This window comes from Butyricicoccus sp. AM05-1, assembly GCF_003474415.1.
Classification (GTDB): domain Bacteria; phylum Bacillota; class Clostridia; order Oscillospirales; family Butyricicoccaceae; genus Agathobaculum; species Agathobaculum butyriciproducens.
Map to the genome: position 1 here is coordinate 57,672 of NZ_QUDG01000006.1, position 57,671 is coordinate 115,342.

49 protein-coding genes, 2 tRNA genes and 4 riboswitches (2 of these 55 cut by a window edge) are annotated in these 57,671 nt (G+C 55.1%); of the genes, 27 read left to right on the forward strand and 24 right to left on the reverse strand.

From position 1 onward, the window contains the following. From DW088_RS09790 to DW088_RS09810, 5 genes are all read left to right on the forward strand, one after another. Nucleotides 1-999, forward strand: partial view of an ABC transporter ATP-binding protein gene (locus tag DW088_RS09790; protein WP_118360569.1) — the 3' portion only. It extends 123 nt beyond the left edge of the window; 999 of the gene's 1,122 nt are visible here — the last part of the coding sequence; its start codon lies off the left edge, out of view; it ends in the stop codon at nt 997-999. Between the two features lie 208 nt (nt 1,000-1,207). Then, a complete protein-coding gene (locus DW088_RS16305) occupies nt 1,208-1,930 on the forward strand; it encodes a lysozyme family protein (RefSeq protein ID WP_243029874.1) in 723 nt (240 codons plus the stop codon). Nucleotides 1,931-2,214: 284 nt separating this feature from the next. After that, a complete protein-coding gene (locus DW088_RS09800) occupies nt 2,215-3,240 on the forward strand; it encodes a methionine ABC transporter ATP-binding protein (protein WP_118360570.1) in 1,026 nt (341 codons plus the stop codon). Continuing rightward, on the forward strand, nt 3,227-3,880 hold the full coding sequence (locus tag DW088_RS09805; RefSeq protein WP_118360571.1) for a methionine ABC transporter permease: 654 nt from the start codon (nt 3,227-3,229) through the stop codon (nt 3,878-3,880). Before DW088_RS09800 ends, DW088_RS09805 begins: the two co-directional genes overlap by 14 nt. Before the next feature lie 70 nt (nt 3,881-3,950). After that, a complete protein-coding gene (locus tag DW088_RS09810) occupies nt 3,951-4,799 on the forward strand; it encodes a MetQ/NlpA family ABC transporter substrate-binding protein (protein WP_118360572.1) in 849 nt (282 codons plus the stop codon). Between the two features lie 322 nt (nt 4,800-5,121). Here the strand turns inward: DW088_RS09810 and DW088_RS09815 are convergent, their stop codons facing one another. Genes DW088_RS09815 through DW088_RS09825 form a run of 3 tightly spaced genes read right to left on the reverse strand, consistent with a single transcriptional unit; the run spans nt 5,122 to nt 6,340 of the window. Continuing rightward, nucleotides 5,122-5,388 carry a barstar family protein gene (locus DW088_RS09815; protein ID WP_158557204.1) on the reverse strand — a complete coding sequence of 89 codons (267 nt, stop codon included), beginning with the start codon at nt 5,386-5,388 and terminating at the stop codon, nt 5,122-5,124. A 34-nt stretch (nt 5,389-5,422) separates the two neighbouring features. Next, entirely contained in the window at nt 5,423-5,896 is a 474-nt protein-coding gene (locus tag DW088_RS09820; protein ID WP_118360573.1) for a ribonuclease domain-containing protein, read from the reverse strand. Nucleotides 5,897-5,902: 6 nt separating this feature from the next. Further along, complete coding sequence (locus tag DW088_RS09825; protein WP_118360574.1) at nt 5,903-6,340, reverse strand: hypothetical protein; 438 nt, start codon at nt 6,338-6,340, stop codon at nt 5,903-5,905. 894 nt (nt 6,341-7,234) lie between these two features. On the opposite strand from DW088_RS09825, the gene DW088_RS09830 reads away from it, so the two are divergent. The 5 genes from DW088_RS09830 (at nt 7,235) to DW088_RS09850 (ending at nt 13,901) form a co-directional block, all read left to right on the forward strand. Further along, on the forward strand, nt 7,235-7,606 hold the full coding sequence (locus DW088_RS09830) for a BlaI/MecI/CopY family transcriptional regulator (RefSeq protein ID WP_118360575.1): 372 nt from the start codon (nt 7,235-7,237) through the stop codon (nt 7,604-7,606). Between the two features lie 12 nt (nt 7,607-7,618). Further along, complete coding sequence (locus DW088_RS09835; RefSeq protein WP_118360576.1) at nt 7,619-11,293, forward strand: M56 family metallopeptidase; 3,675 nt, start codon at nt 7,619-7,621, stop codon at nt 11,291-11,293. Nucleotides 11,294-11,522: 229 nt separating this feature from the next. Next, nucleotides 11,523-12,203, forward strand: a complete 681-nt coding sequence (locus DW088_RS09840) for a response regulator transcription factor (protein WP_110435724.1) — start codon at nt 11,523-11,525, stop codon at nt 12,201-12,203. After that, on the forward strand, nt 12,200-13,726 hold the full coding sequence (locus DW088_RS09845) for a sensor histidine kinase (protein ID WP_118360577.1): 1,527 nt from the start codon (nt 12,200-12,202) through the stop codon (nt 13,724-13,726). Before DW088_RS09840 ends, DW088_RS09845 begins: the two co-directional genes overlap by 4 nt. Before the next feature lie 99 nt (nt 13,727-13,825). Continuing rightward, a tRNA-Met gene (locus DW088_RS09850) sits at nt 13,826-13,901 on the forward strand. 287 nt (nt 13,902-14,188) lie between these two features. Here DW088_RS09850 and pepF read toward each other — a convergent pair. The 5 genes from pepF to DW088_RS09875 form a co-directional block, all read right to left on the reverse strand. Then, nucleotides 14,189-15,988, reverse strand: a complete 1,800-nt coding sequence (gene pepF, locus DW088_RS09855; protein WP_118360578.1) for an oligoendopeptidase F — start codon at nt 15,986-15,988, stop codon at nt 14,189-14,191. Between the two features lie 286 nt (nt 15,989-16,274). After that, nucleotides 16,275-16,742: a regulatory protein RecX gene (locus DW088_RS09860; protein ID WP_117490200.1), complete on the reverse strand. Its 468-nt coding sequence runs from the start codon at nt 16,740-16,742 to the stop codon at nt 16,275-16,277. Further along, nucleotides 16,742-17,914: a recombinase RecA gene (gene recA, locus DW088_RS09865; RefSeq protein WP_110435667.1), complete on the reverse strand. Its 1,173-nt coding sequence runs from the start codon at nt 17,912-17,914 to the stop codon at nt 16,742-16,744. The genes DW088_RS09860 and recA overlap by 1 nt, the downstream gene beginning before the upstream one ends. Before the next feature lie 179 nt (nt 17,915-18,093). Further along, a complete protein-coding gene (locus DW088_RS09870) occupies nt 18,094-18,477 on the reverse strand; it encodes a metal-dependent transcriptional regulator (protein ID WP_110435666.1) in 384 nt (127 codons plus the stop codon). A 155-nt stretch (nt 18,478-18,632) separates the two neighbouring features. After that, the gene (locus tag DW088_RS09875; RefSeq protein WP_118360579.1) at nt 18,633-19,091 is read right to left on the reverse strand and encodes a DUF4282 domain-containing protein; all 459 of its coding nucleotides are present in this window, start codon (nt 19,089-19,091) and stop codon (nt 18,633-18,635) included. Between the two features lie 343 nt (nt 19,092-19,434). Between DW088_RS09875 and aguA the strand changes: the two genes are divergently transcribed. Further along, nucleotides 19,435-20,529 carry an agmatine deiminase gene (gene aguA / locus DW088_RS09880; protein ID WP_118360580.1) on the forward strand — a complete coding sequence of 365 codons (1,095 nt, stop codon included), beginning with the start codon at nt 19,435-19,437 and terminating at the stop codon, nt 20,527-20,529. Nucleotides 20,530-20,572: 43 nt separating this feature from the next. On the opposite strand, the gene trpS is transcribed toward aguA, so the two are convergent. From trpS to DW088_RS09895, 3 genes are all read right to left on the reverse strand, one after another. Then, complete coding sequence (trpS, locus tag DW088_RS09885; RefSeq protein WP_118360581.1) at nt 20,573-21,634, reverse strand: tryptophan--tRNA ligase; 1,062 nt, start codon at nt 21,632-21,634, stop codon at nt 20,573-20,575. A gap of 14 nt (nt 21,635-21,648) precedes the next feature. Further along, nucleotides 21,649-22,215: a TetR/AcrR family transcriptional regulator gene (locus DW088_RS09890; protein WP_118360582.1), complete on the reverse strand. Its 567-nt coding sequence runs from the start codon at nt 22,213-22,215 to the stop codon at nt 21,649-21,651. A 253-nt stretch (nt 22,216-22,468) separates the two neighbouring features. Next, the gene (locus tag DW088_RS09895; protein ID WP_199720429.1) at nt 22,469-25,273 is read right to left on the reverse strand and encodes a L,D-transpeptidase family protein; all 2,805 of its coding nucleotides are present in this window, start codon (nt 25,271-25,273) and stop codon (nt 22,469-22,471) included. A gap of 867 nt (nt 25,274-26,140) precedes the next feature. Between DW088_RS09895 and DW088_RS09900 the strand changes: the two genes are divergently transcribed. Continuing rightward, complete coding sequence (locus DW088_RS09900; RefSeq protein WP_118360584.1) at nt 26,141-27,475, forward strand: zinc ribbon domain-containing protein; 1,335 nt, start codon at nt 26,141-26,143, stop codon at nt 27,473-27,475. A gap of 134 nt (nt 27,476-27,609) precedes the next feature. Here the strand turns inward: DW088_RS09900 and rpsR are convergent, their stop codons facing one another. Genes rpsR through rpsF form a run of 3 tightly spaced genes read right to left on the reverse strand, consistent with a single transcriptional unit; the run spans nt 27,610 to nt 28,706 of the window. Then, nucleotides 27,610-27,882 (reverse strand): 30S ribosomal protein S18, encoded by a 273-nt coding sequence (gene rpsR / locus DW088_RS09905; protein WP_110435641.1) that lies wholly within the window; start codon nt 27,880-27,882, stop codon nt 27,610-27,612. 21 nt (nt 27,883-27,903) lie between these two features. Beyond that, nucleotides 27,904-28,395, reverse strand: a complete 492-nt coding sequence (locus DW088_RS09910; protein ID WP_110435640.1) for a single-stranded DNA-binding protein — start codon at nt 28,393-28,395, stop codon at nt 27,904-27,906. 14 nt (nt 28,396-28,409) lie between these two features. Then, nucleotides 28,410-28,706: a 30S ribosomal protein S6 gene (rpsF, locus tag DW088_RS09915; protein ID WP_110435639.1), complete on the reverse strand. Its 297-nt coding sequence runs from the start codon at nt 28,704-28,706 to the stop codon at nt 28,410-28,412. Nucleotides 28,707-28,892: 186 nt separating this feature from the next. On the opposite strand from rpsF, the gene DW088_RS09920 reads away from it, so the two are divergent. From DW088_RS09920 to DW088_RS09930, 3 genes are all read left to right on the forward strand, one after another. Next, nucleotides 28,893-28,968 (forward strand) — tRNA-Thr (locus DW088_RS09920). Between the two features lie 170 nt (nt 28,969-29,138). Next, entirely contained in the window at nt 29,139-29,531 is a 393-nt protein-coding gene (locus DW088_RS09925; protein WP_118360585.1) for a NifB/NifX family molybdenum-iron cluster-binding protein, read from the forward strand. A 3-nt stretch (nt 29,532-29,534) separates the two neighbouring features. Further along, nucleotides 29,535-29,885, forward strand: a complete 351-nt coding sequence (locus tag DW088_RS09930) for a DUF134 domain-containing protein (protein WP_118360586.1) — start codon at nt 29,535-29,537, stop codon at nt 29,883-29,885. Between the two features lie 44 nt (nt 29,886-29,929). Here the strand turns inward: DW088_RS09930 and rsmI are convergent, their stop codons facing one another. The 4 genes from rsmI to DW088_RS09950 all read right to left on the reverse strand — a co-directional run bounded on the left by rsmI (nt 29,930) and on the right by DW088_RS09950 (nt 34,761). Then, nucleotides 29,930-30,778: a 16S rRNA (cytidine(1402)-2'-O)-methyltransferase gene (rsmI, locus tag DW088_RS09935; RefSeq protein WP_116705314.1), complete on the reverse strand. Its 849-nt coding sequence runs from the start codon at nt 30,776-30,778 to the stop codon at nt 29,930-29,932. A 146-nt stretch (nt 30,779-30,924) separates the two neighbouring features. After that, nucleotides 30,925-31,623: a tRNA1(Val) (adenine(37)-N6)-methyltransferase gene (locus DW088_RS09940; RefSeq protein ID WP_118360588.1), complete on the reverse strand. Its 699-nt coding sequence runs from the start codon at nt 31,621-31,623 to the stop codon at nt 30,925-30,927. Nucleotides 31,624-31,636: 13 nt separating this feature from the next. Continuing rightward, complete coding sequence (locus DW088_RS09945) at nt 31,637-33,010, reverse strand: penicillin-binding transpeptidase domain-containing protein (RefSeq protein WP_118360589.1); 1,374 nt, start codon at nt 33,008-33,010, stop codon at nt 31,637-31,639. A gap of 2 nt (nt 33,011-33,012) precedes the next feature. Further along, a complete protein-coding gene (locus tag DW088_RS09950) occupies nt 33,013-34,761 on the reverse strand; it encodes an FtsW/RodA/SpoVE family cell cycle protein (RefSeq protein WP_118360590.1) in 1,749 nt (582 codons plus the stop codon). Between the two features lie 292 nt (nt 34,762-35,053). Continuing rightward, nucleotides 35,054-35,157, forward strand: a riboswitch (glycine riboswitch). A gap of 180 nt (nt 35,158-35,337) precedes the next feature. Here DW088_RS09950 and DW088_RS09955 point away from each other — a divergent pair. After that, complete coding sequence (locus DW088_RS09955; protein ID WP_118360648.1) at nt 35,338-36,702, forward strand: alanine/glycine:cation symporter family protein; 1,365 nt, start codon at nt 35,338-35,340, stop codon at nt 36,700-36,702. A gap of 621 nt (nt 36,703-37,323) precedes the next feature. After that, nucleotides 37,324-37,974 (forward strand): peptidylprolyl isomerase, encoded by a 651-nt coding sequence (locus tag DW088_RS09960; RefSeq protein WP_118360591.1) that lies wholly within the window; start codon nt 37,324-37,326, stop codon nt 37,972-37,974. Nucleotides 37,975-38,176: 202 nt separating this feature from the next. Here the strand turns inward: DW088_RS09960 and DW088_RS09965 are convergent, their stop codons facing one another. Together DW088_RS09965 and DW088_RS09975 are read right to left on the reverse strand one after the other, a co-directional pair. Continuing rightward, nucleotides 38,177-39,550, reverse strand: coding sequence for an MATE family efflux transporter (locus tag DW088_RS09965; RefSeq protein WP_442861185.1), 1,374 nt, complete (start codon nt 39,548-39,550; stop codon nt 38,177-38,179). A 292-nt stretch (nt 39,551-39,842) separates the two neighbouring features. Further along, the gene (locus DW088_RS09975) at nt 39,843-40,739 is read right to left on the reverse strand and encodes a selenium metabolism-associated LysR family transcriptional regulator (protein WP_158574659.1); all 897 of its coding nucleotides are present in this window, start codon (nt 40,737-40,739) and stop codon (nt 39,843-39,845) included. Nucleotides 40,740-40,898: 159 nt separating this feature from the next. Here DW088_RS09975 and yedE point away from each other — a divergent pair, with 159 nt between their 5' ends. From yedE to DW088_RS09990, 3 genes are read left to right on the forward strand one after another with little or no spacing between them, the layout of a single operon-like run. Further along, complete coding sequence (gene yedE, locus DW088_RS09980) at nt 40,899-41,999, forward strand: YedE family putative selenium transporter (protein ID WP_118360594.1); 1,101 nt, start codon at nt 40,899-40,901, stop codon at nt 41,997-41,999. Nucleotides 42,000-42,020: 21 nt separating this feature from the next. Beyond that, on the forward strand, nt 42,021-42,242 hold the full coding sequence (locus DW088_RS09985; protein ID WP_118284744.1) for a sulfurtransferase TusA family protein: 222 nt from the start codon (nt 42,021-42,023) through the stop codon (nt 42,240-42,242). Then, a complete protein-coding gene (locus DW088_RS09990; protein ID WP_118360595.1) occupies nt 42,242-42,478 on the forward strand; it encodes a DUF3343 domain-containing protein in 237 nt (78 codons plus the stop codon). The genes DW088_RS09985 and DW088_RS09990 overlap by 1 nt, the downstream gene beginning before the upstream one ends. Before the next feature lie 49 nt (nt 42,479-42,527). Here DW088_RS09990 and DW088_RS09995 read toward each other — a convergent pair whose 3' ends face one another. The 4 genes from DW088_RS09995 to DW088_RS10010 form a co-directional block, all read right to left on the reverse strand. Continuing rightward, nucleotides 42,528-43,460, reverse strand: a complete 933-nt coding sequence (locus DW088_RS09995; RefSeq protein ID WP_118360596.1) for a nuclease-related domain-containing protein — start codon at nt 43,458-43,460, stop codon at nt 42,528-42,530. A gap of 569 nt (nt 43,461-44,029) precedes the next feature. Then, nucleotides 44,030-44,848 (reverse strand): TlpA family protein disulfide reductase, encoded by an 819-nt coding sequence (locus DW088_RS10000; protein ID WP_118360597.1) that lies wholly within the window; start codon nt 44,846-44,848, stop codon nt 44,030-44,032. Next, complete coding sequence (locus tag DW088_RS10005) at nt 44,848-45,738, reverse strand: 4Fe-4S binding protein (protein WP_199720430.1); 891 nt, start codon at nt 45,736-45,738, stop codon at nt 44,848-44,850. Before DW088_RS10005 ends, DW088_RS10000 begins: the two co-directional genes overlap by 1 nt. Next, nucleotides 45,731-45,874 carry a CD1871A family CXXC motif-containing protein gene (locus DW088_RS10010; RefSeq protein ID WP_118360599.1) on the reverse strand — a complete coding sequence of 48 codons (144 nt, stop codon included), beginning with the start codon at nt 45,872-45,874 and terminating at the stop codon, nt 45,731-45,733. The genes DW088_RS10005 and DW088_RS10010 overlap by 8 nt, the downstream gene beginning before the upstream one ends. Nucleotides 45,875-46,168: 294 nt before the next feature. Between DW088_RS10010 and DW088_RS10015 the strand changes: the two genes are divergently transcribed. From DW088_RS10015 to DW088_RS10045, 7 genes are all read left to right on the forward strand, one after another. Then, nucleotides 46,169-46,843: a response regulator transcription factor gene (locus DW088_RS10015; RefSeq protein ID WP_118360600.1), complete on the forward strand. Its 675-nt coding sequence runs from the start codon at nt 46,169-46,171 to the stop codon at nt 46,841-46,843. After that, complete coding sequence (locus DW088_RS10020; protein ID WP_118360601.1) at nt 46,840-47,991, forward strand: sensor histidine kinase; 1,152 nt, start codon at nt 46,840-46,842, stop codon at nt 47,989-47,991. The genes DW088_RS10015 and DW088_RS10020 overlap by 4 nt, the downstream gene beginning before the upstream one ends. A gap of 238 nt (nt 47,992-48,229) precedes the next feature. Further along, entirely contained in the window at nt 48,230-48,739 is a 510-nt protein-coding gene (locus DW088_RS10025) for a response regulator transcription factor (protein WP_118360602.1), read from the forward strand. Between the two features lie 96 nt (nt 48,740-48,835). Beyond that, nucleotides 48,836-49,075, forward strand: coding sequence for a DUF2442 domain-containing protein (locus tag DW088_RS10030; RefSeq protein WP_110435615.1), 240 nt, complete (start codon nt 48,836-48,838; stop codon nt 49,073-49,075). A gap of 22 nt (nt 49,076-49,097) precedes the next feature. Further along, nucleotides 49,098-53,114, forward strand: a complete 4,017-nt coding sequence (locus DW088_RS10035; RefSeq protein WP_147356561.1) for an S-layer homology domain-containing protein — start codon at nt 49,098-49,100, stop codon at nt 53,112-53,114. Nucleotides 53,115-53,388: 274 nt separating this feature from the next. After that, nucleotides 53,389-53,477, forward strand: a riboswitch (cyclic di-GMP riboswitch). Between the two features lie 15 nt (nt 53,478-53,492). Then, nucleotides 53,493-54,314 carry a transglutaminase-like domain-containing protein gene (locus tag DW088_RS10040; protein ID WP_118360604.1) on the forward strand — a complete coding sequence of 274 codons (822 nt, stop codon included), beginning with the start codon at nt 53,493-53,495 and terminating at the stop codon, nt 54,312-54,314. Between the two features lie 277 nt (nt 54,315-54,591). Then, a riboswitch (cyclic di-GMP riboswitch) is annotated at nt 54,592-54,686 on the forward strand. Nucleotides 54,687-54,823: 137 nt separating this feature from the next. Next, a riboswitch (cyclic di-GMP riboswitch) is annotated at nt 54,824-54,917 on the forward strand. Between the two features lie 55 nt (nt 54,918-54,972). Continuing rightward, nucleotides 54,973-57,671, forward strand: the 5' portion of a protein-coding gene (locus DW088_RS10045; RefSeq protein ID WP_158574660.1) for an S-layer homology domain-containing protein. Its footprint extends 637 nt past the window's final position; the window shows 2,699 of its 3,336 coding nt (coding positions 1-2,699); it begins with the start codon at nt 54,973-54,975; its stop codon lies beyond the right edge, outside the window.

A 57,671-nucleotide genomic window follows, 5' to 3' on the forward strand; every position in this document is an offset into this window, starting at 1 on the left:
TCGGGTAAATCGACAATCCTCAAAAGCCTCATTCGTCAGCTGGCGCTCATCGGCGGTACGGTGTATCTGGACGGCAAATCGCTGCAGGCCCTGCCCGAGCGTGACCTTGCGCGCACGATGTCCGTGCTGCTCACCGAGCATGTGCGGCCGGAGTTGATGACCTGCTGGGATGTGGCGGCCGCAGGCCGCTATCCGTACACCGGACGGCTGGGTCTGCTCAGTGACGAGGACCGCGTCAAGGTGGACGAGGCGCTTGCGCTTGTCGGCGCGGATGAACTTGCCGACCGCGATTTTTCCTGCATCAGCGATGGCCAGCGGCAGCGTGTGCTGCTGGCCCGCGCCATCTGCCAGGAGCCGGAGGTCATTGTGCTCGATGAGCCCACCTCCTTCCTCGACATTCGCTACAAGCTGGAACTGCTGACCGTGCTCAAGCAGCTGGTGCGCGAAAAGCAGGTAGCGGTCATTCTCTCGCTGCATGAGATTGATCTGGCGCAGAAGCTATCCGATCGGCTCATCTGCGTTCACAACGGCAGAATTGAGCGCTGCGGTACGCCGGAGCAGGTATTCACCGGCGATTACATCCGCACCCTGTATGACCTCGAGCGCGGCACTTATAACGAGCAGTTCGGCAGTCTGGAGCTCGAGCGGGTGACAGGCGAGCCGCGCGTGTTCGTTATCGGCGGCGGCGGAAGCGGAACGGCACTGTACCGCAGACTGCAGCGGCGCGGCATTCCATTCGCGGCAGGCGTTCTGCCGGAGAACGATGTAGAGCTGCCGACGGCTCGTGCTCTGGCGGTCGAGACCGTCACCGAGCGGGCGTATCAGCCAATCGGCGAGGACGCTTACGCGCGTGCGCAGGCGCTTGTACGGCAGTGCGGAAATGCGGTCTGCTGTCTGGATTTGTTTGGTCCGGTCAACGAAAAAAACCGCGTGCTGCGCGACTGGGCGCAGCAGGAGGGGCTGCTGCGGAGCAAATCGAAATTGGAAGATATTACATGATAATCGCCTGAAATGTTGCTCAAAACGCAATGTTGTGGTAAAATAGCCAATAATGCCAATGGTGACAGGGAAGGTTTCGCCCGGTCACCGGTGAGAGACAACCACTTTGTCACAGGAAAGCGATAACATGGCAAGAAAGCAACAAAAACGACATAACAGAGGCAGCTATCGGCGGAAATCCGCCCATGCACATCGCAGTACGCGGCATATGCAGCCGGTAAGAACGCAGAAAACAGTCAGACGCTGTCTGCCTGAGGCGGAAGTGCGCCGCAGACAGCGGGCACGCCGTCGGCAGTTTGCACTGCTCGGGCTGGCAGTCCTGCTCGTTGTGCTTATTTTCGCCTTTCGGCATTTGATCAGCGCACCGCAGCAGAGCGGCGCGGACGGTGATACCGGCAATTCCGGCACGAGTGCAACCGAGGAGGTCAAGCAGGTAGCCAAGGCAGTGAATGTCTATCAGTCGGTTATGTACTATCAGCCGGTGGTGCAGAAATACGCCGAACAGAACGGCATTCCGGAGTACACGGATGTACTGCTGGCTATCATGCAGGTGGAGAGCGGCGGCAAGCTGACCGATATCATGCAGTCCTCCGGCAGCGCGGGTCTGCCGAACGATTCACTCGAGGAGGAGAGCTCGATCCGGCAGGGATGCACCTATTTTGCACACCTGCTGCGCAAGGGTAAATCGCTGGACTGTGATCTGGACTGCATCATTCAGGCGTATAATTACGGCAGCGGTTTCCTCGATTACGCAGCCAAGTTCAACGGCGTTTACAGCACCGAGTTGGCGGAAAAGTTCGCGGAGGAGCAGTCCGGCGGCAACACTGTCCAGTACGACAATCCGATGGCGGTGAAGGAAAACGGTGGCTGGCGCTATGCCTACGGCAATATGTTCTATGCCCGTCTGGTTAAGCAGTATTTGATCGAGTGATCGTATTTTGCGTTCTGTTTGGACAAAACTACTTGACAAACCGTCTGCAAAAGGCTATACTTATCCCACAGCTTAGATTATTTATAAAACCGTAGGAAAAGGAGGAAATCACCGTGCGTGCAGTTCGAATGGAAATGTGCATGATGTGTGGTTCTGCTCGTTTTTCTGCGAAGCAGCCGTAAGGCTGAAACGCATAGGCGGGCCGCTTTTCATGCGGCTGATACAGAAAACGGGCGGAAAGCAGAAACCTGCTTTCCGCTTTTCTTTTGAAAATGTAAGGAGGAATGAATGTGGCACAGGATGTGATCGTCCGGATTCAGGGCCTGAACAAGACCTTTCGCGGCAGAGCCGGAACGGTAGTTGCGCTGAACGGTATCGACCTTGATATCTATCGCGGCGAGATTTTCGGCATTATCGGTCTTTCGGGCGCAGGCAAGTCCACACTGGTACGCTGTATCAACTTTTTGGAGAAGCCCACCGAGGGCACGGTAACGGTGGACGGAGAGGAACTCGGCAGACTGAGCAAAAAGCAGCTGCTCGAGGCTCGCCGGTCGATGGGTATGATCTTCCAGCAGTTCAACCTGCTGCAGCAGAGAACCGCACTGCAGAATATCTGTTTTCCGCTGGAGATTGCGGGAACCGGCAAAGCAGATGCGGAAAAACGGGCGCGTGAGCTGCTCGAGATCGTCGGTCTGTCAGACCGAGCGGATAACTATCCGAGCCAGCTGTCCGGCGGTCAGCAGCAGCGTGTGGCGATTGCACGAGCACTTGCGACCAACCCGAAAATCCTGCTGTGCGACGAGGCGACAAGCGCACTCGACCCGACGACAACGCGCTCCATTCTCGCGCTGCTCAAGGAGATCAACAAGACGCTCGGCATCACCATCATCGTTATCACGCATGAGATGGCGGTCATCGAGGAGATCTGCCAGAGAGTTGCGATCATTGATTCCAGCCGTATTGCCGAGGTCGGCACGGTGGACGAGGTGTTCACCCGACCGAAATCCGCAATGGCCAAGCAGCTTATCTATCCGGACGGTAAACGCAATTCTCTTGCGACCGGCAAGCGGTATTGCCGCATTGTGTTTGACGGCAATTCGTCGTTCGAGCCGGTGGTATCCAACATGGTGCTCGAGTGCAAGGCGCCGGTCAATATTATGTTCGCGGACACCAAGAACATGGATGGCAAGGCTTACGGTCAGATGATCCTGCAGCTTCCCGAGGACGAACGCGCGGCAAAACGCGCACTGGCGTACCTCGAAACCCAGAACGTACACGCAGAGGAGGTAGCCGATTATGCTTCCGTTTAATGTTTGGGCGCAGAGCCTTTGGGAAACCCTGTATATGGTCATTGTTTCGACCGTTATCTCGTATGCGATCGGTCTGCCGCTCGGTCTGACGCTGGTTGTTACCGATAAGGGCGGCATCCGTCCGATGCCGGTCGTCAACACGGTTCTGGGCGTGGTTGTCAATATCATGCGCTCTATCCCGTTCCTGATTCTTGCCGTTATGATTACACCGATTACGCGCGCGATTGTCGGCAAGGCCATCGGCACCACTGCGATGATCGTTCCGCTGACCTTTGCGGCAGCACCGTATGTAGCCCGCATGGTCGAATCCTCCATCAAGGAGGTGCCGTTTGGTGTGATCGAAGCCGCACAGTCCATGGGTGCAAGCCCGTGGCAGATCGTGTGGAAGGTGCTCGTGCCGGAGGCAAAGCCGTCCCTGATGGTTGGCGGCGCAATCTCGGTCGTTACCATCCTCGGATATTCCGCGATGGCAGGCTTTATCGGCGGCGGCGGTCTGGGTACCGTAGCCGTAAACTACGGCTATAACCGCTATAATTTCCCGATCATGCTGATAGCGGTTATCATTATCGTCATCGTTGTTCAAATTTTCCAGGAGGTCGGCATGCGCCTTGCACACCATCTGGATAAGAGAAACAGATAATCGTTTTTCATTCTCAATTTTATTTTGTTATCATTAAAAATGATATATATCAGAAAAGGAGCGAATTCCAATGAAGAAGACAATCGCAGCAATTCTGGCAGGCGCCCTGTGCCTGACCGCACTGACCGCTTGCGGCGGCAGCAAGACCGACAGCGCTGCAGCTGACAACAGCAGCGCAGCAGGCGACGACAAGACGATCACCGTTGGCGCTACCCCGACTCCGCACGCAGAGATCCTGAATGCGGCAAAGGACGCACTCAAGGCTGAGGGCTACACCCTGAATGTTGTTGAGTTCACCGACTATGTGCAGCCGAACACCGCACTGGTTGACGGTGATCTGGATGCAAACTACTTCCAGCACACTCCGTACCTGAACAACTTCAACAAGGAGAACGGCACGGATCTGGCTGCTGCATTCGATATGCACTACGAGCCGTTCGGCATTTACGCCGGTAAGACCGCTTCCATCGAGGAGCTGAAGGACGGCGCTTCCATTGCCATCCCGAACGACGGCTCCAACGAGACCCGCGCACTGCTTCTGCTGCAGGATGCCGGTCTGATCAAGCTGAAGGACGGCATTGACCCGACCTCCGACGCTACTAAGCTGGATATCACCGAGAACCCGAAGAACCTGGACATCCAGGAGATCGCTGCTGAGCAGCTGCCGCGTTCTCTGGCAGACGTTGACCTTGCTGTTATCAACGGCAACTATGCACTGCAGGCAGACCTGAACGCCGCTGAGGACTCCCTCATCACCGAGAACCCGGACTACGCTAAGGTCTATGTAAACGTAGTTGCTTGCCGTTCCGGTGAGGAGAACAGCGACAAGATTCAGGCGCTGAAAAAGGCGCTGCAGAGCGACGACGTTAAGAAGTACGTTGACGAGACCTATAAGGGTGCAGTCGTAACCGTATTCTAACTTCGATCACGACCACGCTCGTGATCGAGGAGGACATGCCGAGCAATAGCTCGGACATGTCTGGGGCGGGATTCTGCGCGTCCGCTTTGCGGGCACACAGAATCCCTTACTTGTATAAAATCCCACGCACATGTCGCGGGATTTTATGAAAAGAGGCGGCATAGACCGCCTTTTTCTATTATATGCGCGCTTACGCGCTGTCCGCTGCGGCGGAGCCAATGGCTCGGATTTCTGGACGAAATCCTGCCATGCGGGTGCGGCTTGCAAGCAAGCCGGAATAAAAAGAAAACCGAGGCGGATGCCTCGGTTTTTGTTTTGCCTGTTACTGTACATTCAGCGTAAACGCCGGATTTTCGGCGGCCGCGTCCGCCAGCACGCGGAGCACCAGCTCGCCGTAATTGCCGAGATGCGCGACCAGCATCTCCGGGTGCCGCAGCGTGAGCCGCGCCGCCGGATAGGCGGTCAGCAGGTCGTACAGCGCGTCCAGATTGCGGCCGTAGTCGGCAGGAAAGCCGCACACCTTGGTCAGCACATCGTGCAGCTGCTCGCGCGTGTACAGCGTTTCCGCGTCCAGAAGCAGTTCTTTCATTCTCATTTCCCCCGAAATTGAATTATTGTAAAAGCTATTCTGTGATTTCCTCGAAACTTTCGTAATGGTCGGCGGTGTAGTAGATTCGGCCGTCGTCCGCGTAGACCAGCCGTTCCGCGCCGCGCTTGTCGGCTCCGCGGGTGTTGAGGTCGCACTCGTGATAGCTGCCGTCCGGCAGGGTGCCCTCGTAGTTGCCAAACCGGTCGCCGCCGATCGAGCAGCCGGGTGCATACGGCTCGAGCGAGCCGCCCTGCCAGCCGAGTGCCTGCGCCTGCTTTTTCGTGATGTAGTTGGAGGGTAAGTGCCCGTATTCGGTCAGATAGGCGGAAACCTCGTCCTTGCTGTCGTACTGCCCATCCTCGGTGACGGAAACAGCGGAAGCGCTGTCCGAGGTGATGATGGCGGTCGGTCCGTCCGCACCGCCGATGATGCCGATTTGACCGGCGCAGCCGGTCAGCGTGCCGAACGTCAGCAGCAGGGACAGCCATAAAGCGGTTAATTTTTTCATATTCTGTTACTCCTGTGCCGTAGGATAGAACAGCACGAACAGATCGTGGTACAGATTGCGTCCGTCACCGCTCTTGATGGCGCGCAGCTTGCCGTTGACGAACACATAGCCGTCTGTGTTCACGCCGATCGAGTTGCCGTTCTGGAAGGTCACGGTCAGGCGGTTGGCAGTCAGCTTGTTCTGGCTGGGCTTGATAAAGTGCGGATAGGCGGTGTAGGTCTGCTCACTGAGAAGCTGTATGATAGCGGTTTTCTGGTTGTCGTCGGTTTGCGGTACCTCCACGTCATTCTCGGTGAGGGTGATGGTGGATTGCGGTCCGGTTTCCGCGATGTCGGAAAAGTCCTGGCTGTAAACGTGGGTATAGATCAAACGTCCGGTGGCGAACAGCAGCAGAAGCAGCAGCGTGCCGCAGATGGCCAACACGAGCGAAACGGTTTTTCGCATGGAAAATTAACTCCTTTGGGTTTTATATAAAACAGGTTTTTGATTGTGAACGGTAGGTTTTTTGCCTGAAATCAAGCGGAGAGCTGCGCTCTGCGGAGCGCGGGAGTTCGCCGCGCCCCGCGGCGGGGCAAGAGGGTAGACACCAAGGTTTCTACCCTCTTAACTCCCACTTCCTTTTGGGAGGGTCTGGCGCAGATTACCGACATGTGACCGCCGCGAGATAGGGGAACGGCAGAGGATTTTTTCTACCGTAGGGGAGCACAGTGTGCTCCCATGTCGAAACCTATACGCAGTGCCGGATACCGTTCTGCTACATATGTGGTTTCACCTTGTGTCGCGCCTGCGTTGACCCTCCGACCTGTGTAGCAGTACGTTATCTGTGAACTGCGAACATTTCACGAAACAAACGCAGTGGTAACCCGACTGTCGTTCTCCTGTTTCGGAGCGGTCGCCGCTCTCCGATTTTCGCCAGACTATCTAACAAGGGAAAGGTAGGAGTTCAAAGAGGAAGGAAAACCGCAGGTTGTCCTTCCTTTTTGCCCCCGCGGCGGGTGCCGCGACGTTCCCGCCGCAGCGGCGGCGAATCCCTCGCTGAACCTCAGCGAAAAACCTCCCGCCCGTTAGGGGCGAACACGCTTACGCAGTTCGCATACCCCGCTCAGCAGGTGCAGAAAAATCCGTGCCGAATTGATAAATCAAATTCATCTAATTAAAGCATATCCTAAAAAAACAGCACTGTCAACGCAATAAAAATTACAAAATGTAAACAATTTGTATATGTCAGCGCACTTTGTGGGAATTTGTGCAATAAGGATTGACAACCATCTTCTACTATTGTAGAATATAAGCAATAAAAGGTGTTTTACATTTGTAGAATAGAAGGAGGGTTAGACTATGCGAAACGACAAGCGATTGCCCGATGCGGAGCTGGAGGTCATGCAGACAATCTGGTCTCTGGGCACACAGGTCACGGCGGCCGAGGTGCAGCAGCACGCGGATAAGGATTGGAAAATGACCAGCGTGCTCACGTTCCTGTCCCGCCTGTGCGACAAGGGATTTCTTTCCTGCACGAAGGAGGGACGGCAAAACCTGTACACGCCGCTCGTCAGCGAGGAGGACTACCGTCAGCGCGAGAGCGTCGGTTTTCTGCGCCGGCTGTGCGGCGGCTCGGTGAAAAATCTGGTCGCGAGTCTGTCGGATGCGGGCGCACTGACCGAGCAGGACATCGACGAGCTGCGCGCGTTCCTCGACAGGCAGGCGCACTAAGGAGGGGATCTTATGCTGCAATTCTCGGAAAAACTGCTCAACAATCTGATGCAGATCGGCCTGACCGTATCGTTGGCGGCGCTCGTGCCGCTCATTCTGCGGCGGCTGATGAAAAAACGCTATCCGGCCCGTATGGTATGTGTGGTGTGGGCGATTCTCGCGCTGCGGCTGCTCGTTCCGGTGCAGCTGACACTGCCGCAGGCGCCGGTGCAGGTCATGCCGCGCACCAACTATGTGGTGCAGAGCGACCAGACGGCGTTCCGGCAGGCCGGACTTCCGGTTGTGCAGAACCCAACCCGATGGGTGACGGGCACGCAGGCGCAAACGCTCAGCGCGGCAGATACCGGCACGGTCAAGACCGTGGATATTACCGACATTCTGCTGACGCTGTGGCTGGCCGGTGTTATTTCCTGTATACTCTGGCAGGGGATTGGCTATTACCGGCTGATACGCAGCCTGAAAGGTACGTCCCAACCGGTCGAACGCGCGGATCTGCACACGATTTTGCAGGAGCAGTGCGCCGACCTGGTTATTGACCGGGAAATCCCGCTGCGGATATCCTCGGCGGCGGACTGCCCGATGCTGGCTGGATTTATCCATCCGACGCTGTATTTGCCGGATGAGCGCATTTCCCGGACGGATGCAGTGTTCATTTTCCGCCACGAGCTGACGCATTACAAGCACGGCGATCTGTGGCTCAAGCTGCTGCTTCTGGCGGCGCGCTGTCTGCACTGGTTCAATCCGCTGGTGCATCTGATCGCGCGATTCGCGCAGGAGGACATTGAGGCGGCGTGCGACGACGCGGTTGTTCGCGGACACGATGGCGCGTACCGCAGAGCCTACGGCGAGACCATACTGCGGTCAGCTATCGCGCAGGCGCAAAAGAGAAAGGCTCTGGTGTCCTGCTTCGGTGATGACAAAAAGACGCTCATGCGTCGGTTTGAGGGATTGTTTGACAAGTCGGTCAAAAAACGCGGTGTCGCGCTCGTTGTGATGATCGCGCTGCTGGTCGGTTCGCTCGGCTGCATGATCGCGGTGGGCGATAATGATAAGGGTCTAACGAAAGAGCTGCGTATGCAGCTGGCACAAAAACAGGCGAATGAGTCGGAAAATCTCGGTTATACGGTCAAATTGGACGGAAAAGACACCTATTTAATCACGGATAGAGAGTTTAGCGATAATCCGGGCGAAACCATTCCCGGACGTGTGGTACAAAAGCTGACTTTTGCTAAACAGGATGGAGAGTGGGCCGTATCGAACAGCGAGATTGTGCCGGAAAACGGCCGCGTGACTTCTCTGGATGAATTTAAGCTGTTGTATGAGAATGATCTCGGCTTGCCTGATTTCCTCTCAGGCAGCAATCAGTGGAAGATTGCAGGCGGCTATGATATCAACGACCCGGTAAATGCGGCAGAAGCACTGCTTCGACTTTCCCCGGCGGTAAGTCAGGTTGAGGGCAGCGATGAAGAATCTGCACCCTACAACGACATCCGCAAGGTAACTTTCACGTTTAAGGATAACAGCAAGGTTGTTGTCACGATGGTCAACCAGTTCGGTCAGGGCTGGCTGCCGCAGGACTGGATGGACGGCAGCGGCGTTCGCTCCCGCACCGCGGCGGACCTCGCGCAGCAGTATGCCCGCGGTGTGCTGCACAAGAGTGCGCAGTATATTTTCCCGATTTTGACGCCGGACGGTCAGAAAGACCTTATCGCGCAGCAGATGGCTATGACCGGCGGCGAGCAGTGGACGTGGAAATACGGTCCGTCCTCGCCGTCTGCAACGGATTTCGTGCTTGTACCCATCGATGACGAAAACAGCTGCCGCGTTGTATTCCGTCTGTCGGGCAGCGGCGTGAATGATGCGCGCTCGGCTTACATCGTGCAGACCATCCGCGAGAACAAAAACAGCTCGGTGATCGGCGATATCCGCGAACTCAGTACGGACAGCATGACGCAGAGCGAATTGTTCCGGACGTACTATGCGACCGGTCTGTCGTGGCCGACCGTGCCGCAGTACATCGACAGCATGGATACGCAGATGATAAGAGGCTACGCCGATCCGGCACAGGCGGCTATGCAGTATTTCGGCATGGCGCTGCGCGGCGATTCCTATCTGATGCTGGTGAAGGACACCGAGGTCATCCGGCAGGCGACCGGTTCGTTCGGTGAAGGCGACAGCAATACGGAAACTGCCGTTGTACAGCTGACATTTGGCGATTCCAGCACGCCGGTCAAAGTGCAGCTGGAGAAAACCGCCGCGGGCTACTGGCAGCCGGTCGGCGTGGTGGAGGACATCACCGCCAAGAGCGGGGAGCAGGAGCTCGGCATCGGTGCGAACGCAAGAGGTGCGCTGATAACTGGCAAACTGCCGCCTGAGCTGGCAGTCGGGGATACCATCAAATTTACGTTTGCGAATGAGCCGTCCGGCGGCGTACAGCTCACCAACCGGCTGGTCAATCTGGACGGCACCATGCAGGATGCGCTAATAGATGAGCAGACAGTGCTCACCAAAACCGCTGACGGCTGGACGTACACCGTGCCGGAGAGCATGAGTAAGTCGCTTACCTCCACGGCGGCAGAGCCGTATCTGCACGCACTGGTGCTGGAATACACCGATGCCTGTCACATTCAGCACAAGGCGGCGGCGCTGTACGCCATGCAGAACGGGGAGGCGGCCACCGTCGTACACGGTGACGAAACCCTGACCTCGGTGGCATACCGCAATGATGTGCTGGGCTATACGCTCGAGATGCCGCTTTCGTTCCGTAATACGGTCGGCATCCGCCAGTATGAGGACGGCAGTGTGCATTTCAATATGCTGGATGAGGCAGACAGCAGCTCGGCGCATGACATCTGCATTATGACGCTCGAAGCCCAGCCGACCGCCGCACTCAAGCAGAGTTACGGCGAAAACTGGACGGAAAACTATGCGATGCCGGTCAAGCAGCTTGCCGAGCAGGACGGCCTGACGTATTTCCTCATTTATGCCTCCGATGTGCAGTATGACCCGTCCAACGCGGAGCAGGCTGCCAGGTACAAGGAGCTCTACACGGCGGCACAGGACATCACAGCGGACAATTTCACGCTCGACGACCTGACCGACAAGGATAATACCGCCCGCCGCAGACAGCTTCTTGAGGGTCTCGGCAGACACTATGCTGCCCGGCAGGGCCAGACCGTCCGCGTGTACGTTGATGAGAAAACCAACAGCTGTGAAGTGTTTTTCAGCCGCACCGACTGGGAAACCGGCTATAAGACTTACGCCGCTGACCGCGTGACGTTTAAGGACGTAACGACCGCCGAGCCGACATCGGTCGAGCACCTCGCGGATTCCGCACAGGGCCTGACCGCCGCGCAGTTCGACCTGCTGTACGGCACGCTTGACCTTCCGGTCTATGCCGATGATGAGCTGGCAAATCTGCAAAGAGTATTGCAGAAAGATCAGATACCGGAACAGGGAGCCGCATTTTTCCTTGGTTTAGGTGATATGTACGGCATATTTGACGGTGATTCTGTGAAGATTTACGGCGATAATAACGAATTTGCATCGCTGACCTATCAGTTTACCGACCCGAATACCGGTAAAGAAAACGGCAAATACATCAAGCTGACCATGCACAAGGCAACAGCCGACAGCAGTCTGCCCGCACTGTGGATGCCGTATAGCTACGAGTTGTATACAGCCTAATCCGGCGGTGCTGAGCATAATAACCAATAAAACCTCTGGGCGGCGCTGTTACGCCGCCCTTTGCGTTGAGTAGCCGATATGTGCAGCAGTAGGGTAGGCAAGACCCGTTCGCTTCTCAAGCAGCAACCTCCTGTTCAACAAAAATTGAAAACCCATGATTTTGTTCACACAACGAACAAACACCGGCGGTATACTTGCGGTATTATAAAGAATGTAAGGTGGAATTATATTGTCTACTATTTTAATCGCAGACGATGAGGCGCGTATCCGTCGTCTGGTCAGCGACTTTCTCAAGCGGGACGGTCATACCATCGTCGAAGCCGCCGATGGAAAGGAAGCGCTGAATATTCTGGAGAACCGCCGTCCGGGACTGGATATGGCCATTCTGGACGTGATGATGCCGGGGATGGACGGCTTTGAAGTCCTGCGGGAGCTGCGCGAGCAGGAGCACGGCGAAACCCACCTGCCGGTTATGCTGCTCACCGCCCGTGCCGAGGACGCAGATCAGGTGCGCGGCCTGGAAGGCGGTGCGGACGATTACGTCACCAAGCCGTTTTCGCCGATCGTGCTGGCGGCCCGCGTGCGCACACTGCTCAAACGAGAAGGCCGCGCCGGTGCACCGCTCGAACAGCTTGGCAAGCTGTCGGTCAATGAGCTGCGCCGTGAGGTCATGGTGGAGAACAAGCCGATCGACCTGACCCCCAAGGAGTACGAGCTGCTTATCTACTTCAAGAACAATCGTGCGATTGCGCTGTCGCGTGAGAGTATCCTCAATGCAGTCTGGGGTTACGATTACTTCGGCGACCTGCGTACCGTGGATACGCACGTTAAAAAGCTGCGCGCCAAGCTCGGGGAGTGCGGCACCATGATCGAAACCGTGCGCGGCTACGGTTACCGCTTTGAGGTATGAAGCTGAAGCATCGGTCAATCCGGTTTACGTTTTTTGCTGCGATCAGCATTATCGCGTTGGTGTTTATCGGTATTCTTGTGCTGCTCAACGTGTTTTTCTATCAGGATTACTATATGATGACACGCCGGAGCGAGCTGCGTGATGCCTACGGCAGCATCTGTACCAGCTACGCGAGTGATTCCTCGGATGTTGCCGCGCTGCTGGACAGCTATGAGAGCCGCAGTGCCATTCGTCTGGCAGTGGTGACCGATAACGGCGATGTGATTACCTCGTCTGCCATGCAGGAGGGTGACGTAGGGTTTGATTTTGGGCACATGGAGCAGAAGTTCCGCAGCTTTGCGGTGCTGGCATCCGTGGTCCAAAATCGTGACTGGGTAGATTTGGGTAAAAACGAATACCGCTTTATGACGATCAGTCTGCGCGATAATGACCAGTATTTATGTCTGATCGGCGTGCTGAATGCGGAACACGGTGAATATCTGATCGCATATATGCCCTATGCGTATATCGAACAGAATTCTTCGCTGAATCTGATGTTTCTGCTGATTGCCGGCGGCTGTGCGCTGCTGATTTGTCTGGGGTGCGGCTATGTTATCTCGCGTCAGTTTACGCGCCCGCTTATTCAAATGGCGGGACTGGCCGACCGGATGAGTGAGCTGGATTTCTCTATGCAGTACACCGGCAAGGGGGACGGCGATGAGATTGACCAGCTGGGACAGTCGCTCAACCGCCTGTCTGCGTATTTGGAGCAGGCAATCGGTGAGCTGAAGGAGTCCAACGATCAGCTGGCACAGGAGATCGAGGAGAAGGAGCGTATCGACAATATGCGGCAGGAGTTCATCGTGAACGTGTCGCATGAGCTGAAAACGCCGATCGCGCTTATTCAGGGCTATGCCGAGGGCCTGACGGCCGGCGTGGCCGATGATCCTGAGGACCGGAAGTTCTACTGCGACACCATCGCCGATGAGGCCGACCACATGAACAAGCTGGTCATGCAGCTGCTCAGTCTGTCGCGGTTGGAGCTGGGTGCAGAGCAGACGTTCGACGAGGATATTGATCTGCATGCACTTTGTGCGGAAGCGGTGCGCAAAACCGCTGTTTTGTGTGAAAATCGAGGTTTGACCGTGGAATATGAGAACGCGCATATTACGGTCCGCACGGACGGCGATCTGCTCGATCAGGTGCTGATGAATTACCTGTCCAACGCTATCCGCTACACGCCTGAGGGAAAGCACATTGAGATTTCGGCCGCAAAAACCGGCAACAGCGTGCGCCTGTCCGTGTTCAATGAAGGCGATGGTCTGCCGGAGGAGGAGCTGCCGAAGATCTGGGAGAAATTCTACCGCACCGACCGCGCCCGCACCCGAGAGGCCGGCGGCACCGGCATCGGTCTGTCGCTTGTCCGCGCCATCGCGGATACCCTGCACGGCGCCTGCGGCGCGGAGAACGTCGAAGGCGGTATCTGCTTCTGGTTTGAGCTGCCGGATCTGCTGCCCGCGGAGGACAGCAAGATAAAAGACTGAATTTGTCGAATAGAAAATTGAAAATTATGCTTGACAACTGTGCTATCCTATGGTATAGTATATAAGCACTCTGAAAGAGAGCTGCGATAAAATCTATATCGCGGGGTAGAGCAGTTGGTAGCTCGTCGGGCTCATAACCCGGAGGCCGCAGGTTCAAGTCCTGTCCCCGCAACCATGTTTAACCGCTGATTTCGTAAGAAATCAGCGGTTTTTTGTATTTTTTAGAGCACTTAGAAAACCTCCGGGCAGGCGACCCCAAAAGTAGAAAGCTATATGCGGAGAGGGAAACAAGTAAAAAGAGAGTACAACTGAACAGCACCCCATTTGCTAGACAGTATGATATACTATCTAACAAATGGGGTGCTGTTCAGACGGCTGTGCCTTTTCTTTACTCTAATCGAGTGTTACAGACAATGAAAAATGCAAAAAGAAACGTCATTCTCCATTTTTCATTCTTAATGCTCAATTCAGAATCTTTTCCATCTCAGAGATCATTTCATCAAACAGCTTTGTTGCGTCCTCGATCGGCTTCGGGCTTGCCATATCCACGCCTGCGCCGCGCAGCAGCGTGATCGGGTCGGCAGAGCAGCCGCCGGACAGGAAGCCGAGATAATCCTTCACCGCCGGTTCACCCTCCCGCAGAATGCGGCGCGACAGTGCGATGGCAGCGGCGTAGCCGGTCGCGTACTGGTAAACATAGTAATCGTAGTAGAAGTGCGGGATGCGTGCCCATTCGAGCGAAATCTCCTCGTCTACGTTCATTTCCGGTCCGAAATACTGCTCGTTCAGCTTTTTGTACATCGCGCAGAGCGCTTCGGCGGTCGTGCCCTCGCCGCGCTGGGTCATCTCGTTGGCGGCAAGCTCGAACTCAGCGAACATGGTCTGACGGTACAGCGTGCCGCGGAACTGCTCGAGGAAATGGTTGATAAGGTACGCGCGCTCCTTTTTATCGGTCGTGACGGACAGCAGGTACTCCATCAGCAGGGCCTCGTTGCAGGTGGATGCAACCTCGGCAACAAAGATAACGTAATCCTGATACGCGGTCGGCTGGGTCTTGTTGGACAGGTACGAGTGGATGGAGTGGCCCATCTCATGCACGAGCGTGAACACGTCGTCGAGCGTGCCCTTGAAGTTGAGCAGCACATACGGGTGTACGCGCGCGCCTGCCGAGTACGCGCCCGAGCGCTTGCCCTCGTTCTCGTACACGTCGATCCAGCCGTTGGCAAAGCCTTCGCGGAGCAGATTCAGGTAGTCCTCACCGAGCGGCGCAAGCGCCTTCAGTGCGATCTCCTTGGCCTCCTCGAACGTGAATTTCATCTCCACGCCGTCCACGACCGGCACATACAGGTCGTACATGTGCAGCTCGTCCACGCCGAGCAGCTTCTTTCTCAGCGCAACATAGCGGTACATGGGCGCAAACGAGCGGTGCACCGCGTCGATCAGGTTGCGGTAAATCTCGGTCGGCACCTCGTTGCCGTCGAGCGCGGCATCCAGTGTCGAGGGATATTTTCTCACGTTCGCGAAAAACAGCAGCTGCTTGAGCTGCGCGGACAGCGTTGCCGCCGAGGTGTTGCGGAACTGGCCGTACACCGAGTACAGCGAATCGAACGCGGACTTTCGCAGCACACGGTCGTAGGACTGCATCAGCGGGATGAACGTGCCGTGCGTGACAGGATGTGCGCTGCCGTCCTTGTCCACCGCATCCGGGAATTTGAGGTCGGCATCGTTGAGCATCGAGTAGATGTCATCCGGGCTGGCGGCCATTTCGCCTGCAGCGGCGAGAATTGCCTCCTCCTTGTCGGACAGCACATGCTCTCGGCGGCGGCGAATGCGGTCGATATTCAGGCGGTACAGCTCCAGCTCGGGTGCTTCGGCGTACAGACGGTTCATGTCCTCATCGCTGATGGCGAGCAGCTCAGGGGTCTCAAACGCGGCGGCAGACTGAATTTCGACCGCGAAGCGCGTCACCTGGCTGACCATCTCCTGATAGGCAGCGACGCGGGTGTCCTCATCGCTGCGGCGCTGCGCGTAGTGTACGAGCGCGTCAAACGCAAGGCTGATTTCATCATCCAGACGGAAAAAAGACAGCAGAGCAGCGCCGCTTTCGGCCAGTCTGCCGCGGAATGCAGTGATGCGCGGAATGAACTCCTTGGCCTTCGCTAACGCGGCACGCCAGTCATCGTCGGTCGCAAACAGATCCTGAATCGCCCATTTGTCCTTTTCGGGCACATCTGCGCGGGCGGGAATTTTATTGTTTTCCATGGAAATACTTCCTTTCCGGTAGAGTTTTCTCCTCTTATTATGATACTCCAACCGCGGGATTCATGCAAGACCCTGTCGCAAAACTACCGTTTTGCCGACAAGAGGAACGGACCGTGGGCCGCTCCAGAGTCGTCCGAAAGTTCCTGTGCAGAAACTTTCTTCCTCTATAAGTCAAAAAAGTCAGGTACACGCCCTGACTTTTTTGGAATTTGCACAGCAAATTCTATTTCATGCGCGCTATCGCGCGAAAAGATTCGCTTGATGATGGAACCCCTTGAATAAAAAATTATTCTTCCTCCGGCAGCGAACTGCCATAGGTTTCTAGTGCGCGCTTGATATCATTCCATGCAAAACCGCGACGCTGGAGTGCCGCAACGGCTTTTTCGACCTCTTTTCGGTCGGAAACGTCACCGCGCAGGCGTTTTTCGAGCAGAGCCAGCATTTGCGCCTCATCCGGGGAGAAGGTCTGCATAGCCGCTTCTGCGGTGTCGCGGTCTATGCCGCGGCGGGTCAGCTCCTGTCGGATGCGTGCCGCGCCGTAGCCCTTGCGCGTGTAGCCGCGTACAACGCTTTCCGCGAAAAGCTCGTCATTGAGCATGCTGCGTTCGGTCAGCCACGCAAGCGCGTAATCGGCGGCTTCCTCATCATGACCCTTGGCAAGCAGCTTGTCGCGCAGCATTTTCGCACTCAGTGCCCGGTAAGACAGCTGTTTTGCCGCCATATCGAGGGCTGCGCGGTATTTATCCTCGCTCATTATTCTTCGTCGAGGTCGTCAAAATCGTCCGCGTCGATGGAGACTGCCTTGGAGGACGACGGACGCGGTGCCTTATCCGCAGGCTTTTCGGCCTTCTCGGTCGGCACAGCAGCGGAAGGACGTGCCGCATGGCTCTGCGCCAGCTTGCTGCGCTCCTCGGCTACCTTTTCCATGATCTGCTTCTGTACGTCATCCGCGATGTCTGGATGATCCTTGAAATACTGCTTGGCAGCGTCGCGGCCCTGACCCAGACGGGTATCGCCCATGGAGAACCATGCGCCGGATTTGTTGAGGATGCCGAATTCCACGCCGAGATCGACCAGCTCGCTCGTGCGGGAAATGCCTTCGCCGTACATAATATCGAACTCAGCCTGCTTGAACGGGGGAGCGACCTTGTTTTTTACAACCTTTACGCGGGTGTGGCTGCCGATCAGCTCGGTGCCGTTTTTCAGATGCTCCACGCGGCGGACCTCCATGCGGACAGACGCATAGAACTTGAGCGCACGGCCGCCGGTGGTGACCTCCGGATTGCCGTAAATGACGCCGACCTTCTCACGCAGCTGGTTGATAAAGATGGCTACGCACTGGCTCTTGGCGATCGAGCCGGCCAGCTTGCGCATCGCCTGACTCATCATGCGGGCATGCAGACCGACAAAGGAATCGCCCATTTCGCCTTCGATTTCGGCGCGCGGCGTCAGCGCGGCAACCGAGTCGATAACCACGATATCGATCGCGCCCGAGCGCACAAGCGCTTCTGCAATGTCCAGACCCTGTTCACCGGTGTCCGGCTGGGAGACCAGCAGGCTGTCAATGTCAACGCCGAGTGCCTTGGCGTAAACCGGGTCGAGCGCGTGCTCGGCGTCGATAAACGCAGCCGTGCCGCCCAGCTTCTGTGCCTCTGCAACGCTGTGCAGCGCAACCGTGGTCTTACCGGAGGATTCCGGTCCGTAGATCTCAATGATTCGGCCGCGCGGCAGACCGCCGATGCCGAGTGCGAGATCCAGACCGATCGAGCCGGTCGGGATGTGTTCGATGTTCATGCCGGTGTTTTCGCCCAGACGCATAACCGAGCCTTTGCCGAACTGCTTTTCGATCTGACCGAGCGCAGCGGCAAGTGCTTTCTTCTTATCAGCCGCAGGAGCGACCGGTTCCAACTGCTTTTTGGTAGCCATGATAGCATTTCCTCCTGAAAAAGTTACAAATATGCAAGCCGCAGAGCGGCGGTGTATTCGGATTCGATACACCCATTATAACAGGGTGCCGATTTGAATGCAATGATTTTATCGAAAATTTGTTCGATAAAATTTGATATAAAAAATCCTGCCTGAAAAGGCAGGATTTTCAACGGGTCTTATTTACCCTGTGCGTCGATATACGCCTTCGCATGCTGCTTGAGCTTGTCGAAGGTTTCCTCGCTCAGCACATGCTCGATACGGCACGCATCCTCAGCGGCGGTCTCAGCGTCCACGCCGAGAGCGGTGAGGAACGCGGTGAGCACGGTGTGGCGCTCGTAAATGCTGGTGGCAATCTGCATGCCGGATTCGGTCAGTCCCAGCAGACCGTTCTGGTCGATGGAAACGTAACCGTTATCACGCAGCAGGCCAACGGCACGGCTGATGCTCGGCTTGGAAAAGCCGGTGTAGTGCGCAACGTCGATCGAGCGCACCTGTCCATTTTTCTGCGTCAGAACCAGGATGGCTTCCAGGTAGTTTTCCGCGCTTTCCTGAATTTTCAATGCACGGACCTCCTTTTTTAAGATACTCTTTTCTGTAGGGCAGCACATGGGTTGGTCCTGCCGCGAAATTCTGTAATAGTATATCTATTTTATCATGACTTGCGTGTTTTTGCAATCTGCGTTGAACAAATTTCAAGCGGAAACAGCGGTCTGTGTTACGGCTGATCGGGCGGGAGCGGATGTTCCGGTGTATTCTGCGGCTCGGGAGCCGGCTGCTCGAACGGCTGCGGCTCGGGCATTTTGCGGTCAATGCTGCGCAGGGTGCGGTGCATGCTGAACAGCATCATAATAAATTCATAGCCGAGCCGTGCAGCAATATTTCCGACGATAAACAGCAGGATCGCCCAGAAAAAGTGGAAAAACAGCAGAATAACGCTGTAAACAGCCAGCGCAGCGACCGTCATGCAGTACAGGATTTTCAGCAGACCCTCGGTGTATGCGTGCCGGAAATTGAGAAAATCATGCAGCTTGGCTGCCGCGCCGTGGTAGTGATTCGGCTTGCGGACAAACAGCGTGTATAGCGCGATGCCGCCCGCAAGAATCAGTAAAAGTGCCAGAATCGGCAAAATCATTGAGAAAAGCGGTGTGTATGTATAGGTGTAAGTGTAATTCATGGTATGCACCTCTCCTTTGGAAATAGGTTGATACATTTTTAGTGTACCATATTCTGCGGGGTTGATAAAGGGAAAGTTGAATAATTGAGAATGGAAAATGGAGAATGGAGAATGCAGGTGAGGGGAAAATCGGTGTATTTATCAGGTGAGAATGGCGTTATCATTAAGAAACGGCGGCAATCGTGGAATCGCAGGGACCGGTCAGTGACCGCCCGCATACCGTTAAATATTACGTTCATTTTCCATTCTCCATTCTCAATTTTTCATTTCAAACCGCCTACGACCATTGCAAATTCAATCAAAATGTTGTACTCTTGATGTACCACCGAACAGGAGAGATACCATGAAAATTTTGCACACTACACCCGCGCAGGACGGGTTTTATATGCCTGCGGAGTTTGCACCGCATGAGGGCTGCCTGATGATCTGGCCGGAACGCGCCGACAGCTGGCAGTACGGCGCCTATGCGGCCCGGAAAGCCTTTCTGCGTGTGATCGAGACGATTTCCGAAAGCGAAAGCATGACCGTACTCTGCTCGGAAGGGCAGTATGACAACGCGCGTGCGCAGCTGCCCGACCGCGTTCGTCTGGTCGTGATGGAGACTGACGATGCGTGGGCGCGTGACGTTGGCCCGACCTTTGTTATCAACGACAGGGGAGAGCGCCGCGGCATCGACTGGGGTTTCAACGCGTGGGGCGGCGATGTGGACGGCCTGTATCCCTCGTGGGAGAAGGACAACCGCGTGGCGCGCAAGTTCTGCGACCTGGTCAGCAACGACGTATATGATAAACGCGATTTCATTTGCGAGGGTGGCTCCATCCACTCGGACGGCGAGGGCACCGCGCTCGTCACCGAAGCCTGCCTGCTGAGCGCGGGACGCAATCCCGATCTCACAAAGGCCGAAATTGAGCAGGTTTTGTGTGATTATCTGGGCGTTTCCAAGGTGATCTGGTTGCCGCGCGGTATTTACAACGACGAGACCAACGAGCACGTTGACAACGTATGCGCTTTCACGGCTCCGGGGGAGGTTGTGCTCGCGTGGACGGACGACGAGACCGACCCGCAGTATGCGCTTTCTAAGGCCAGTCTGGATGCACTGGAAGCCGCGACCGATGCCAAGGGACGCAGGATCAAGGTGCACAAGCTGCCGCTGCCCAAGCCGGTGACCATCACCGCGGAGGAGTGCGACGGCCTTGACCTGTGCGACGGCGAGCCGACCCGTACCCCGGGAGAGCGTCTGGCGGCAAGCTACGTCAACTTCTACATTGCGAACGAGGCTGTTGTCATGCCCGCCTTCGGTGACCCGATGGATGAAAAGGCGCAGGCTATCCTGCAGGAGCTTTTCCCAACCCGCAAGGTAGTTGCGATTGCTGCCCGCGATATTCTGATCGGCGGCGGCAATATTCACTGCGTGACCCAGCAAATCCCGAAAATCTAACAGAAAGGACGAACCAAGCGGTTCGTCCTTTATTTTGCTGTTTTTACTTGAGCAGGCCGTTATCGGTGAAATAGTCGATCTTCATCGCGTGACGGACTCGATCGAGCGTGCCCTGAGCGGTCTCAGCGGCGATTTCGCTGCCCTTCTTGAGAATCTCGTAGACTTCGGGCAGGCGACCCTCCCACTGCGCGCGGCGCTCGCGCATGGGCGACAGCAGAGACTGCATGACGTTGTTCAGGAATTTCTTTACCTTCACATCGCCGAGTCCGCCGCGCTGGTAGTGCGCTTTCAGCTCGTCAAGGCTCTGGTAGTCCGGCAGGAATTCTGAGAAGTGCTCCGGCTGGCAGAACGCATCCAGATAGGTGAACACGGTATTGCCCTCCAGCTTGCCGGGATCCTGCACGCGGATATGGTCCGGATCGGTGTACATGGACATGATCTTGTCACGAACGACCTCCTCCGGATCCGCAAGGTAGATGCAGTTGCCGAGCGACTTGCTCATCTTCGCCTTGCCGTCTGTGCCGGGCAGACGCATGCAGGCGTTGTTGGACGGAAGAACAATCTGCGGCATCGTCAGCGTTTCACCGTAAATCGTGTTGAACTTGTGCACGATTTCGCGGCACTGCTCGAGCATCGGCTCCTGGTCCTCGCCGACCGGAACAGCCGTAGCGTTGAATGCGGTGATGTCCGCCGCCTGACTGATCGGATAGCAGAAAAAACCGACCGGAATGCTGGCTTCAAAGTTGCGCATCTGAATCTCTGCCTTAACGGTAGGGTTGCGCTGTACACGGGACACGGTGACAAGGTTCATGTAGTAGAACGTCAGCTCGGTCAGCTGCGGCACCATGGACTGGATGAAGATATTCGCCTTTTCCGGGTCAATGCCGACCGCCAGATAGTCCAGCGCGACCTTCATGATGTTCTGGCGCACGCGCTCCGGGTGCTCGGCGTTGTCGGTCAGCGCCTGTGCGTCCGCAATCATGATGTAAATTTCGTCATATTTTCCGGAATTCTGCAGCTTCACGCGCTCGGCCAGTGAGCCGACGTAGTGGCCGACATGCAGGTTGCCGGTCGGGCGGTCGCCCGTGAGAATGATCTGTTTCATATCGTAAACGCTCCTTAAAATTCGTTTTTCAGACAGGTTTTCCAGTTTTCAGGCAGTTCCACGTTGGAGGAGATCCACATGGCGAACATGCCGTTGAGCATTGTCCAGTAGCGCAGAAGCCGCCATCGTGTCTCATCCAGCGGAATGCCTTGCTTTGCCGCGATAGCGACAGCCACACGGCGGAAAACGGAAAACGGCGGGTAGTTGCCCTCGATCGGCTCAAGCGAGAACGTCAGCTTCTGGGACGCATTGCGGAAATACGCGCTGAAATACGTCGGGTTGCGCATGTAAAAATCCAGATAGGCGGTGCCGAGCTGTTCCATGGTCTGCGGCAGGCTTTCGTCCAGACCGCTGAGCGTCAGCTCGAGTGTGCGCGTCAGCTCCTGCATGACGTAGGCACGGCAGGCGTCGATCAGGCGCTCCTTGCTGTCAAAGTGGCGGTAGATGGCGTTGTGGCTTACGCCGCACTGCGTTGCCAGCCGCCGGAGAGAAAGATTTTCAAGGCCGTCCTGCGAGATCAGCGTGACCGCCTCCTCCAGCAGCTTGCTTTTCAGATTTCCGTGATGATACTGATCGGCCATTTGCTCACCTCGTTGTTTGTTATAGTGGGTTTATTATAGCCCTTGATGTTGTCGGTGTCAACATTAAAATGTCACAACGATAACCAATTGCATTTGCGAAAAATGCGTATAAAATGACGAATTGCATTATCGTGGTGAGAATTTATCGTTGCGGTGCAAGACAGGATGTTGATGATGTACACACTGTTTTGCAGCAAAAAAAACACCGATACTCTCCGGAAAAACGGAGAATATCGGTGTTTGCAGCTGCGGTTTAGTAGATTACGACAGTCGAGCCGATCGGTACGTTGTTGTAAATCCAGTTGATGTCGTTGTGCTTCATGCGTACACAGCCGTGCGAAACCGGATAGCCGCTGCTGAAGTCATATTCGGTGTCGGTGCCGGGATAGCACAGGCGGGAGTGGAACGCGTAGCCGGTGCCCGGGTAGAAGCCTACAACCGGACGAACCGTGTAAGTACCGGTGGTCCAGCCTGCCTTCAGCTTGTAGCTGACGGTGGTCACGCCGACCGGAGTCGGGGTGGAGGCAGCACCGGTGCCGACGATAAAGCTCTTGGTCAGCTTCCAGTTGCCCTTGGAGCCGGTGAATACGTTTACATGCTGGTATGCGCGGTTGATCCAGACCAGATAATTGGTGTTGCTGGAGTAGCCCTTGGCGTTGATCCAGACCTCCTTGGTGGTGGTGGAGTAGTCGTTGTTAGCGGCGTAGGACGTGGTGTAGTTGCCGCGGTAAACCGAGGATACCTGCTTGAGGATAGCGGCAGCATCGCGCTGTGCATACCACTCGGCAGAGTAATTCTCGATCGGAACGGTCTTCTGGGCGTAAACCTGCTCAGTTTCGCCGGTGGACGGGTTGTCATAGAGCAGCTTAAAGCCAATCGCCGTGCTGGTCTTCATATTCTTGGTGAAGGTGAAGGTGCTGGTGTGGCTGGAGGTCTTGCCGTTGGTCAGCTCGAAGCTGTTGTTCGTGCAGCCCTTGATCGCGGAGCCGTCCTGATACCAGATTGCAGTGCAGGTAACGCCTTCCTTTACGCCGGAGAAGCTGACCTTGGCAGTCAGCGAGCCGCCGGCCTTAACCTTATCCGGAACGGTCATCGTGATCTGAACGCCATCCAGACCGGGATCGATATTGTCAATGGTGTGATCCGCATTAGCGGTTACGGTGCAGCCGACCATGCGGGTGTCAACGGTGCCGATCTTGCCGGTGCCGTCAACCGTGGTGTTCTTGCCGGCCAGAACCATCGTGCCGACCGTGCCGGACAGCGTGATGCGGTTGCCGGAGCCGCGCAGTACGGAGACGGTATCCGCGTCGCCCTTGAGCAGGATGGTGTTGTTGCTGCCGGTGATGGTGATGGCATCCGAGGTCATGCCTTCGAGCACGATGGTGCGGCCGGAAGCGGTGATCTCGATGTTGGAGACTGCGCCGCTGTAGCCAACGGAGCCGCCCTTGCCCGCGATAACGAGCGTGTTTACGGACGAAGTGTTGTCCATCTTAACATCCGCCGTGCCTGCCGGGTCAACAGCAAGCGTGGAAATGCTGGTCTGCTTGGTGCCGTTCAGTACAGCGCGCTCCTCGCCCTTGAGGACGATGCGGTGCGAGCTGCTGACGGAATCGAGCGAAATTTCATTCGTGGGAGCGGCAAAGATCCAGTCGCCGTCTGCGACAGCGCCGGTCAGGGTGATGCTCGGATTGGTGAGTACGGTGCCGCCGGCCAGCTCGGTCGGTGCGCTGTCTGCGTTGGTGGCAGCGGCAATGCGCACAATCATGGTGACGAACTGTGCACGGGTCAGCTTGTTCGACGGAGACAGCTTGGCAGCAGAGGTACCGTTTACAACGCCCTGGCTGATCAGAGCGGCAGCAGCCTGCTTCTGCTCGGTAGTCATGGAGGAGGTATCGGTGAAGCTGCTCAGCTCATCGGCAGCGGTCTCTGCGCGGTCGTATGCGAACGCACGAGCCATCAGCACGAAAGCCTCAGCACGGGTAGCTGCAGTGTCAAAGCTGCGGTTGTCGTTTGCGGTAATCAGGCCGAGGTGGATGGCCTTGCCCAGATCCTCGCTGTACCATGCGGACTGCTGGCTGGCAGCCAGACCGGATACACTGTCGGCCTGCGCTGCGCCAAGTGCGCGGTTGAGGATAACGATAGCTTCGGAACGCTTGACCGAGTTATTCGGCATAATTTTGCCATTGATGCCCTTCAGAAGACCCAGCTCAACACCCTTGCGCAGCGAAGCGGCAGCCCAGTGGCCGTCGATGTCCGGGAAATCCGTGGTTGTCGGCTCGGAAGGTGTGGTCGGTTCAGTCGGAGTCGTGGGTTCGGTGGGAGTGGTCGGAGTCGTCGGCTCGGTGGTCGTCGGAACGGCGGTCTGCTCCAGTGCAAACGGGAGCGGATCGAGCATCAGATACTGCGGCATGTACTTGGACGCACCGGCACGCAGCGGATCGGAATCGCCGCCGATCACCAGCTTGCTGTCGGAGAAGCTGTCGTCCACCAGCATGCGGAAGGTGGTGGTGCCCCAGTGGAAGATGAGCCACTGCGCCTTGTCAGCGTTGTTCTTGCTGTCCGCAAGGTATGCCTTTACCTTGTTGTGGGCCTCGGTCAGCTTGGTCTTGCCGGAGTCGGTCAGGGCGATCTCAACGGCTTCTTTGCCGTTTTCGGTGGTCGCCTTGGCAGAGGCAAAATCTGCACGGTCAAACTGCCACTCCTCGTTCAGAAAGTCGGTTACACTGCACAGACGGCGGTCGCCCAGACGAGCGGCCCAGTAAGCGGCAGTGCTGCCGGTAGCTGTTTTCGGAATGGAAACGGTGATCACATCGCCGGAAACGGCGGCAGACGCGCCGGTCAGACCCTCAAGCTGCATGCGCTGCGAGATGGTCTTCTGCGCTGCTGCCAGATCGGTCTGGAGAGCAGTGCTGTCGTACGCGCTGCCGGTGATCGGCTTGAGTGCAAACATCAGCGCGTTTGCAGCCGTGGTTGTCGCCGAATCATTTACGGCAAAAGCAGTGGTGAACAGCATCATGGCGGCCAGCAGACCGCTGAAAATGCGTTTTGTCAACTTCAAAATACTATCCCCTTTTTGACAGTTGCAGAATGCGGACATTCTGCCTTACCTTATTATCATTACCTATATTTTACGTTCCTGACCATAGCTTGTCAAGACGAGTAAGGTTTCAGTTCCGAAACATTTCGCTGCCCGCTGGGGACGGCGTACCCACGCCGAGAGGGCACGGCGAAAATCGGAGAACTGAGACTCGCCAGGGGGAACGGCTGTACTGCTCATCTTCCGTAGGGGCGGACCAATGTGTCCGCCCATTTCTCCACCTTCATCGCTCAAGCTGTATTCGTACTGCTACACAGGCGGTTCAATTTCCGCAGGCGCAACATAACAGTGTTGCGCAACTCGTTTGCACGTTGTTGTGCATGGCACCTGCGGATTTCATCCGTTGCAAAATCTATCTTGTAGGGCGGGATGACCCCATCCCGCCGTATGTAAATGGCAGCAAATCGTAAAAAACGGCGGGGTGAGGTCACCCCATCTTACAATATAACGCGTTAAAGACTTGTGCGGCACTGTCATGCCGCACCCTGCGTAGATTTAACCATATGTGTAGCAGTAAGCTGTCTGTGAAATGCGAAAAGGCGGAGAAAGACACGCTGCGGTAACCCGACTGCCGTTCCCCATTTTGCAGCGGTCGCCGGTCTCTGGTCTGCGCCAGACTAAGAAACAAAAGGAAGTGGGAGTTAAGAGGGTAGAAACCATTGGTGTCTACCCTCTTGCCCCGCCGCGGGGCGCGGCGACGTTCCCGCCGTCCGCAGGCGGCGAATCCCAATACTGGGAACAGCCATCCACGCTTTACAATCTGAATATAGCATGTTATACTATAAAATAATCACAAAAATGACCCTTTTTCAAAGGAGGAAATCACCCATGCTTTGCAAAAACTGCGGCAAGGAGCTGCCGATCGCCGGAAAATTCTGCCCCTTCTGCGGCGCAGCTGTCGAGCAGACCGGTGTCAACGACGAAACAGCTGTATTTACCACCCTGCCGGATGATATGAAGGACTCTGTTGAGACCGGTCCGATTGACACCAGCGCGTTTGACGCGGCTATGCGGGACGAAAAGCAGCAGCTTCCGGTGGACGACACGGCTGCCGATCCGCTGGCAGACACCAATCCCAATATTCCGAATCCGAACATTCCCACGCAGGCTGCCATGCGTCCGATCGACACGCCGCCGGTCCGCCGTACTGCGGGCACGCCCGAGCGCCGCACGACCTACTACAACGGTGAGGCCGATCCGAAGGACCGCGTTTACAAAAAGCCGTCCAAGGGAAAACGCGGCCTGATCATTGCGCTGGTGGTCATCATCGTGGCGGCTTTGATTGGCGGCGGTGTGTGGTATTTTACAAATTCACACAAGACCGACGAAAACCTCGTCATGGCCGAAAAGTATATGGACCGCGGCAACTTCGACAAGGCGCTCGAGTATTACCAGAAGGCGCAGGCGGAAGCCAAGGATCCGGCGGCTCTGGATGCGACCATTCAGCTGATCAAGGACTATCAGTCTGCCGAGGATTACGTCAATAACGGTCAGTACACCGAGGCCATTGCGGCGCTCAAGCAGCTGCAGAACCGTGTTACCGACCCGGATTCCGCGATGTACAAGGCCATCGAGGATTTGCTCGATAAGGCGCAGTCTGCCCAGTCGGACGATCAGTTCAACTCCGATCTGGACGAGGCACAGAGCTATCTGGACGATAAAAAGTACGATGCCGCCAGCGGCAAGCTGGATTCCCTGGCAAATGATGATTCGCTGACCGATGACCAGAAAAAGCAGGTCAAGGAGCTGCAGAAGCAGCTTTCCGATGCACAGCAGCAGGAAAAGCAGCAGGAAGAGAGCAGCCAGAAAAAGGCCGAGCAGCGCGATGCGTTCAGCAAAAAGATGGATGAGCTGGAAAGTGACGATCTGAAAATTTCGTCGGCAGAGAATCAGGAGGATGAGCTGGCCATGACCGCAAGCTCGTTCGAGCAATGGGATAACCTGCTGAGTGAGATGTACGACTACCTTGCGACTGTGCTCAACGCCGATCAGTACGCTTCCGAGGAGGCAAGCTACAAGCAGTGGGTGCAGGAGCGGGATTCCGGTGCGGAAAATGCCGCAAAGGAGACCGAGGATGACACCGCAAAGCAGCTTGCATCCTACAGCTTTAAGCAGAGCTACACCAAAACACACTGCTATAAGCTGCTCGATCTGATGAACTGAACACAGGAATAACGAAAAAGGACGCATCAGGCGTCCTTTTTGTTTGCCGCAAACGAGAAACAAGGGTGCAAAAAAGCGCCGCTTTCTTGCGAAAACGACGCTTTGCGTATCCTTAATTATAAAAAACGAATTGCTTACTCTGCGGTGTACGGCAGAAGAGCAATGTGACGTGCACGCTTGATAGCCTCGGTCAGCTGACGCTGATGAGCAGCGCAGGTACCGGTCATGCGGCGGGGCAGGATCTTGCCGCGCTCGGACATGTACTTCTTCAGCTTGCCGGCATCTTTATAGTCAACGTGTGCAACCTTATCTACGCAGAATGCGCATACCTTGCGACGGCGACGGCCGCGCTGCGGGCGCTCTGCACGCTCCGGACGGGGAGTAAATTCCTTCTTGGTTTCTTCCATGATCACGTAACCTCCTTCAGTTTAGAATGGGACATCGCCGTCGTCATCAGCAAGCTCCTGAAAATCCGAATCTCCTGCGGGGAGATCGAAAGCCGGAGCAACCTGGGACGCGGCAGGCTCGGGCCGCATCTGCGATCCGTTGTCATAGCCGCCAAAACCGCCCTGATTGCCTGCATTGTAGGCATCGCGGGATTTCTTCGTTTCACCGAAGGAAACCTCGTCGCAATTTACTTCGATTGCAGTGCGGTTGTTGCCGTTCTGGTCCTGCCAGCGGCGGGACTGGATACGGCCGACTACGATTGCCATAGAACCCTTCGTGAACCACTGTGCAACGAACTCTGCCTGACGGCCCCATGCGACACAGTCGATGAAGTCGGTCTGGCGTTCGCCGTTCTGATCCTTGCGACCACGATCGATCGCAAGCGAGAACGAGCACACAGCCATGTTGGACTGGGTATGGCGCAATTCGGGATCGCGGGTCAAACGACCCATCAGAATCGCCTTATTGAGCATTGGTGTTCACCGCCTTAGTCGTCCAGGCAGACGATGATGGAACGCATGATGCCGTCCGTGATCTTGTAGATACGGTCCAGCTCAGCCGGGAAATCGGGCTTGGACTCAAAACGAACCAGCGTGTAAACGCCCTCCGTCTGATCCTCGATCGGGTACGCCAGACGGCGCTTGCCCCAGTCCTCGACCTCTACGTTCGTGCCGTTCGCCTCAACGAGAGACTTGAACTTGTCCACAACAGCGGTAGCCGCTGCCTCTTCCAGCTTGGGGTTAACGATGAAGATAGTCTCGTACTTGCCAGAAATCTTTGCCATATTCTTAGCACCTCCTTTTGGACTTTTGGCCCACATCCTTTGATGTGAGCAAGGATACTATACCATTATAACGGATACACGGAGAATGTCAAGAAAAATTTCAAAAAAATATTGACGAACTTTCAAAAGCATGATATACTGAAAACACTGTGAACGAGGCAAAGATTCGTCGCAGGACGCATAAGTGCTTGTGTGGCTCAGTTGGTAGAGCAGCGCATTCGTAATGCGCAGGTCGCCGGTTCGAGTCCGGCCACAAGCTCCAAAACCCTTCCGATTTTCGGAAGGGTTTTTGCTTTATCCGGATATTGGCGTCTGCTTTCTATATAATGGGATAGCGGTATGCCAAAACTTATTATTGACATATGCCAAAAACGTGATAGACTATAAGTAACGTTATTGGCATATGCCAGAAATGATTCGGAGGAAATGGTTATGAAGATCGCAGTTACCTATGAAAACGGAGAGGTTTTCCAGCATTTTGGCCACACGGAGCAGTTTAAGCTGTACGAGGTATCCGGCGGCAAGCTGCTGCATGCGCAGGTGGTGGATACGAACGGCAGCGGTCACGGTGCGCTGGCCGGCCTGCTGGCACAGCTTGGTGTGGATACGCTGATCTGCGGAGGCATTGGCGGCGGCGCACAGGCAGCGCTTGCGGAGGCCAATATCCGTCTGATCGGCGGTGTGCAGGGCAACGCCGATGAGGCGGTGCAGGCTTTCCTGAACGGTACGCTGGCGTTTGATCCCAATGTGCACTGCACGCACCATGATCACGGCGAAGGCCATTCCTGCGGCAGCCACGGCTGCGGCGGTCACTGTCACGAATAATTCATGCCGAGACCGAGAAAGTGCCGCAGAATCTGCAGTATGCCGCCGTTCAGCGAGTTTTCTCCGCAGGAAAGTACGACAGAGTGCGTGCAAATGACGCTGGACGAATATGAAGCCATCCGTCTGCTGGATCTGGAAAATCTGCAGCAGGAGCAGGCAGCCGCGCAGATGGGGGTAGCCCGCACAACGGTGCAGCTGATCTACAACAACGCCCGCCGCAAGCTGGCGGATTGCCTTGTAAACGGCAAACGGCTGGTGATCGAGGGCGGCGATGTTGCGCTGTGCGAGCGTCATGCGCAGTGTCCCGGACGCGGACATTGCTGCCGCAGCGGCTGCCCGAAACATCAAAAATAAGTGCAGAAAACGAAAAAACCGTTGCTTTTGCAACGGTTTTTTCGTTATTCTTCGTGATCGAGCACATAGCGGTACAGCGCGTTTTTCTTTACGCCGGTTTCGGCGGAAACCGCCTTGACCGCGTCCTTCTGGGTCTGGCCCTGTTCCACGCGGCGGCGGACTGCCTCAGCGGCAGAGGCAAGACGCTCGGCCTCATCCTGCTCGGTCTCCGGCTCGTCCGGCGCACCCTCGAGGATGAGCACGAACTCGCCGCGCGGCGCGTTGGCGTCAAAGTAGGCAACCGCCTCGTCGAGCGTCATGCGGAGCGTCTGCTCATGCAGCTTGGTCAGCTCGCGCGAGAGTGACAGCCGGCGGTCGCCGCCGAAGGCGTCGCGCAAGTCGCGCAGCGTTGCACACAGCTTGTGCGGTGCTTCGTAGAAGATCATCGTGCGTTTTTCACCCTGCAGTGCGTCCAAATGCTCTCTGCGGGCCTTTTTGTTGACCGACAGGAAGCCTTCAAAGCACCAGCGTCCGGTCGGGAGACCGCTTGCCGCCAGCGCGCAGACCGCCGCACAGCAGCCCGGAATCGGGATAACGGGCACATCGTGCTCGGCGCACAGCGCGACCAGATCCTCACCCGGATCGGAAACCGCAGGTGTGCCCGCATCGGTTACGAGCGCACAGGTCTCACCGGCGAGCAGTTTCTCCAAAACTGCTTCACCGCGTGCGCGGCGGTTGTGTTCGTAGTACGAGATCATCGGCTTTTTGGGCAATTCGCAGGCGTTAAGCAGCTTTTGCGTCACGCGGGTGTCCTCTGCCGCGATGAAATCCACCGTGCTGAGCACCTCGCGTGCCCGCGGCGATAAATCACTCAGGTTGCCGATCGGCGTTGCGACTAAGTATAATGTAGACAATTCAATCCCTCCGGAATTTTTTAAATGGAGAATGGATAATGGAAAATGAAGGTGCGGCACATGGTGCCGAATTAAATCATCGCGCATTGCGCGTCTCCGCGCAGCACGGACGGAACTCGCGCAAGGATAGCGCTGATTATCCATTTTCAATGCTCAATTCCGTAAATACGGAAATATTCATCACTCTCAACGATCAGCGGCGGCTCAACAACAAGTCCTTCCGCACTGCCGCCTTTTCGGCACTCGACCATGACGACGCTTGGCGCCGCCTGCACGCTCTGGTGCACGAACCGCATTCTTTTCGGCACGAGCCGCACGCGCGAGAGCGCTTCGAGCAGCACCCACAGCCGTTCCGGCCGGAATACGAACGCGGCTTTGCCGCCGGTATGCAGCACGAACGAGGCCGCAACTGCCAGTTCCTCGACCGAACAGGTGGCGTCCTGCCTTGCGGTGCGCTTTTCGGCGGTCGGCGCATTCGCGCCTGCGTTGCGGTCGAAATACGGCGGGTTGCAGATGACGTAATCCATACTGCCGTGCGGCAGCAGCGTACGCATCTGCCGGAGGTCGCCCTGCAGAGCGGTTACGTTTTCCAGCTCGTTTACTGTGATGGACTGCCGGAACAGGTCGAGCGGGCCGTCCTGCAGTTCCAGTCCGGTGATCTTGAGATCCGGCCGCCATACGAGCAGCGCCAGTGTGCCTGTGCCGCAGCCGAGGTCGAGCAGTTTGGCATTGCGTCTCGGCTTGGCGAACGCGCTGAGCAGCACGCTGTCCTGTCCGAGCTTAAAAAACCGGTCGTCCTGTAATAATTGCAGTCCGTTAGGGAGTATTTCGGTGCTTTGCGCCATGATTTCTCTCTCCTTAGTAGGCTTTTTCTACCGCAGCCTGCAGCACCTGCGAAGCCACCGTACCGGCAACCGACGAGCCGCCGCCGCCGTTCTCGACGAGAACGATGAAAGCATACGGCGTGGCCTCGTCGCGCAGGAAGCCGGTGAACCATGCGTTCGGTGACTTATCCGCGCCGACCTCGGCGGTACCCGACTTGGCACAGATATCCATGCCCGGGAAACGGTCCTGACCGTAGGTCTCGATGACGTTGTTGTGCATCATATCCGCGATGGTACCCGCGGTCTTTTCGTCAATCAGCTGCGCCGACTTGTGCGGATAGTAAATGCCGGTCGGCAGGCCGTAATCTGTGGTGGATTTTTCGATCAGACGCGGCACGGCAGCCTTGCCGCCGTTGGCGATCGCGCCCATATACTGGAGCATGTTGATCGGACACAGGGTATCCTGACCCTGACCGACACCCGACCATGCCAGCTGATTGTCATTGCCCGAGAAATCAAACTTGCCGACCGAGGACTGGATGCCGTCCACCTTGATGGACTTGGTCAGTCCTGCCGCATCCGCGTATTTCTGCATGGTTTCGCCGCCGAGTTCGACAGTCAGCTGACCGAACACGCCGTTGCACGAGTTGGCGAGCGCTTCCTCGATGTCCTGTTCGCCGTGAGCGTGCGGGCAGGTGACTTCTTCGCCACCGATGTTGACCGAGCCGGTGCACGTCCACTTGCGCTGGAACAGGTCGGGGATGTTCTCGATAGCGGCGTTGATGGTCACAACCTTGAAGATGGAGCCCGGAATCGAGTTTGCGGACAGCAAGCGGTTAACGTAAACGCCGTCCCACGCGGGATCATCCGCTGCAATGTCCGGCGGATTGGCCGGATCGAATGTCGGTGTGGACACCATGCACAAAATTTCACCGGTTTTATAGTTATAAACGCCAACCGTTCCGTTCATTCCGTTCAAAGCCTGATAGGCGATATTGTTCAAATAGGCATCAATCGTCAGATACAGGCTGTTGCCGGTGCCGAGCGGAGAATATACGCCGGTGAGCAGATTGTAGCCGGACAGCTTATCCGCGAACGAGGTGAGCGCACCCGCACCGATGTTGCCGTTTTTGTCGCCGACGGCGTGCAGTGTGGCGCGCCGGACGGCTGCGTCATCGTTGTAGATGCGGTTGCCGTCCTCGTCGAGTGTGGACAGCATATCGCCGTCCCGGTCGAGGATGGTGCCGCCTTTCAGTTGGCCGGAGTTGTTATAGAGATGACGGTTGTACGGGTAGGAGGCCCAGTCGCCGCCGTCCACGACAAACCGGAAGCAGAAGAACGCCAGACCCAGACCGAGCAGTGCGGCAAGGATCAGACAGAAAATACTGCGTTTTTCGATTTTCCGCATGGTTACTCCTCCCCTCTAAGCTCGCGGCGGCTGGGCAGACGAACCGCGAACGATGCATTCTGTCGGGTGTCGGTCGCCTTCAAAAAGGCGAGCATGCCCCATGCCGACAGCATGGACGAACCGCCGTTGGATACGAACGGCAGCGTAACGCCGGTGAACGGCAGAATATCGACCGCACCGAATACATTCAGACAGGTCTGGAACACCAGCAGACTGGTGGCCGCGCATGCGGCGATGGTGTAAAAGCTGGAGCGTCCGGCGCGGCAGGCGCGGACAGCGAACACGGCCAGCGTAATGATGCAAAGGATGGTCAGCACCGCGATAACAAGTCCCCATTCCTCGCACAGCATGCCGAACACGATGTCGGTATCCGCGGCAGGGAGATTCGAGAGCCAGCCCTTGCCCGCACCGACGCCGATCATGCCGCCGGAGGCGGCTGCGGTCAGCGTGTGTGTCTGCTGGAAGCCCTTGTCGTACACGTCCTCCCAGATATGTCCCCAGGAAGCGAAGCGAGCGGCAACGTGCGGCTTGATGGTCAGCATGACCATGCCCGCGCCGAAGCAGCCGGCGCACACAAGGCCGATGGTGGCAAAATCGCCCGAACGCAGGTACGCGATGACAAGGAACGTCACGAAGAACACAAGTGCGGTGCCGAAGTCGTTCTGCAGCGCGAGACAGCCGCCGCAGATGGCGGTCAGACCGATGAACATCCACAGGTTGCGCTTGTTGAACAGGCGGTCGAGCGTTGCGGCACCGGCGAAAATATAGCAGATTTTCGCAATTTCCGAGGTCTGCAGAGACAGAGGACCGAGACGCAGCCATGCCTTCGCGCCGCCCTGCGACGAGCCGATCAGCAGTGTAATAGCCAGCAGTCCGACTGCCGTTGCGCTCATAAACCAGCGCACCTTCTGCGCCCGGGTCAGGTCGCGCAGGAAGAAGCCGAGCACGATAAAGATGGCAAGACCCATCAAAATCGCAATCAGCTGCTTGGGCAGCTCGTCCGGCACGGTCGAGCCGGTGACGGCGAGTGACAGCGTACATAGGAAGAACGCTATCGTCTCCATTTCAAAGCCGATGCGGCGGAACAGGCGCATGACGATGAAATACGCCCAGCAGATTACCGTAAAGACAAAAAAGGTGAGCGGAATGGTGGTGGTCGCCTTGTCGCCCTGTGCGATAATGAGCTGCAGACCGGTGAGGATCTGGAACAGCGTCAGCAGTACGAGCGAACCCCACATGCCGGCCGGCTTGCCCTCAATGCGGCGCTCGACCATCTGTGCACGCTTTTCCTCAGCGGTAATGGGCTCCATGATAGCGGGAATGCCCGCAAAGGTGACCGTGTCGCCGTCCTCGACAAGCGCATACTCGTCCACCGGCAGGTCGTTTACCTTGATGCCGCCCTTGGAACCGAGGTCGTATATCGTCCAGCTGCCGTCATCCTCGCGGATGAGCGCGGCGTGCTGACGCGATACCGATGGATATTCCAGCTGCACATCGCAGCTGGGGGCGCGTCCGATGATGTTCTCCCAATGGGTGATGGGCAGGCGGGCACCGTTGCGCAGCACCAGATAGCCCCAGACCTCATCCGGGTGCTTGACCTTCCACAGCGAGCGGATCGCACCGACAAGGATCATCAGCGCCAGCAGCGGGAACACGAAGCGCACAACGGTCGTGTACCACGCCCCGATGAGCGGTTTTTCCGCCAGCAGAGCCGTCAGCCTGTCGAGAAGCTGCTGCAAAGCATCATTCATGTAAATTTCCTCCTTTCGAGGGATGCTGTTGATTACTTGGATTTACCAATAATACTACCAGTATAGCCTATCTATTATAGCATAGGTTGTCAAGAAATTTGCTGTTTTTCACAAACTTTCACGAATATCTTGATTGACATTGACAGAATGTTGTCACGGTGTTACACTGAATCCATAAACTACATACGCGACAAACGAAGTTTGCAGGAAAAAGCCGCACGGGCAACCGCCCATGGCTTGCCGAAGGAGCAAAACTCTCAGGCGTCCGGATTTCCGGATGAGGACTGTAAATGGATGTGGCTCTGGAGAACGTTCCTCAAGGGGACTGCCGAAGGTGCAACGCGCGCAAAGGGGTTTGCGTGCCAATCTCTCAGGCAAAAGGACAGAGATGAACCTGTTTTTATAGACGTTAGGATATAAAAATAAGTTCCGCGGAACCACAGCAAATGTTTTCTCACGGTGCAGGGTGTACCGTCTGTTTGCTGTCTTTCCGTTTCTTTGGAGCCGTAACCCGATGCTGATTGGGTTCGGCTTTTTTGTTTGCCGCAAAACAAAGAAGGGGTATGTAAAATGACAATGGAAGTATTGGCAGACTGGGTAAGCCGAATCAGCAACGTCGTGTGGAACGGCCTGCTGCTGTACCTTCTGGTCGGAACCGGCATCGTGTTTACCATCCGCACGCGCTTCGTTCAGGTGCGTAAGTTCGGCGCAGGCTGGAAGCATCTGTTCGGCCATTTCTCGCTCAACGGTGAGAAGGCGGGCAAGGACGGCATGAGTCCGTTCCAGGCGCTTACCACCGCGATCGCGGCGCAGGTCGGCACCGGCAACATTGCAGGCGCGGCTACCGCACTGTATTCCGGCGGTCCGGGTGCGATTTTCTGGATGTGGCTGAGTGCGTTCTTCGGCATGTCCACCATCTACGGCGAGGCGGTTCTCGCGCAGAAGTACAAGACCACGGACGACAAGGGCCACGTTACCGGCGGTCCGATCTACTACATCCGCGCACGCTTTACCGGTAAATTCGGCAAGTTCCTCGCCGGCTTCTTCTCGATTGCAATTATTTTTGCACTGGGCTTTACCGGCAACATGGTACAGGCAAACTCGATCAGCGTCGCGTTCAACACCGCGTTCGGCGCACCGATGATCGTTGTCGGCATCATCTGCGCGATCATTGCAGCGTTCATCTTCCTCGGCGGCGTAGGCCGTATCGCATCCGTTACCGAGAAGGTCGTTCCAATCATGGCGCTGTTCTACATGGCTGGCTGTGTTGTTATCCTGTGCATCAACCATGCAGCAATCATTCCGGCATTCAAGTCCATCTTTGTTGCAGCATTTGACCCGCAGGCTATCCTCGGCGGCGCTGCAGGCATCACGGTTCGTCAGGCAATGCGCTACGGCGTTGCACGCGGTCTGTTCTCGAACGAGGCCGGCATGGGCTCCACGCCGCACGCGCACGCTCTGGCAAAGGTAAAGCGTCCGCAGGATCAGGGCGAAATTGCTATCGTTTCCGTATTTATCGACACCTTTATCGTACTGACGCTGACCGCTATGGTCATCCTGACCTCGGGCATGCTCAATCCGGGTGCACCGGACGGTCTGCAGGGTACCGAGCTGGCACAGGCGGCATTCAAGGCTTCGCTTGGCTCGGCAGGCATGGCTTTTGTTGCCATCTGCATGCTGTTCTTCGCGTTCTCTACCATCATCGGCTGGTATTTCTTCGGTGAGCAGAACGTAAAGGCACTGTTCGGCCACAAGGCTGTTAAGGTTTACGCCGCTATCGTTGTTATCTGCATCGTGATTGGCTCCGCACTGCATGTTGATCTGGTATGGAACCTGTCTGACCTGTTCAACGGCCTGATGGTATTCCCGAACCTGATCGCGCTGCTGGCGCTGTCCGGTCTGGTTGCCAAAGCAGCCCACGACAAGGACATTATGAAGTAAGCTGTCGCGGAACGACACGGTTTGTGCAGAAATCGGTTCCGTACTGTATCGTTTGATAGAAAATGCACCGCAGTTTTGCGGTGCATTTTTCAGTCTGTCAAAAAACAGCATTCCGACTCTTGTACTTCGTGCGGCAGCACGCATAAAATAGAATTTGCGGAGCAAATTCATAAATTCCGAGAGCATGTATCTCGGAATTTATACAAGGGAAGAAAAAATGTGCCTGCAAGGCGCGATTTTTCTTCGAAATTCGATCGAAAGCGTGGTTTCGATCGAGAGGCTGCTCGGAAAACGTTAGTTTTTCGACGGCCTCAAAATGCACCGCAGTTTTGCGGTGCATTTTTTTGCAGACACCGAAAAAACACTGGTTTTCGCGTTCTCAGTACCGTATAATAGGGGAGTACCGCGGGAACATTTTCATATTCCACCCGTTCAGGATATAAGGCAGCATCGCACAATTAAAGCTGCGGCGCTTTGCGGAAATTTTACGCTCTGATGTCGTTGCGGATTTTTGCAATACACAAAGTATTGCTGCAAACCCGCGCCTAATCAGAACGCGAAATTTACTCGCAAATTGCTCTTGTTCAATGATGCGGTATTGCCTAAAAAGGAGAATTTCACATGAAAAAACGTACATTTTTGCTTTTTGGCCTGTTGGCGATGCTGGTTCTGACCGCCTGCGGCGGCAAATCGGGCGCGCAGACCTCGACGGATGATGCCGCCGACACGAGCGATAACTCGCAGCAGACGACTGCTGAGGAGACCGCACAGCCCATCGGTCAGCACCATGCACAAATCACCATCAAGGACCACGGCACGATTGACATCGAGCTGGACGGCGATGCAGCGCCTATCTCAGTTCAGAATTTTATGGACCTTGCAAACGACGGCTTTTATGACGGACTGACCTTTCACCGCATTATTACCGGCTTTATGATGCAGGGCGGCGACCCGCTGGGCAACGGCACCGGCGGCTCGGAGAACACCATCAAGGGCGAGTTTTCGGATAACGGTGTGGAGAACAAGCTGTCGCACACGCGCGGTGCGGTTTCGATGGCACGCTCAAGCAATCCGGACAGCGCATCCTCGCAGTTCTTCATCGTTCAGCAGGACAGCACCTATCTCGACGGCCAGTACGCCTGCTTCGGCTATGTGACCAAGGGCATGGATGTTGTGGATGAAATCTGCGATAATACGCCGGTCGAGGACGATAACGGCACGGTTAAGACGGAAAATCAGCCGGTTATTGAGAGCATTAAGATTATCGACTGACTGTGCAAAGCGTAAAGAGTTGAGGGTGAAGATTGGAGAGTAAGTTTCGGTTTTCCTCTTAACATAATAAAGCACCCCCTCTGTCAGACCGTATATCATACTGTCTGACAGAGGGGGTGCAGTTCCATCCCGGACTGTACACAGGATTCGGGATGTTTTTTTTACTTCGCTGTTAATATTTCAGATGCCGTTCCGAAGGATTTCATCTTTTCGGTAAACTGGAATTTACCGAGATAACACCACTTTTTTCAGTCGGCCAGGATTTCCTGAGAGCCGTATAGGAAATCAGGAAGTTGGCAAGCCAGCCTGCCGGCACGGCAAGCCAGACAAATGCAATACCAAAACGCGGTGCACAGATCAACGCCACGGACAAGCGAATCGCAAGGTTTACCATATTGGCAATGAGGAACGGCCGCATGATTCCGAGTCCGCGAAGAACGCCATCGGTCGCCATTTTGATGCCCATAAAGACAAAGAAGAAACCAATCCATCTCATATAATCTCCGGACACCTGATAAGCCAGGGCGGTTCCGTCTTTTCCAAGGAACAGCGAGGAAATCTGCGTGTGCAGCGTTTCAATGACAAGGAAGGCAAGAACAGCAAAGCATGCATCCAGAATCAATGCTGCGCGGTAGCCTTTTTTGATGCGCTGGGTTTTGTTTGCGCCAAGGTTCTGGGAAACATACGGCGAAACCGCATTGCCGATGGACACAAAAATCAGAGAAAAGACGTTCTCCACCCGCATCGTCGCCGCGTATCCCGCGAGTGCCTGTGTGCCGAAGGGATTTACCACCGCCTGTACGATCATCATACCGATGGATACGGTAGACTGCTGAAGAACCGATGGAACAGCAATCTGAAGCATCGAACGCAGCTCCTGCCCGTCAAACCAGACAAAGCTGCTCTTATACCGCCGCATCCGATAAAAGAAAATCAAAAGTGAAAACACAGCCGAAATGCCCTGCGCAATCAGCGTTGCAAGCGCCGCACCGAACACGCCAAGTCCCAGACCGGCTACCATCCAAAGATCCAGCACAATATTCAGGATTGATGAAAAGATCAGCAGTCCCAGCGGAATTTTTGATTCACCAATGGAAGTGAACATGGTAGAAAGAATATTGTACATGAACAAAAACGGAAAACCTACGAAATAGACCCGCAGATACAGTACTGCCTCCTTCAGAATATCGGCAGGGGTCTGTAATCCGCTCATCATCGCATGGGAAAAGCAAAAGCCAAAGACACCAAGGATGATACTCAGAAGTAAAAAGCTGATCAGGGAGGTAGATACAATGGTTTTCATTTTGCCATACTCTCTGGCGCCGAAATAACGGCTTACGAGCACGCCTGCACCGACACCGGCACCCAGCGCCACACAAATGAAAACATTGGTCAGGGCAGCGCAGGCGCCGACCGCTGCAAGAGCGGAAGAGCCGACAAACTGACCGACGATGATGGAGTCGGCCATATTGTATACCTGCTGAAAAAAGCTGCCGAGAATCATCGGCATGGCAAAAACCGTCAGCGCTTTCAGGGGCGCATCGGTAATCAAATATTCATCTTTTGACATGATCATTTTCCTCCACAATTTCTGGCTTTTTATTAGAAAGTACGAGCATAGCAGGAATTTCTCTAAACAAGAAAAAGCCAAATACCATTGCTGCAGCCGGTTCACAGGAACACAGAATGGATGCCTTTCCCGCCTCCATATAATTCGGTGTTGCCTTAAGGAATCCGCTTTGTCCGTTTTGACCTTGCGGATAGAACCGCCGTGTGCCGGTCGGTTCGCACGGTGGTGCGCGAGGTCGGCTTTCTATGCAGGAGAGCCTCCTGCCCGATTGGCTATATCAAACCGGACAGCACGGCTGTCATCTAATCCGATAATACCTTTTCATGAAATCCAGAAAGTGAATAGCCTGCTCGGACATACGCCGTATGGACGGATACACAATGTACAGCCGGCGCAGGAACGCTGACCGTCCGAGGGGGAACAGCAGCAGGCGTCCCTGCTGTGCATCGGTCTGCACAGTTGCGCGCGACAGAATGGAAATGCCCATGCCAAGTGCGATGCAACGCTTGAGCGCTGCCGCGTCATCCATGACGGCGATGACATTCAGTTCATCAAGCGACAGACCGTGATTTTGAAGGAAATACAGTGTTTCCTGCTTGGTACCCGAGTTGTCCTCGCGCAGCAGGAACGGTTCGCGCAGGAGCGCTGTCAGCGGGTCCAGCTGGCTTTGATAGGCACGGAAATGCGGTGTGTTCGGTGCGGCGATTATCAGCTCGTCCGAGGTGACCGGCAGAAATTCGCAGTTGGCCTCTGCGGTCTTTGTGCCGACCAGACCGATATCGCAGGTGCTGTCTGCGACCTTGTTTATCACATCCAGACTGTCCGAGCAGCTGGTGCGGAATCGGATTTCCGGGGTCTTCTCGTGGTACGCTGCCAGCAGCTCGGGCAGCAGATACAGCGACGGCACGGACGATACGCCGATATGCAGCATGGTTTCCTGCCCGTTGGACAGCTCCAGAATGGCTTTGTGCCGCAAATCGAGGATTTCTGCAGCATAATTATACAGCGTCTGACCGGCCGGTGTCACCGAGAGCGTTTTTGTCGTGCGTTTGAGCAGCTGCGTGTGCAGCTCCTTTTCCAGATTGCAGATGTGCGCGCTGACGGTCGGCTGCGACAGATACAGCTTCTGTGCAGCAAGTGAAAAACTGCGGTACTTCACGGTATAGACATAGGCTTCCAGCTGACGAATATCCATGGGCGGCATTCCTTTCGTTTTCTCCATTATAGCTGTATTTATAGATTATATCAATAGATTCAATCAAATTATCAATAGAATCAATTTCACATTGAAAACACCGCATGATATACTGAATACAGCATAAAATTCCCTCATTTCACAAAAAAGGAGAAAATCATGAAACTGTTTGACAAGACATGGAAGCTAGCAGTGTCCGGTGCGGTGATCGGACTGCTGGTCATGCTTCTGGCAATTTACGGAAACCCTGCCAACATGGCGATCTGCGTTGCCTGCTTCATCCGCGATACAGCGGGTGCGCTTAAGCTGCACACTGCGGCTCCGGTGCAGTATTTCCGTCCGGAGGTCGTCGGCTTTGTCTGCGGCTCGTTCCTGCTGGCGCTGCTGACCAAGGAGTATAAGTCCACCGCCGGTTCCTCGCCGATGGTGCGTTTTATTCTGGGCGCTGCGATGATGATCGGCGCCCTCGTATTCCTCGGCTGTCCGCTCCGCATGGTGCTGCGCATGGCCGCCGGTGACTTGAATGCGTGGGTCGCGCTTATCGGCTTTGCAGGCGGTGTGGCGACCGGCTCGTTCTTCCTCAAGAAGGGTTTCTCGCTCGGCCGTGCGTATGAGGCCAAGCCGGTCGGCGGTGCCGTTCTGCCGGTTGTGCTGGCGGCGCTGCTCGTAATCGGCGTGGCGACCGGCGCTTACGCGGTCAGCACCGAGGGCCCGGGCAGCAAGCATGCGCCGATCATTCTTTCTCTGGTGGTTGCGCTCATCATCGGTGCGCTCGCGCAGAAGAGCCGTATGTGCCTTGCGGGCAGCATCCGCGATATCATTCTGATGAAGAATTTCGACCTGATCAGCATTATCGCGGCCCTGTTTGCAGTGATGGCAGTCTACAATGCGGCAACCGGCAGCTTCCACCTCGGTTTTTCCGGTCAGCCGATCGCGCATTCCCAGCACCTGTGGAACATTCTTGGCATGTATGTTGTAGGCTTTGCGGCTGTGCTGGCTGGCGGCTGCCCGCTGCGTCAGCTCATTCTGGCAGGTCAGGGCTCGTCTGATAGCGCGGTCACCTTCCTCGGTATGTTGATCGGCGCGGCATTCGCGCATAACTTCGGTCTGGTCGGCGCGGCTGCCAAGGCGGCAACCGAAACCGAGCCTGCAGTCGCAGGCGGTCCGGCGGCAGCCGGCAAAATCGCCGTGATCGTCTGCATTATCGTGCTGTTTGTCATTGCGGGCACCAATCTGCGCCGCAAAAAGACGGCAAAGTAAGTCGGAAAAGGAGAATGTGCAATGGCTGAATATGTTGAAGTAGATGTTCGCGGTCTGTCCTGTCCGGAGCCGGTTCTGCTGGCGATGGACGCGATGCAGGATCACCCGGGGAAGCTGATCCGTGTGCTCGGTGACGAGGCGCACACCCGCAAGAATATCGAGAAAATGCTCGAGTATGAGAACAAGTCCGGTCAGACGACTGTGCGTCCGGATGGGTGCTTCGAGATCGTTTTTCAGGCGTAATGCGAGAGAAAAAGCCGTATCAGGTGCTCACCTTCCACACCACCGATGCCGCCATGGAGATGGAAGCATTCTGCAAGCAGAACGGTATTGCCGGCCGGCTGGTGCCGGTGCCGCGCAGATTGTCCGCCGGATGCGGCATCGCGTGGCGCATGGAAGCCGAAGTTTACGCGCAGTATCAGACGGTTATCGCGGACTGCGGGATTGAGATCGAGCAGAGCGAGGTGTTTGTGTTCTAAGTAACCATAAAGCGGCATGACTTTGATGCAAGTCATGCCGCTTTTCTGTTTATTTGTTTTCGGTTTTCACGATTTTCTTTATAAAATGACATTGAGGAAATCCTGTGCAGCCCCAGAATTTTTCGCCGATATGTGTGCCGCGTCTGGCCTCCCGCATAACAAGCGGCTTGCCGCACTTCGGACAGTATTTTCCCTCCGACGGCGCAGGCCGCTCGGCGGCAGGCTGGTCCTCCAGCTCCTCCTGCTTGAATTTTTCGATATAGGTGATTGGCTTTTCAATGTGCATTTTGTTCAGATAATACTCACCATCTTCTTTCAAATCCTTCATGGAAGATTTCAGTTCACTTGATTCTCTGTTCATCCGCTTAATCGTTTCCACCAACTGATCCGCACGGATAACCTGTTTTTTTACTTCCTGTGGAGCATCTTGGTCATTGATAATCGTTTTAGGATTAGAAAGCACGACCAATCCCTTGAAAAAGTTACTAAACCAGTGATTTCGAAGTGCTGCCATCACCTTACCATGATTTTCGTTTCGACATTCATTCAGCACCTGCAAATGCCGCTGATTCTGCGTAATCGGCGAATAAATTCCCTCTTTATAGTACCGACCGCCGCAGCGAATTGTGCGGATAAAATCGCCCTTGCTGTTGATCTCGATATTGCCGAACAGATTTTTGCACTCCAACACAAAGTTAATCTTTGGAGTCAGTACCAGAAAGTCAATCTGTGCCGAGGCACCGGACACGCTTTCAATATACAAATCGTGCAGCACAACCATATCCATACCGCTGTTTTTCAGCTCAAACAGAATATTATCCTCACCGATAATGCCGGCTTTCACCACGGCAATCTCTTTTGCGATTTTTTTCGCGTTTTCTCCGGTTGCCTTTTCCGCCAGCTCTTCCAGCTGCCGCAGATACTCCTTTGCGTTGCTGGATTCTTTCGCAATCACAACCTCCGGTTTTGAAAACAGTCCCATGTTTATCCCTCGTGTTTCTCTTTTTCCTGCGATTTTCGCTTGTATAATTTTAGTATACCATATAGGAGAAACAAGGAAAAGTTCCGTCCTCAAATTTATCCACAGGTTTGTGCATATCTTCGTGGATATTTCCACAGGCACGCAGAAGCCGCAGGCGAAAGTCTGCGGCTTCTGAGGCTGTCGAAAAACTAACGTTTTCCGAGCAGCCTCTCGCTCGAAACTACGCTTTCGAGCGAAATCGAAGAAAAACCGCGCCCTGACGGGCACATTTTTTCTTCCCTTGTATAAATTCCGAGATACACAAGGTGAATTGCCGCATAGCGGCAAGAGAGGGTGGTCTGGACCATGCTCCCGGAATTTATGAATTTGCTTCGCAAATTCTATTTGATGCGTGCTACCGCACGAAACGCAAAACGCCAATCTGATTTTTTGACAGACAGAAGCCGCAGACTTTCGTCTGCGGCTTCGTTTACGTTTACCTGGCACTGCTAATCTTCGTTGCCTTTCTCAGCACAATCTGCGCTGTGTATGTTTATGATGCGGATTGCAGCGGCAGTTACCCGTGGGTGTTATTTTCCGTCGTTTGCAATCGCGGTATCAATATTCTCCTGCAGCTGCTTCATGCTGCTTTCGTTCGTGATGCCGCCGAGTACCGGTTTACCGACGATTTTTCCGTTCCGGTCGATAACATAGGTGGTTGGGAATGCCGTGGTGTTCAGTGCAAACTGACCGGCCTCGCTGCCGGATGCAAAGGTGATGTTGCGGTAGGATGCCCCCTTGGTCTGCAGAATCTGTTTAGCGGTAGCAATGGCATCCGTATTGTCATCGAGCGTTTCTGTATTGATGCCGATAACCTCGCCGCCCTGAGCCTTGACGGTCTGATTCAGCTTGTCCAGATCACCAAGTTCGGCCACGCACGGCTTGCAGCCGCTGAACCAGAGATTCACGACCGTAAACGCGTTGTCAGCGAACAAGCTGCTGTCCACGGCGTTGCCGTCCAGGTCTTTGCCCTCGAAAGCGGGGAACGTGCTGTCGTCGGATGCGGTGGTGCCTTCCTCGGGCGGAAGTTCCTGCAGCTGGTCCTCCAGCTTGCGGACCTTGGCGGCATCGTCGGTCAGCGTCTTGTAGTCCTCGGCCGAGAGCTGGTCCTTGACGTTATTAATCGCAAGATCGAGTACATCGGCGTAGTTGGTGCTCTGAGTGCTCTGCGACAGATTGTCCTTGTCGAGCGAATTCAGAGCCGTTGTCCACAACTCCTGGTGCTGGTCGAGGATGGCGTTTTCCTCCGCTATCAGCTCGGAGACGGTTTTTGCCGGTTTGCCGCAGGCGGATGCGCCGAGCAGCAGGCTTACGGACAGGGCAAATGCAATCAGTCGATTTCGTTTCATTAGATGGTCTCTCCTTTGTTATGCGTTTGGGTTTTATCGCCCAGACCGTAGCGGTAGCAGATAGCATCGGTCGGGCAGGCTTTCATACACATGCCGCAGCGGATGCACTCGGCATGATTGGGGTTTTTCGTGATATCCACATCCATTTTGCAGGCTTTGGCACACGCGCCGCAGGATACGCACTTATGCGTATCCACCTGCATTTGAAACAGTGAAACGCGGTTCAGCAGGGCATAAAAGGCGCCGAGCGGGCACAGCCATTTGCAGAATGGACGGTAAAACAGAATGCTGCACACGATAACGGTCAGCAGAACGGCTGCTTTCCAGGTAAACAGCGCGCCGAGCGCGGAACGAATACCGGAATTGACCGCCGCCAGCGGCAGCGCGCCCTCGAGAACTCCCTGCGGACACAGGTACTTGCAGAAGAACGGATCGCCCATGCCGAGTTCATTTGTGACAAGTACGGGCAGCAGCACCACCATGATCAGCAGCACCGCATATTTCACATAGCGGAGCGGCTTCAGCCTTTTGGTGGACAGCTTAGGCGAGGGGATTTTGTGCAGCAGCTCCTGAAACCAACCGAATGGGCACAGAAAACCGCAGATGAACCGTCCGAGCAGGACACCGAATAAAATCAGGATTCCGGTGATATAATAGGAAAATTTAAACTTTGATGAGCCGATCACCGCTTGAAACGCGCCAATCGGACACGCGCCGGCTGCACCGGGGCAGGAATAGCAGTTGAGTCCGGGCACGCAGACGGTCTTGCCGCTTCCCTGATATAGTTTGCCCTGTACAAAATTCGGCAGGTGGATATTGGTCAGCAGGGTGGCTGCCGCCTGTATCCAACCGCGAAAGCGGGATAAAAAAGGGATTTTTTTCTTATCCAATGCCAACACACTCCATACACAGGCGGATCGCCTTTGATAATACGGTTTCGGCTTCGCCGAGGCGGATGCCCAGAAGAATCATCGCAACAGCACTCAGCAGCAGCACCAGCTGAGCGGCGGTTTTGTAACGCGGCATAGTCGTGCTCCTCTCACAGTTGTTGTAAACAGTATACAGCGGACGACATAAAATCTTTGTTAACAGGCTGGAAATGCGGAAGATTTTTTTGCGAGAGTGCCATACAGTCTGTCGATAAAGTCAATTTTTCGAGCATACAGTGTTTCGTTTCGCGCGGAAGCGCGCATAAAATAGAATTTGCGAAGCAAATTCAGAGGCTGCTCGGAAAAATGAAGTTTTTCGACAGTCTCGTTAACACAAACTTTATCCGTATCTGCTATAATAAAGGTAACGAAACGGCAAGGAGGAAGGACCATGCGTCTTTTGGTGATAGAGGATGAGCGCGATCTGTGTGAGGACATTGCAAAAAAACTGCGTCTGTCCGGCTATGAGGCGGATATCTGCTTTGACGGAGAAGCGGCGCTGGAGCTGCTGGCGGTAGAAAAATACGATCTGGTGCTGCTCGACTTGAATCTGCCTAAGGTGGACGGTATGACGGTGCTGCGTACTCTGCGGGAGCATGATCAGGAGACCGGCGTGCTCATCCTGTCGGCACGCAGTGAAATATCCGACAAGGTTGACGGACTGGATGCCGGTGCGAACGATTATCTGTCCAAACCGTTCCATTTAGAGGAACTGGAAGCGCGTGTGCGCAGCCTGACGCGCCGCCGATTTGTGCAGCAGGACGTGTGCCTGCGGTGCGGCGGGCTGACGTTTGATACCCGCAGCCGCACGGCCACGGCAGCCGGACAGACGCTTTCGCTCACGCGCAAGGAGAGCGGCATTCTGGAATATCTGCTGCTCAACCGCGGCAGACCCGTCAGCCAGGAGGAGCTGATCGAGCATGTGTGGGACAGCAGCGTGGACAGCTTCAGCAACTCCATCCGTGTGCATATCTCCATGCTGCGGAAAAAACTGCGTGCAGTACTGGGATACGACCCGATCCGCAACAAGATCGGTCAGGGCTATGAGATAGGAGCGGGCGAATGAGCAAACGAATTTCTGTCCAGTGGCGCATTACGATATTGACCGCGCTGCTTATCGCGGCGGCGTGTGTGAGCCTGAATCTGCTGCTGTTTTACTCCGGTTCGGGCAGCATGGATGCGCTGAACGGCTTTGTGGTGGAATACAAGACGGAAAACCAGCAGGAAATGACCATTCAGATACCCAAAGAGAATATGCAGGCGTTCTTCAGCGACTTTTCTCAGCAGGTCAATGAAGAAAAGGTGCGTTTCGAGCGCATGGGCTGGTGCATCACCGCACTGGTGACACTGCTGAGCGCCGTTATCGCGTATTTCTTCAGCGGAAAGGCTTTGAAGCCGCTGAAGGATTTTGCACAGCAGACCGAACAGATCAACGAAGAAAGCCTGACGGACACCCGTCTGCCGGAGGATACTACTGCCGAGTTCCGGCAGCTGAGCGAGTCGGTGAACGGCATGCTGGACCGGCTGGCGCAGGCGTTCGATGCACAGCGGCAGTTTACGGGCAACGCCGCCCATGAGCTGCGGACACCGCTGGCGCTGATGCAGACAAGGCTGGAGCTCTTTGCGGCGGAACATCGGCAGATGAGCGAAGAAACTGCGAAATTGCTGCATTTTCAGCAGGAGCAGGTTGAGCGCCTGAGTGCGCTTGTGCGTACCCTGCTTGAGATGAGCGACCTGCGGTCGGTGCCGCGCACCGACCGTATCGACCTTGCACCGATGGTTGAGGAGGTGTTGGTCGATTTGACACCTCTGGCACAGAAAAACGGTATTACACTGACGCAGACCGGCGAAAACGTGCAGTTTATCGGCAGCGATGTGCTGCTGTATCGGCTGCTGTTCAATTTGACAGAGAACGCGATCAAGTACAACCGCACGGGCGGTTCGGTGGAAGTATCTGTCGAGCGGGAAGGCGGTCAGGCGGCAATCCGCGTGCGCGATACCGGTCCGGGCATTGCCGAGGAGTACCGGGACAGCATCTTTCAGCCGTTTTTCCGCGTGGATAAGTCGCGCAGCCGCGCAATGGGCGGCGTGGGACTGGGACTGGCGCTCGTGCAGGAGATTGTCCGCCTGCATGGCGGCACAGTGCGCGTTGAACAGAGCGCAGATACGGGAACGACTGTTCTGGTAACACTGCCGGTTGGAAAAGCGGATTGACGCTTAAATTGAGGGCATATATACGCATGGCTGTTCAGCATGCTCTACTGGCGGTATGCTGCTGCACCGTATATTTAAGGTATAAAAACATCAGCTGCAGGGGAGCTGCCGGAAGGCGGCTCCCTTATTTATGCACGCTGCCTTAACAGCGTACACGGTTTACACCCGCTCTGAAATCCAGTATAATTTAGACAGTATAGCGGACAGGAGAGCACATTACAGTATTCGGAGGTGCGCCATGCCAAAATCGAAATGGAACCTGAACACGATCTACATATCCGAGCGACTGCAGGAGAGCCTGCGGCCAATCTCGCGCTGTGCCATGACGACCGTGGTTGCACCCATGGGCTACGGCAAAACGACGGCGGTGGAGTGGTATCTCGCGGAACGTGCCGGAGCCGAAGCGCCGTACATTGTGCGCATCAGTGTGTACTCGGGCAATCTTGCGATTTTCTGGAAAAGTGTGCAGGACGCCTTTGCGCGTGCAGGCTTTGCCTTTCTGCGGGAATACGACTGTCCGACCGACGGAGCGAGCGGCGGACTTCTGATCGACGATCTGTGTCATGCGCTGACCGAGCGGGAATATGAGATTGTCCGGCTGATGGCACAGCGGCTGAACAACCGTGAAATCGCGGAAAAGCTGTATCTGTCCGAGGGCAGTATCCGGCAGTATGTGAATCAAATCTACACCAAACTGCAGAGAGCCGCGTGCGAAGCGCAAGCTACTGCTCGACCTGCTTGCGGATAAAAACTAACAACTTGTGAATGGTTTTTTTGAAAGGTTCACCGTATCCTATAGGTACGGTGGACCTTTTATTTTGTGTAAGCGAGAGGAGGTACGCATTTGGACCGGAAATACATTCAGTCAGTCAAGCCGCTGACCGACCACGTTCTGCAGGTCGATTTTATCTCCGGCAGCCGCCTGCTGCTGGATATGAAGCCCTATCTGGATAAATTCCGATTCCGGTCACTTTCTGACCCGCAGGTGTGGAACAGCGCGGTGACAAACGGCATTTTTGTCCGCTTCGGCGATGTGGAGATGAGCCATAACGAGCTGTTTTCCATGGCCGAGCAGGAGCACTGAAACAGAAAAGGAGGAGAATGGCATGAGTAAAAAGCAGATAATACGACGGCGAGGTTTGTGCGGACTGCTGGCTCTGGTGATGTGTATAGGGGCGATGCCCCCGACAGCCGGGGCGGCGGTGACGGCAGAAAACGACTGGGAGATCTTTGATGCCTCAGACACCTACAATCTGCCGGGCACACAGGAGCAGATTTTGCAGGAGATGATCAAGAGCCCCGAATTTGCGGAGCAGTGGGCGGGCATTGCAAACAATGTTTTGCCAAAAACGTACTATAATGACAACAATGAACACGGCTATCATGAGCCGTATACCGCTCTGACTGCGGCAGATTACGCAAAGGTACAGTATACATCCAAGGGCCTGCGGGATGCTGTCAGCAGCGTCGTTGACCAGGGTGCGATTTTGAGCGGCTCGGGTGTTTTGAACAGTCTTCCGGAAGAAGAAACCCCGGTTTATTATGTCTCTACCAGAGCGGAGAAGGAACGCGATGACCACCACTCTTATGTAAGTACCGGCTACGGCTACTATGTGCAGGCGTTCTACGACTTTGAAATTCAGGGCATTGCGAACCGGTTTGAAACGCCTTCCATCGAGACGGATGACACAACGGCGTCGCTCGAACAGAAGGGCTACCGGTTTAATCTGGGCGGCAGCTCGGACAGCTACAAGGTGACGGCGGAAAACCGCAACGACTTTGAAAACACGGTCGAAAAAAGCTATACCTATGAAAAGAGCACCACGACCTCGACCACGGTCTCCAATACCTATTCGCAGAACTGGACCGAGGAGACCACGGTAGGCGTTGAATTCAGCGTGCCCGTTCTAGCCGCGCTTTCGCCCACTGCCAAGGTAGAGCAGAGTTTTTCCTATTCCTACGGCATGGAAAAGACCTACGAGAGCAGCAAGGAAGAGTCCTACGCGCAGTCTATTACGGATACCATCTCCGTACCGCTGCCGGCACATACGGGCATTGACATCAATGTCGATGTGACCGACCTGCAAACGACCATCCCCTATACCGGCGCGGTGTACATCAAATATAAGACCATGATTCTCTCAGCTACCGGTTATCATGTAACCAAAGTGAATGGCACCAGTGCAGATAGATGGAAAGGACAGGAGTTTAAGCAGTATACCTTCGGTCGGAACGGCAGAAGTGCAATCGAGGATCTGGATGCACGCATCCAGAACCGGGATGTCTCCGGCTACGACCCCGATGGTCTGGATATGAACAGCCTGTATCAGGGAGCATTCAAGACGGCAGCCGATCAGCTGCGCTCCGGTCAGCCGGTTGCACCGTACTTCGGTTCGTTCCACTACACCTCCAAGAACACCGTCATCACCCCGCAGAAGGTGTACCCAATCTATGCACTCGATCGTCTGGTGCCTGATACCGAACAGGTCTCGCTGTACGAGCAGCAAAGCCTGCGTCTGGACAGCATCAAGGTCGAGGCGAAAAACGAACACGACGTGGACTGGTACGGCTTCAATCCCCGCCTGAGCGGCGAATGGACGGTTGTGGACGAAGGGCTGAACGACGCTTCGGAGTACGCCGAGGTCACGACAAACCGCAATGGCTATCCTGTCCTCAATGCGCTCAAGCCGAATGACGGAGCACAGCTGTTCCTGCGCTATCGGCCGAAGGATACGATCGAAACAACGGATGATTTCAACAGCGAGCTGATTGAACTGACCATCCTGCCCGTTGTGCTTTCCTCGGTTACGGTAGAGGGCAGCTTTGAGCCGTTCTACTTCAACGACGGCAGCAACACCGCCGACGTTAAGGGTCTGACCGTGGCCGCTAAGGACGAGGACGGCAACGATTTTGATGTAACCGGCAAGGTCAAGTGGTATGCAGAAGCAAACGATGACATTACGGTTGACGAAACCACGGGCAGCATCGAGTTTACCGCACCGGGAACCTATCAGATTTATGCCGTAGTGAACGGCACGGAATCCAACCGTGTACCGCTGCAGGTTCTGCCCGAACGGCAGCTCGATACGCTGACCGTGAACGGCACGATTCCCAATCTCATCTATAATGATGATACGGCGAACACCTTTGACCTAAGCACGCTCAATGTGGAGGCCAAGGATCAGTATGGCGAGGACATGACGCTTAACGATGGCCTGTTCGAGTGGCGGCTTGCCACGGACAAGGGCTATGCCGAAATCAGCGGCAGCGTAATCACCGGTCTTGTAGTCGGCACGGATACGGTTACCCTGTATTATCCGGTCGGACAGGACGAGCAGGGCGAAACGGTCTATCGGACGGCACAGCCGCTGCCCGTACAGGTGACGGCAAAGCCCTATCTGAATGAGCTGTATTATAATGACGGCGCTCCCGCCGCAGTAGAGGGCGCAGCGTATGATCTGTCCCGCATCCCTCTGCTGGCCCGTGATCAGCACGGCAATCCCTGTGGAATTCCGTCGGACATCGAGTGGACGCTGGCAGACACCAATCAGACCAATGCCACGATTGAAAACGGAAAACTGCTCGTTGCGGTTGGCAGTGTTCCGGATGCCTCCTATGCGGATGTGATTCTGGAAGCCTCCTCTGCCTCTGCCAGCAAGACTGCAAAGAATGTCGTTGTTAAGGTCGAGCAGCAGCCGACCCTCAAGACAATCCGCGCCGACATGAAGGACGGTTTTGTCCTGCGGCTGGATGAAAATGCGGTTCTTGCAGATCAGTTTACCGCTGCCGGCTACGATCAGTATGGCAGAGCAATGACCGGCGGCAGCTTTGAATGGGTTACCTCCAAGCCGGATGTGGTTTCGCTCGAAAACGGAACGCTCAAGGCACTGAAAGAAGATTCTACCGAGATCTATGCCCGTTCCGGCGACATCGAGAGTAACCACATTACGCTGACGGTCAATGCCCCGAGACGGCTGACTGCAATCACCGCAGACGGAATTCCGTCGTCCGTTCGGAAAAACACGACGCTGGATCTGTCTGCAGCTAAGGTAACGACGCTCGATCAGTTCGGCAAGGCCTTTACTCCGGAAGAGCTGGCGGCCTATCCGGCTTCTGTACGATGGACGCTGGAAAAGAATGATACCCACGCCGTTATCAGCGGAAATACCCTCAGCTTCGGTGATCAGGAGGGCACGATGACCCTGATCTGTGCTGCGGTCAACGCAGACACCAATGTGATCGTGGAAAAGAAGATCAGCATTCGCATCACAGACTCCACCTCCGGCGGCGGCTCGTCCGGCGGCGGCGGTGGTGGTGGCGGCGGAGGAGGCTTCTCCGCACCCAGCTATTCGGTATCTGTAGATGATGTAAAGCACGGCACTGTCACCGTATCTCCCAAATCCGCGTCCAAGGGCGACACTGTGACCATCACGGCAACCCCCGACAAGGGCTACGTCCTCGAAAGCCTGACCGTGCTGGACAAGGACAGTAAGGCGCTCGAGTTGACCGAGAAGGGCAGCGGCAAGTACACCTTCGTCATGCCTGCGGGCAAGATCACGGTGAAGGCGGTCTTTATGGATGACAACACCATGCTCAACTTCTTCACCGATGTGCACGCGGAGGATTACTACTATGACGCAGTCCTCTGGGCGGCGCAGAAGGGCATTACCGGCGGCATGAGCGACACGCTGTTCGCTCCGAACGCTGCCTGCCCCAGAGCGCAGATTGTAACCTTCCTGTGGCGCGCGGCGGGTTCGCCTGAACCGAAGGCGCTGAGCAGCTTCGCGGATGTTCCGGCAGATGCATACTACGCCAAGGCAGTCGCGTGGGCGGTCGAGAATAGCATCACCAACGGTACGACCGATACCACCTTCGGCCCGGATGAGACCTGCACCCGTGCTCACGGCGTTACCTTTCTGTATCGTGCGGTCAAGGCGACGGCTTCGGTCGGTGCATCGGCATTTACCGATGTGGCCGACAGCGCCTACTACGCCGATGCGGTCAAGTGGGCAACTGAGCAGGGCATTACCAAGGGCATCAGCAGCACGCTGTTCGGTCCGGATGAGACCTGCACCCGTGCACAGATCGTCACGTTCCTGTACAGACTGTACGGCAGCAAATAAGTCAATCAACCGATAGAAAGCGGCGGCAGGGGAATACCCCTGCCGCCGTCTGTTTACCGATTTTTTGCCGCCATCTCACGCTTTGGAGCGAGCTGCATTCCCGGACAAATCGCTGCGATAAGAGCGGGAGAAACGGGGAAAATGCCATATTTTCGGCAACTCTGCGGCAACGTGTCATAATTTCTTCTTTTTTGTAAAACCCTGTTGACAAAACACGACAGATGCGCTATAGTGTGGATAAAAGAAGATGATGCAGTCGCTTTGACCGCATCTCAAACGATAATGGCAAACCCACCGAAAGGTGGCGACGCAAAGCTATAGGGCCTTACCCCTCATCGAGAGGGCTGGCAGCCAGTTACCGAAAGGAGATTGCCGGATATGAAGCGGCTTTTTCGTATTGCATGCGCAGTTTTTGCAGCAGCTGCCCTCTCGATGGGCGTTACCGCAGCAGCAGTAAATGATGTTGTGGATATGAGCAATTCCACCCACGGTTATGTTACCGTAAACTACTCCTCGAGTGCAAGGCTCAAGGTCGGTATTCAGTACAACGGCGGCAAGACCGTATTCTATGATTGCCCGAGTGGCAAGGATGCTTCCTTCTCTCTCGATAAGGGCAACGGCAAGTACACCGTAACGCTGTACCGCAACGTTTCCGGTACGTCCTATCAGCAGGTCGAGTCCAAGTCCATGAACGTAACCGTTAAGGACAGCTATGCTCCGTATCTGGCCTCCACTTCCGAGGTTCAGTTCTCCAAGGGTGATACGGTATCCGCTAAGGCTGCTGAGCTTTGCAGGAACGCCAAGACCGACGAGGCTAAGGTTATCGCCATCTACAACTACATGGCAAGCCGTTATACTTATGATAACAAGCTGGCGAATGAGATCACCAGTGGCAAGATTACCAAGTACATCCCGGATACCGCCGCCACCCTGAAGGGCACCACCGGTATCTGCTACGATTTTTCCTCGCTGTTTGCAGCAATGTGCCGCAGCCAGGGCATCCCGTGCGCACTGACCAAGGGCTACGCCGGCTCCAGTTACCACGCTTGGAACAAGGTAAATCTGAACGGCAAGTGGTATCAGATTGACCTGACCTATGCGGTTACCCACAGCGTGAAGAACGCAAAAACCCTGCATGACTGCGTATCTCCGCTGACCTACACCAACACCAGCGATGCGCTTGCAGTAGCTGCGGCTTAACACTTTTTCATTTTATTTTGTATGCAAATGGTCCTGATGGGATATGTTTATGCCCGATCAGCGGCGATTTATTGCATAAAAAACGATTCCGGATTGAAATCTCTCTTCGTTTTTTACAGTATTTGCTTGTTATTCGCGGGCATTTATGGTATACTGAAGAAGAGGATCCGGAGGATTTCTGTCCTGCGCAGGCAAAGAACTGTGTATGCAGTCCGGCGTATCTGCCGACAGAAAAGATCGTAAAATTCTGTGCATGACTTCCGTAAAGGGATACAGGTACAGACAAAGGCACAGCCGGTGAAAGCCGGTGTCGCAAAGCCAGATGGGCCTAAACGGAGGTTTTTCCTCTCCGCATGGCAGCCGGCTGCCAAAGGTACTTTGTACCCCCTTGCAGAGCTATGCGCGCTGTAAAGGGGGTATTTTATTTGGAGGTTGAAACTGCATTGCATTCTGAGATTATCGCAAACCCACAAACACATGATCTGTGCGGCTCGTTGAGGAGCAAGTTGTACAGACAAAGGCACCATCGGTGAAAGCCGGTCTCGCAAAGCCAGGGGCCTAAACGGAGGTTTTTTTCTCTCCGCATGGCAGCCGGTTGCCAGAAATACATTTGCAATCCCTCTCGATCAGCATGCACGCTGACCAAGGAGGTATTCCTATGTTAAAAAAGAATATGCGTAAACGTCTGCTCGCAGGAGCACTTGCGACTATCATGGCGCTGACCATGTGCCCGACCTGGGCGCTGGCCGACGATGAAGGCATCACCACCCTTCCGGCACCGGAAGACCAGATGCCGGTTGTTGACAGTACTCCCGCAGAAGACACCATTCAAACTCCCGATGCTGGGACCCAAGGACAGCCTGAGGCTCAGGATCCTGCACAGGCACCGTCCGGCGGTACGGACATCGAGGAGACTGGCAATAATAGCAATTCCAATGAAAATGATTCTCAGAATAATGATGCAGTAAGCAATTCTCCGACGAATACAATTAGCGTGCAGGAGATTCAAAGCGACCGCGCAAGGTATCGGACGAAGGCAGCCAAGTACTTCGTACTTCTGCCGAAGCGTGGTACGCCGGAGAACAACGATGACCAGGGTCAGGCAAATTACCTGCCGAGCAGCGATGACACGGCTGCCGGTATCACGGGCAGTGACGGTGGCGTAAAGGGTCTGAATGCGGGTACTGGTTACAAAGGTTTTGTGACCGCAGAAGGTATGGCGGCATTGGCACAGACAAGTGATAAATCGATCACTGACATAGAGCATGGCGTTGACGAAGCATATCTGGAAAAACCGAAAGATCTCGGTTTCTTCACTCCGGGCAACTGGAATGATGATGGCACCTATGCTAAGTACACCAATACTGATGAGACCACCAGAAAGTCTCTGCTTGATACCACGAATTTCACGTTTCATCCGAATCGTGTTACCATTGTATGGTATACCATTAAGGACCAGAGTTGGGGCTATGGCTGGGGGAGAGTAGAGGATATCCATGTTGATGGCTATCTCAAGGGCATTCCGGTTAATGTCACTTATTATCCCAACTATACCACTAATGGAATTTCTGGAAAGAACGAGGATCCTATCGTAGATAACGAGACGAGTGGCAACACCTATACTATTCGTGGCAGTAATACGTTTGAGGCTCCGGAGGGTTACTCCTTTGGTGGTTGGTATACCGAAGCAGCATGCACCAACGAATTTTCGGATACGACTACTGTTCTGATGTCCGATTTGTATTTGTATGCAAAATGGATTCCGAATCCGTATACCGTAACTTGGAAGAACGAGGGAACGACTCTTGGCACTGAGAAGGTTGCCTACAACCATAAGCCAACGCAGAGCTATACTCCGACCAAGGAAGCTGACAATGATTACACCTATACCTTCAAGGGTTGGGCAGTCAATGGCGATACCAGCAATATCGTAGAATCGACTGACATTGCAGTAACCGCAGACGTAACTTATGTAGCAGTATTTGACAAGACTGAGCGTAAGTACACGGTAACTTGGAAGAACGAGGGAACGACTCTTGGCACTGAGAAGGTTGTCTACAACCATAAGCCGACGCAGAGCTATACTCCGACCAAGGAAGCTGACAATGCTTACACCTATACCTTCAAGGGTTGGGCAGTCAATGGCAATACCAGCAATATCGTAGAATCGACTGACATTGCAGTAACCGCAGACGTAACTTATGTAGCAGTATTTGACAAGACTGAGCGTAAGTACACGGTAACTTGGAAGAACGAGGGAACGACTCTTGGCACTGAGAAGGTTGCCTACAACCATAAGCCGACGCAGAGCTATACTCCGACCAAGGAAGCTGACAATGCTTACACCTATACCTTCAAGGGTTGGGCAGTCAATGGCGATACCAGCAATATCGTAGAATCGACTGACATTGCAGTAACCGCAGACGTAACTTATGTAGCAGTATTTGACAAGACTGAGCGTAAGTACACGGTAACTTGGAAGAACGAGGAAACGATTCTTGGCACTGAGAAGGTTGCTTACAACCATAAGCCAACGCAGAGCTATACTCCGACCAAGGAAGCTGACAATGCTTACACCTATACCTTCAAGGGTTGGGCAGTCAATGGTGATACCAACAATATCGTAGAATCGACTGACATTGCAGTAACCGCAGACGTAACTTATGTAGCAGTATTTGAAAAGACTGCTCGTCAGAAGAACTACAATTACACCATCAACAAGCACTTCTACAACGAGAAGGACGTTGAGGTTAATGTAGTGAACGGCGTGGCTACGTCCGCTGTTGAGAACACTGAGATCAAGGATCTCTACACCGCCAATAAGCAGGAGACCTTTAAAAATCAGACCTACGTTTACGTTCCGGGTCTGACCAAGGTTACCGATAACCTTGAAAAGCTCACCAAGGACGTTACCATCGACCTGTACTACTACCTTGACGTCAAGGGCGGTGAGAAGCCGGACGAGACCGGCAATGGCACCCCGGACGCATGGGAGTACCGTCTTGCATTCAAGGTTGTAAACGGCGAGTGGAACAACGGCGGCAGCGCTGACATCGTTGTTTACGTTCCGTTCAAGGACTATAAAACCGGCAAAACGCTCAAAGAAGTTGTGGTTCCGATCACCCGTATCCCGGTCGTTGGCGACAAGCCGAACTCCGGCTACCGTGCTGGTTCCTGGGATACGACCCCTGTCGGCAATGCAAAGGTTGAGAAGGACACCGTATTCACCTATACCTATGCGAAAAAGTCTTCCTCCGGCGGCGGCGGTGGCGGCGGCAGCCGCAAGCCCACCGTTACCATTCCGGATGATGTACCGACCGGTCTGAACGGCGATGACCATTATGCTTACATTGTTGG

Bases quoted from the DNA above. Each gene is read 5' to 3' on its own strand.
- DW088_RS09820 (WP_118360573.1), bottom strand. From the start codon at position 5,896: ATGAAAAAATTAACCGCTTTATGGCTGTCCCTGCTGCTGACGTTCGGC.
- DW088_RS09995 (WP_118360596.1), bottom strand. From the start codon at position 43,460: ATGGGACTGTTTTCAAAACCGGAGGTTGTGATTGCGAAAGAATCCAGC.
- DW088_RS09810 (WP_118360572.1), top strand. From the start codon at position 3,951: ATGAAGAAGACAATCGCAGCAATTCTGGCAGGCGCCCTGTGCCTGACC.
- DW088_RS09800 (WP_118360570.1), top strand. From the start codon at position 2,215: ATGAATGTGGCACAGGATGTGATCGTCCGGATTCAGGGCCTGAACAAG.
- DW088_RS09860 (WP_117490200.1), bottom strand. From the start codon at position 16,742: ATGAGCGAGGATAAATACCGCGCAGCCCTCGATATGGCGGCAAAACAG.
- rpsF (WP_110435639.1), bottom strand. From the start codon at position 28,706: ATGGCAAAGATTTCTGGCAAGTACGAGACTATCTTCATCGTTAACCCC.
- DW088_RS09875 (WP_118360579.1), bottom strand. From the start codon at position 19,091: ATGAATTACACTTACACCTATACATACACACCGCTTTTCTCAATGATT.
- DW088_RS09975 (WP_158574659.1), bottom strand. From the start codon at position 40,739: ATGGATATTCGTCAGCTGGAAGCCTATGTCTATACCGTGAAGTACCGC.
- DW088_RS09960 (WP_118360591.1), top strand. From the start codon at position 37,324: ATGAAAAAACGTACATTTTTGCTTTTTGGCCTGTTGGCGATGCTGGTT.
- yedE (WP_118360594.1), top strand. From the start codon at position 40,899: ATGAAACTGTTTGACAAGACATGGAAGCTAGCAGTGTCCGGTGCGGTG.
- pepF (WP_118360578.1), bottom strand. From the start codon at position 15,988: ATGGAAAACAATAAAATTCCCGCCCGCGCAGATGTGCCCGAAAAGGAC.
- DW088_RS10000 (WP_118360597.1), bottom strand. From the start codon at position 44,848: ATGAAACGAAATCGACTGATTGCATTTGCCCTGTCCGTAAGCCTGCTG.
- DW088_RS10025 (WP_118360602.1), top strand. From the start codon at position 48,230: ATGCCAAAATCGAAATGGAACCTGAACACGATCTACATATCCGAGCGA.
- DW088_RS16305 (WP_243029874.1), top strand. From the start codon at position 1,208: ATGCAGCCGGTAAGAACGCAGAAAACAGTCAGACGCTGTCTGCCTGAG.
- DW088_RS10040 (WP_118360604.1), top strand. From the start codon at position 53,493: ATGAAGCGGCTTTTTCGTATTGCATGCGCAGTTTTTGCAGCAGCTGCC.
- DW088_RS09940 (WP_118360588.1), bottom strand. From the start codon at position 31,623: ATGGCGCAAAGCACCGAAATACTCCCTAACGGACTGCAATTATTACAG.
- trpS (WP_118360581.1), bottom strand. From the start codon at position 21,634: ATGAAACAGATCATTCTCACGGGCGACCGCCCGACCGGCAACCTGCAT.
- DW088_RS09965 (WP_442861185.1), bottom strand. From the start codon at position 39,550: ATGATCATGTCAAAAGATGAATATTTGATTACCGATGCGCCCCTGAAA.
- DW088_RS09950 (WP_118360590.1), bottom strand. From the start codon at position 34,761: ATGAATGATGCTTTGCAGCAGCTTCTCGACAGGCTGACGGCTCTGCTG.
- DW088_RS09825 (WP_118360574.1), bottom strand. From the start codon at position 6,340: ATGCGAAAAACCGTTTCGCTCGTGTTGGCCATCTGCGGCACGCTGCTG.
- DW088_RS09845 (WP_118360577.1), top strand. From the start codon at position 12,200: ATGAAGCTGAAGCATCGGTCAATCCGGTTTACGTTTTTTGCTGCGATC.
- aguA (WP_118360580.1), top strand. From the start codon at position 19,435: ATGAAAATTTTGCACACTACACCCGCGCAGGACGGGTTTTATATGCCT.
- recA (WP_110435667.1), bottom strand. From the start codon at position 17,914: ATGGCTACCAAAAAGCAGTTGGAACCGGTCGCTCCTGCGGCTGATAAG.
- DW088_RS09955 (WP_118360648.1), top strand. From the start codon at position 35,338: ATGGAAGTATTGGCAGACTGGGTAAGCCGAATCAGCAACGTCGTGTGG.
- DW088_RS09900 (WP_118360584.1), top strand. From the start codon at position 26,141: ATGCTTTGCAAAAACTGCGGCAAGGAGCTGCCGATCGCCGGAAAATTC.
- DW088_RS09930 (WP_118360586.1), top strand. From the start codon at position 29,535: ATGCCGAGACCGAGAAAGTGCCGCAGAATCTGCAGTATGCCGCCGTTC.
- DW088_RS09805 (WP_118360571.1), top strand. From the start codon at position 3,227: ATGCTTCCGTTTAATGTTTGGGCGCAGAGCCTTTGGGAAACCCTGTAT.
- DW088_RS09830 (WP_118360575.1), top strand. From the start codon at position 7,235: ATGCGAAACGACAAGCGATTGCCCGATGCGGAGCTGGAGGTCATGCAG.
- DW088_RS10010 (WP_118360599.1), bottom strand. From the start codon at position 45,874: ATGCCGCGTTACAAAACCGCCGCTCAGCTGGTGCTGCTGCTGAGTGCT.
- DW088_RS10020 (WP_118360601.1), top strand. From the start codon at position 46,840: ATGAGCAAACGAATTTCTGTCCAGTGGCGCATTACGATATTGACCGCG.
- DW088_RS09910 (WP_110435640.1), bottom strand. From the start codon at position 28,395: ATGCTCAATAAGGCGATTCTGATGGGTCGTTTGACCCGCGATCCCGAA.
- DW088_RS09890 (WP_118360582.1), bottom strand. From the start codon at position 22,215: ATGGCCGATCAGTATCATCACGGAAATCTGAAAAGCAAGCTGCTGGAG.
- DW088_RS09985 (WP_118284744.1), top strand. From the start codon at position 42,021: ATGGCTGAATATGTTGAAGTAGATGTTCGCGGTCTGTCCTGTCCGGAG.
- DW088_RS10035 (WP_147356561.1), top strand. From the start codon at position 49,098: ATGAGTAAAAAGCAGATAATACGACGGCGAGGTTTGTGCGGACTGCTG.
- DW088_RS09835 (WP_118360576.1), top strand. From the start codon at position 7,619: ATGCTGCAATTCTCGGAAAAACTGCTCAACAATCTGATGCAGATCGGC.
- rpsR (WP_110435641.1), bottom strand. From the start codon at position 27,882: ATGGAAGAAACCAAGAAGGAATTTACTCCCCGTCCGGAGCGTGCAGAG.
- DW088_RS09945 (WP_118360589.1), bottom strand. From the start codon at position 33,010: ATGCGGAAAATCGAAAAACGCAGTATTTTCTGTCTGATCCTTGCCGCA.
- DW088_RS09815 (WP_158557204.1), bottom strand. From the start codon at position 5,388: ATGAAAGAACTGCTTCTGGACGCGGAAACGCTGTACACGCGCGAGCAG.
- DW088_RS10015 (WP_118360600.1), top strand. From the start codon at position 46,169: ATGCGTCTTTTGGTGATAGAGGATGAGCGCGATCTGTGTGAGGACATT.
- DW088_RS09925 (WP_118360585.1), top strand. From the start codon at position 29,139: ATGAAGATCGCAGTTACCTATGAAAACGGAGAGGTTTTCCAGCATTTT.
- DW088_RS09990 (WP_118360595.1), top strand. From the start codon at position 42,242: ATGCGAGAGAAAAAGCCGTATCAGGTGCTCACCTTCCACACCACCGAT.